Source organism: Pantoea sp. PNA 14-12 (assembly GCF_004364735.1).
Classification (GTDB): domain Bacteria; phylum Pseudomonadota; class Gammaproteobacteria; order Enterobacterales; family Enterobacteriaceae; genus Pantoea; species Pantoea stewartii.
On the sequence record NZ_SOAJ01000001.1, the window covers coordinates 1,090,957 to 1,148,627 of the forward strand.

The 57,671-nt window shown below is 56.8% G+C and carries 50 protein-coding genes and 1 pseudogene (1 of these 51 running past the window's edge); 32 read left to right on the forward strand and 19 right to left on the reverse strand.

Going from position 1 to position 57,671, the window contains the following annotated elements; translation table 11 throughout:
* Positions 1-65: 65 nt before the first annotated feature.
* Complete coding sequence (locus tag C7434_RS05235; protein ID WP_033741290.1) at positions 66-968, reverse strand: AraC family transcriptional regulator; 903 nt, start codon at positions 966-968, stop codon at positions 66-68.
* A 114-nt stretch (positions 969-1,082) separates the two neighbouring features.
* On the opposite strand from C7434_RS05235, the gene C7434_RS05240 reads away from it, so the two are divergent.
* The 4 genes from C7434_RS05240 to C7434_RS05255 all read left to right on the forward strand — a co-directional run bounded on the left by C7434_RS05240 (position 1,083) and on the right by C7434_RS05255 (position 4,603).
* Positions 1,083-1,967 (forward strand): SDR family oxidoreductase, encoded by an 885-nt coding sequence (locus C7434_RS05240; protein WP_033741292.1) that lies wholly within the window; start codon positions 1,083-1,085, stop codon positions 1,965-1,967.
* A gap of 72 nt (positions 1,968-2,039) precedes the next feature.
* The gene (locus C7434_RS05245; protein WP_033741294.1) at positions 2,040-2,867 is read left to right on the forward strand and encodes an MBL fold metallo-hydrolase; all 828 of its coding nucleotides are present in this window, start codon (positions 2,040-2,042) and stop codon (positions 2,865-2,867) included.
* A gap of 62 nt (positions 2,868-2,929) precedes the next feature.
* Positions 2,930-3,367, forward strand: a complete 438-nt coding sequence (locus C7434_RS05250) for a bifunctional diaminohydroxyphosphoribosylaminopyrimidine deaminase/5-amino-6-(5-phosphoribosylamino)uracil reductase RibD (protein ID WP_033741472.1) — start codon at positions 2,930-2,932, stop codon at positions 3,365-3,367.
* 240 nt (positions 3,368-3,607) lie between these two features.
* Positions 3,608-4,603, forward strand: a complete 996-nt coding sequence (locus C7434_RS05255) for a hypothetical protein (protein WP_033741296.1) — start codon at positions 3,608-3,610, stop codon at positions 4,601-4,603.
* Between the two features lie 259 nt (positions 4,604-4,862).
* On the opposite strand, the gene araA is transcribed toward C7434_RS05255, so the two are convergent.
* Together araA and C7434_RS05265 are read right to left on the reverse strand one after the other, a co-directional pair.
* Positions 4,863-6,353: an L-arabinose isomerase gene (araA, locus tag C7434_RS05260; RefSeq protein WP_033741297.1), complete on the reverse strand. Its 1,491-nt coding sequence runs from the start codon at positions 6,351-6,353 to the stop codon at positions 4,863-4,865.
* A 12-nt stretch (positions 6,354-6,365) separates the two neighbouring features.
* The gene (locus C7434_RS05265) at positions 6,366-8,051 is read right to left on the reverse strand and encodes a ribulokinase (protein WP_133745207.1); all 1,686 of its coding nucleotides are present in this window, start codon (positions 8,049-8,051) and stop codon (positions 6,366-6,368) included.
* A gap of 365 nt (positions 8,052-8,416) precedes the next feature.
* Here C7434_RS05265 and C7434_RS05270 point away from each other — a divergent pair, with 365 nt between their 5' ends.
* The 5 genes from C7434_RS05270 (at position 8,417) to C7434_RS05290 (ending at position 14,147) form a co-directional block, all read left to right on the forward strand.
* Complete coding sequence (locus C7434_RS05270) at positions 8,417-9,400, forward strand: arabinose ABC transporter substrate-binding protein (protein WP_006119064.1); 984 nt, start codon at positions 8,417-8,419, stop codon at positions 9,398-9,400.
* 118 nt (positions 9,401-9,518) lie between these two features.
* The gene (araG, locus tag C7434_RS05275; protein WP_033741304.1) at positions 9,519-11,039 is read left to right on the forward strand and encodes an L-arabinose ABC transporter ATP-binding protein AraG; all 1,521 of its coding nucleotides are present in this window, start codon (positions 9,519-9,521) and stop codon (positions 11,037-11,039) included.
* 12 nt (positions 11,040-11,051) lie between these two features.
* Positions 11,052-12,038, forward strand: coding sequence for an L-arabinose ABC transporter permease AraH (gene araH, locus C7434_RS05280; RefSeq protein WP_033741305.1), 987 nt, complete (start codon positions 11,052-11,054; stop codon positions 12,036-12,038).
* A 72-nt stretch (positions 12,039-12,110) separates the two neighbouring features.
* A complete protein-coding gene (gene araC, locus C7434_RS05285; protein ID WP_006119067.1) occupies positions 12,111-13,028 on the forward strand; it encodes an arabinose operon transcriptional regulator AraC in 918 nt (305 codons plus the stop codon).
* A 78-nt stretch (positions 13,029-13,106) separates the two neighbouring features.
* Positions 13,107-14,147, forward strand: coding sequence for an oxidoreductase (locus C7434_RS05290; RefSeq protein WP_033741306.1), 1,041 nt, complete (start codon positions 13,107-13,109; stop codon positions 14,145-14,147).
* Between the two features lie 48 nt (positions 14,148-14,195).
* Here C7434_RS05290 and add read toward each other — a convergent pair whose 3' ends face one another.
* The 3 genes from add to manA all read right to left on the reverse strand — a co-directional run bounded on the left by add (position 14,196) and on the right by manA (position 18,215).
* Complete coding sequence (add, locus tag C7434_RS05295; RefSeq protein ID WP_033741308.1) at positions 14,196-15,191, reverse strand: adenosine deaminase; 996 nt, start codon at positions 15,189-15,191, stop codon at positions 14,196-14,198.
* A gap of 227 nt (positions 15,192-15,418) precedes the next feature.
* Positions 15,419-16,918 carry a YdgA family protein gene (locus C7434_RS05300; RefSeq protein WP_006119074.1) on the reverse strand — a complete coding sequence of 500 codons (1,500 nt, stop codon included), beginning with the start codon at positions 16,916-16,918 and terminating at the stop codon, positions 15,419-15,421.
* A 121-nt stretch (positions 16,919-17,039) separates the two neighbouring features.
* A complete protein-coding gene (gene manA / locus C7434_RS05305; protein WP_033741310.1) occupies positions 17,040-18,215 on the reverse strand; it encodes a mannose-6-phosphate isomerase in 1,176 nt (391 codons plus the stop codon).
* Between the two features lie 191 nt (positions 18,216-18,406).
* Here manA and fumC point away from each other — a divergent pair, with 191 nt between their 5' ends.
* Positions 18,407-19,804, forward strand: a complete 1,398-nt coding sequence (gene fumC, locus C7434_RS05310) for a class II fumarate hydratase (protein WP_006119076.1) — start codon at positions 18,407-18,409, stop codon at positions 19,802-19,804.
* A 34-nt stretch (positions 19,805-19,838) separates the two neighbouring features.
* On the opposite strand, the gene tus is transcribed toward fumC, so the two are convergent.
* From tus to C7434_RS05330, 4 genes are all read right to left on the reverse strand, one after another.
* A complete protein-coding gene (gene tus, locus C7434_RS05315) occupies positions 19,839-20,741 on the reverse strand; it encodes a DNA replication terminus site-binding protein (protein ID WP_033741473.1) in 903 nt (300 codons plus the stop codon).
* 356 nt (positions 20,742-21,097) lie between these two features.
* Positions 21,098-21,715: an undecaprenyl-diphosphatase gene (locus C7434_RS05320; protein ID WP_033741313.1), complete on the reverse strand. Its 618-nt coding sequence runs from the start codon at positions 21,713-21,715 to the stop codon at positions 21,098-21,100.
* 328 nt (positions 21,716-22,043) lie between these two features.
* Positions 22,044-22,814 (reverse strand): iron export ABC transporter permease subunit FetB, encoded by a 771-nt coding sequence (gene fetB, locus C7434_RS05325; protein WP_033741314.1) that lies wholly within the window; start codon positions 22,812-22,814, stop codon positions 22,044-22,046.
* Positions 22,792-23,469 carry an ATP-binding cassette domain-containing protein gene (locus C7434_RS05330; protein WP_033741475.1) on the reverse strand — a complete coding sequence of 226 codons (678 nt, stop codon included), beginning with the start codon at positions 23,467-23,469 and terminating at the stop codon, positions 22,792-22,794. Before C7434_RS05330 ends, fetB begins: the two co-directional genes overlap by 23 nt.
* Positions 23,470-23,971: 502 nt before the next feature.
* On the opposite strand from C7434_RS05330, the gene C7434_RS05335 reads away from it, so the two are divergent.
* Together C7434_RS05335 and C7434_RS05340 are read left to right on the forward strand one after the other, a co-directional pair.
* Entirely contained in the window at positions 23,972-25,156 is a 1,185-nt protein-coding gene (locus C7434_RS05335; RefSeq protein ID WP_039340446.1) for an MFS transporter, read from the forward strand.
* A 187-nt stretch (positions 25,157-25,343) separates the two neighbouring features.
* Positions 25,344-25,838 (forward strand): Rrf2 family transcriptional regulator, encoded by a 495-nt coding sequence (locus C7434_RS05340; RefSeq protein ID WP_006119082.1) that lies wholly within the window; start codon positions 25,344-25,346, stop codon positions 25,836-25,838.
* 261 nt (positions 25,839-26,099) lie between these two features.
* On the opposite strand, the gene oqxB is transcribed toward C7434_RS05340, so the two are convergent.
* Together oqxB and C7434_RS05350 are read right to left on the reverse strand one after the other, a co-directional pair.
* Complete coding sequence (gene oqxB / locus C7434_RS05345) at positions 26,100-29,255, reverse strand: multidrug efflux RND transporter permease subunit OqxB (protein WP_033741317.1); 3,156 nt, start codon at positions 29,253-29,255, stop codon at positions 26,100-26,102.
* A gap of 12 nt (positions 29,256-29,267) precedes the next feature.
* Positions 29,268-30,422, reverse strand: coding sequence for an efflux RND transporter periplasmic adaptor subunit (locus C7434_RS05350; protein WP_133745209.1), 1,155 nt, complete (start codon positions 30,420-30,422; stop codon positions 29,268-29,270).
* Positions 30,423-30,739: 317 nt separating this feature from the next.
* On the opposite strand from C7434_RS05350, the gene C7434_RS05360 reads away from it, so the two are divergent.
* The 3 genes from C7434_RS05360 (at position 30,740) to C7434_RS05370 (ending at position 31,881) form a co-directional block, all read left to right on the forward strand.
* Positions 30,740-31,087, forward strand: a complete 348-nt coding sequence (locus C7434_RS05360; RefSeq protein WP_006119087.1) for a helix-turn-helix domain-containing protein — start codon at positions 30,740-30,742, stop codon at positions 31,085-31,087.
* A 90-nt stretch (positions 31,088-31,177) separates the two neighbouring features.
* Complete coding sequence (locus C7434_RS05365; RefSeq protein WP_006119088.1) at positions 31,178-31,615, forward strand: ribonuclease domain-containing protein; 438 nt, start codon at positions 31,178-31,180, stop codon at positions 31,613-31,615.
* Between the two features lie 2 nt (positions 31,616-31,617).
* A complete protein-coding gene (locus tag C7434_RS05370; RefSeq protein ID WP_033741324.1) occupies positions 31,618-31,881 on the forward strand; it encodes a barstar family protein in 264 nt (87 codons plus the stop codon).
* On the opposite strand, the gene C7434_RS05375 is transcribed toward C7434_RS05370, so the two are convergent.
* The 4 genes from C7434_RS05375 to C7434_RS05390 form a co-directional block, all read right to left on the reverse strand.
* Positions 31,878-34,253 (reverse strand): virulence factor SrfC family protein, encoded by a 2,376-nt coding sequence (locus tag C7434_RS05375; protein WP_133745210.1) that lies wholly within the window; start codon positions 34,251-34,253, stop codon positions 31,878-31,880. The two genes, C7434_RS05370 and C7434_RS05375, sit on opposite strands and share 4 nt — an antisense overlap.
* Entirely contained in the window at positions 34,250-37,213 is a 2,964-nt protein-coding gene (locus C7434_RS05380) for a virulence factor SrfB (protein ID WP_039340438.1), read from the reverse strand. Before C7434_RS05380 ends, C7434_RS05375 begins: the two co-directional genes overlap by 4 nt.
* Positions 37,214-37,215: 2 nt before the next feature.
* Positions 37,216-38,559: an SrfA family protein gene (locus tag C7434_RS05385; RefSeq protein WP_133745211.1), complete on the reverse strand. Its 1,344-nt coding sequence runs from the start codon at positions 38,557-38,559 to the stop codon at positions 37,216-37,218.
* Between the two features lie 162 nt (positions 38,560-38,721).
* Complete coding sequence (locus C7434_RS05390; protein ID WP_133745212.1) at positions 38,722-39,897, reverse strand: benzoate/H(+) symporter BenE family transporter; 1,176 nt, start codon at positions 39,895-39,897, stop codon at positions 38,722-38,724.
* A gap of 92 nt (positions 39,898-39,989) precedes the next feature.
* On the opposite strand from C7434_RS05390, the gene C7434_RS05395 reads away from it, so the two are divergent.
* Together C7434_RS05395 and C7434_RS05400 are read left to right on the forward strand one after the other, a co-directional pair.
* A complete protein-coding gene (locus C7434_RS05395) occupies positions 39,990-40,535 on the forward strand; it encodes an XRE family transcriptional regulator (RefSeq protein ID WP_033741332.1) in 546 nt (181 codons plus the stop codon).
* Between the two features lie 195 nt (positions 40,536-40,730).
* Positions 40,731-41,288 (forward strand): isochorismatase family protein, encoded by a 558-nt coding sequence (locus C7434_RS05400; protein ID WP_039340433.1) that lies wholly within the window; start codon positions 40,731-40,733, stop codon positions 41,286-41,288.
* 107 nt (positions 41,289-41,395) lie between these two features.
* On the opposite strand, the gene C7434_RS05405 is transcribed toward C7434_RS05400, so the two are convergent.
* Both C7434_RS05405 and C7434_RS05410 read right to left on the reverse strand, forming a co-directional pair.
* A complete protein-coding gene (locus C7434_RS05405) occupies positions 41,396-41,647 on the reverse strand; it encodes a hypothetical protein (RefSeq protein WP_133745213.1) in 252 nt (83 codons plus the stop codon).
* 76 nt (positions 41,648-41,723) lie between these two features.
* A pseudogene (locus C7434_RS05410) lies at positions 41,724-42,086 on the reverse strand (TonB-dependent receptor); the annotation flags it as partial.
* 457 nt (positions 42,087-42,543) lie between these two features.
* Between C7434_RS05410 and C7434_RS05415 the strand changes: the two are divergent.
* Positions 42,544-43,395, forward strand: coding sequence for an NAD(P)-dependent oxidoreductase (locus C7434_RS05415; protein ID WP_226374486.1), 852 nt, complete (start codon positions 42,544-42,546; stop codon positions 43,393-43,395).
* Complete coding sequence (locus C7434_RS05420; RefSeq protein WP_110267533.1) at positions 43,392-44,174, forward strand: helix-turn-helix transcriptional regulator; 783 nt, start codon at positions 43,392-43,394, stop codon at positions 44,172-44,174. Before C7434_RS05415 ends, C7434_RS05420 begins: the two co-directional genes overlap by 4 nt.
* On the opposite strand, the gene leuA is transcribed toward C7434_RS05420, so the two are convergent.
* Positions 44,095-45,810: a 2-isopropylmalate synthase gene (gene leuA, locus C7434_RS05425; RefSeq protein ID WP_133745215.1), complete on the reverse strand. Its 1,716-nt coding sequence runs from the start codon at positions 45,808-45,810 to the stop codon at positions 44,095-44,097. The genes C7434_RS05420 and leuA overlap by 80 nt on opposite strands.
* A gap of 185 nt (positions 45,811-45,995) precedes the next feature.
* On the opposite strand from leuA, the gene C7434_RS05430 reads away from it, so the two are divergent.
* The 13 genes from C7434_RS05430 to C7434_RS05490 form a co-directional block, all read left to right on the forward strand.
* Complete coding sequence (locus C7434_RS05430; protein ID WP_133745216.1) at positions 45,996-47,018, forward strand: dipeptidase; 1,023 nt, start codon at positions 45,996-45,998, stop codon at positions 47,016-47,018.
* Between the two features lie 139 nt (positions 47,019-47,157).
* Positions 47,158-47,229 carry a pyrroloquinoline quinone precursor peptide PqqA gene (gene pqqA, locus C7434_RS05435; RefSeq protein ID WP_009090272.1) on the forward strand — a complete coding sequence of 24 codons (72 nt, stop codon included), beginning with the start codon at positions 47,158-47,160 and terminating at the stop codon, positions 47,227-47,229.
* Positions 47,230-47,281: 52 nt separating this feature from the next.
* Positions 47,282-48,208 carry a pyrroloquinoline quinone biosynthesis protein PqqB gene (pqqB, locus tag C7434_RS05440; protein ID WP_033741347.1) on the forward strand — a complete coding sequence of 309 codons (927 nt, stop codon included), beginning with the start codon at positions 47,282-47,284 and terminating at the stop codon, positions 48,206-48,208.
* Positions 48,202-48,957, forward strand: coding sequence for a pyrroloquinoline-quinone synthase PqqC (gene pqqC, locus C7434_RS05445; RefSeq protein WP_033741349.1), 756 nt, complete (start codon positions 48,202-48,204; stop codon positions 48,955-48,957). The genes pqqB and pqqC overlap by 7 nt, the downstream gene beginning before the upstream one ends.
* A 2-nt stretch (positions 48,958-48,959) precedes the next feature.
* Positions 48,960-49,238 carry a pyrroloquinoline quinone biosynthesis peptide chaperone PqqD gene (gene pqqD, locus C7434_RS05450; protein WP_033741351.1) on the forward strand — a complete coding sequence of 93 codons (279 nt, stop codon included), beginning with the start codon at positions 48,960-48,962 and terminating at the stop codon, positions 49,236-49,238.
* Positions 49,225-50,367: a pyrroloquinoline quinone biosynthesis protein PqqE gene (pqqE, locus tag C7434_RS05455; RefSeq protein ID WP_058701944.1), complete on the forward strand. Its 1,143-nt coding sequence runs from the start codon at positions 49,225-49,227 to the stop codon at positions 50,365-50,367. Before pqqD ends, pqqE begins: the two co-directional genes overlap by 14 nt.
* Positions 50,367-52,628 (forward strand): pyrroloquinoline quinone biosynthesis protein PqqF, encoded by a 2,262-nt coding sequence (gene pqqF, locus C7434_RS05460; RefSeq protein ID WP_133745217.1) that lies wholly within the window; start codon positions 50,367-50,369, stop codon positions 52,626-52,628. The genes pqqE and pqqF overlap by 1 nt, the downstream gene beginning before the upstream one ends.
* Positions 52,629-52,746: 118 nt before the next feature.
* The gene (locus tag C7434_RS05465) at positions 52,747-53,331 is read left to right on the forward strand and encodes a YceI family protein (RefSeq protein ID WP_039340419.1); all 585 of its coding nucleotides are present in this window, start codon (positions 52,747-52,749) and stop codon (positions 53,329-53,331) included.
* Positions 53,332-53,857: 526 nt separating this feature from the next.
* Positions 53,858-54,838 (forward strand): 6-phosphofructokinase, encoded by a 981-nt coding sequence (locus C7434_RS05470; RefSeq protein WP_054687763.1) that lies wholly within the window; start codon positions 53,858-53,860, stop codon positions 54,836-54,838.
* Between the two features lie 9 nt (positions 54,839-54,847).
* Complete coding sequence (locus tag C7434_RS05475; RefSeq protein WP_033741363.1) at positions 54,848-55,162, forward strand: PTS sugar transporter subunit IIB; 315 nt, start codon at positions 54,848-54,850, stop codon at positions 55,160-55,162.
* Positions 55,155-56,522: a PTS sugar transporter subunit IIC gene (locus tag C7434_RS05480; protein WP_033741366.1), complete on the forward strand. Its 1,368-nt coding sequence runs from the start codon at positions 55,155-55,157 to the stop codon at positions 56,520-56,522. The genes C7434_RS05475 and C7434_RS05480 overlap by 8 nt, the downstream gene beginning before the upstream one ends.
* Positions 56,509-57,351 (forward strand): class II fructose-bisphosphate aldolase, encoded by an 843-nt coding sequence (locus tag C7434_RS05485; protein WP_133745218.1) that lies wholly within the window; start codon positions 56,509-56,511, stop codon positions 57,349-57,351. Before C7434_RS05480 ends, C7434_RS05485 begins: the two co-directional genes overlap by 14 nt.
* 63 nt (positions 57,352-57,414) lie before the next feature.
* Positions 57,415-57,671, forward strand: partial view of a hypothetical protein gene (locus C7434_RS05490; RefSeq protein ID WP_039340416.1) — the 5' portion only. The gene runs 13 nt beyond the window's last position; the window shows 257 of its 270 coding nt (coding positions 1-257); it begins with the start codon at positions 57,415-57,417; the stop codon falls past the right edge of the window.

A 57,671-nucleotide genomic window follows, 5' to 3' on the forward strand; every position in this document is an offset into this window, starting at 1 on the left:
TTTTCAGCCCCGCGCAGCCATATTCCCCTGAAGTCCGCCATCATCCCTGGTTTCGGGCCGCCCGATCAGGCGTTTTCTTTACTGAATTTGCCTGGTGAAACACCGATGACACGCTTGAAGGCTTTTGCAAAGGCGCTCTCAGATTCATAGCCCAGCCCGGCAGCAATTGCGGTAAGCCCGCCATTCCCTTTTTTTAACTGGTCGCAGGCAAGATGCATGCGCCATTGCGTGAGATAGTCGACGGGCGCGATGCCCACCGTTTGCTTAAATCGTTCAGCAAAAACCGCGCGTGACATTCCCACCCTGGCTGCCAGTTCCGCCAGCGTCCACTTGTGTTCGGGGTGCTGGTGCATGCAGGCCAGCGCCGCGCCCAGCTTTTTATCCTTCAGGGCCGCAAGCCAGCCTGACTGCTGCGGGTCATTTGCATACAGCCGTAACGCCTGAATGAGCAGCATAAATGCCAGCTGTTGCACGATGAGGACGCTGCCGGGCTGCGCTTCACGGACTTCCTGTGACATTCTTTCCAGCGCCCATTGCATGGCGGCTCTGTCTGCGCTGCGCCGGATATGCACCACTGGCGGCAGCGTACCTAACAGCAACTGTGCGGGCCGTCCGGTCAGCAGGAAATGCCCGCCTACCAGTAAACAGGCGGAGGTTTCACCAAGCTTTGCCGCTGTCACGGCAACCATCTCAGACCGCACCGTCTGAAAATCGACAGTCTGCGCGTCTGGGTTTGTGGCCAGCCTGAAAGGTGCGCCTGGCGGGAGCAGATAGCACTCGCCGGCGTTAAGGCGCAAGGGTTCCGCAACACCGTCAACGGTCAGCCAGCAGGCACCCGCTACGACGGCATAGCACTTCACGCCATCATGAGCGGGCCATTGTACCGACATCTCCGGCGTCAGTATCACACCACCGGAAACGTAACGTTGTGGTTCAAGCAGGGCTAAGAGCTGTGAAAGCGGGTCCATGATCATCCCAGACGGTCAGACATAAAAAAGCGACGTTATCACATAGAGCGCATTCCTTCTCCACCGTAAAGTAGACAACCACGGTTGCGAAGGCTGACAAGAGGACGAACAGACATGCGGTTATTTCTTACAGGAGCAACGGGTTTTATCGGGTCGGCGATTGCGGCCGATCTGATCGCGGCAGGGCATGAGGTGGTCGGACTGACCCGACATCAGCAGGGTGTCGACAGGCTCAGCAAAGCAGGTGTCGAGCCCTTTTGGGGTGATATTAACGATCACAATAGTTTGCAACGGGGCGCGGCAAGCTGCGAGGGGGTGATTCATACCGCCTTTAACCATGATTTTTCGACGTTTCTGACAAACTGTGAAGCCGATCGGCAGGCAATCGCCGCGATGGCCACGGCACTGGCAGGAAGCGCACGGCCCTTAATCATCACCTCGGCGGTGGGACTGGGCTCGCCGGGGCAGGGAAGACCTGCCGTAGAAGACTATTTCAACCCGCTTCATCCTAATCCGCGCCGGGCATCCGAGCTGGCCGCGATGGCGGCACTGGAAAAAGGGGTCAACGTTTCCGTTGTGCGGTTATCTCAGGTACATAATCCGTTGAAACAGGGCCTGGTTACGTCGCTGATTGAGGTGGCGAGACAGACAGGCGTTTCCGCTTTTATTGATGAAGGCCAAAACCGCTGGTCAGCAGTGCATCTTGACGATACGGTTTGCCTCTACAGGCTGGCGCTGGAAAAAAACAGACCAGGAAGCCGTTATCATGCTGTCGCCGAAGAAGGCATTACGCTGCGCGTGCTTGCCGACGCCCTCGGGCGGATCCTCAACCTGCCGGTCATATCCCTTTCAGCCGCTGAAGTTACCGATCATTTTGGCTGGCTGAGTCATTTTGTTGCGCAGGATATGTCCGCCTCAGGCAGGCTTACTCGGGCGCAACTGGGATGGCAGCCCACAGGGCCGGGATTGATTGCCGATCTTGAACGCATGCCGGGCTAAGCGTGCTTAGCTGCCGGGAAGATGGCAATATGCGACGAGTCAGTATCATTTTCCCCTGATTTGAGAGGTCATATGTCTGTGACGCCGGTTTACCGCGTAGGTGAGTGCGAGGTCTTTAAAATTCCTGAACTGGACGCGTCTCTGTCCACGGAATGGCTGTTTCCCGCGCAGGCGTTAGCGAGCGGAACGCCGGAAACGATTACGCTCTCTGTTCACAGTTGGGTGGTCCGCACGCCTGACAACCTTATTGTGATCGATACGGGCAGCGGCAATGGTCGCGAGCGGGCAGGCTCTCCGCTCTCCCATCAGCTGAACACGCCGTATGCGCAGCGCTTACGTGACGCGGGCGTCGATCCTGACGCGGTGGATATCGTGCTGATCACCCATCTGCATGGCGATCATGTGGGCTGGAATACGCACTGGATGGACGGTAAATGGACACCGTTTTTCAAACATGCCCGCTACTACTGTTCGGATAGCGGGTTGAAAGGCTGGCAACACGATCCGGCACGCAAAACGCTGTTAGAGGACAGCATTAATCCGGTTATCGCGGCGGGTTTGCTGGAGACGTTCGATGTGACGCAAGAGCCGGTGTTTGCTGATGTGCTGCGCTATGTGCCCACGCCCGGCCACAGTCATGACCACGCGTCGATTATTCTGCACAGTGCGGGCGATTATGCGCTGTTTTCCGGTGACCTGATGCATAACGATTTGCAGGTCAGTCAGCCCCAGCTTGCCTCGCGCTTTTGTGCTGATGCCGCGCAGGCCGAAGCCCAGCGGCGCTGGGCAATGACGTGGGCGAGTGAGCATCAGGCACGCTGGTTTAGTTCGCATTTTCCGGGCTCGTCGGCAGGTCATGTCAGCCAGACCTCTGCGGGATTTGAATGGCAGTTTATCTGAGTTTTACGTTCTGTAGCTAAGCTCACGGACGTAAAACGGTAATGAGACGAGTCCTGTTAATGATGCAAAAATCACAACAATTTATGCTGTTAGCGCTGGCGCAGTCCCGCCATGCGCTGCCGCATTGCAGACCTAACCCACCGGTAGGGTGCGTAATTGTTCACAATGGTCGGGTTGTCTCGACCGGATTTACCCGCTCACCGGGTCAGTACCATGCTGAGGCTGATGCACTTTCCACACTTACGTTACCTGTAGAAGCGTGTGAAATTTATGTCACGCTAGAGCCCTGTGCCTTTCAGGGCAGAACCCCGTCCTGCGCACTAACACTGGCCCGGCTCAGGCCCAGACATATTTACATCGCCATTGAAGATCCGCATCCGCGTAATCGCGGAGAAGGGATTGCGATCTTAAAGCAAGCGGGCATCGGCGTGACGCTGGGGGTGGCGAGAAATGACGTTGAGTGTTTTCTGGCGCCCTATTTAATTCGCTCGCTTGCGTAAAATGTAGGTGAGAAGGCGTGCTGTTAGCCAGACATCGGCATTTACATCCCTGAACCGCTGGTGAAACATCGTGAGATTCCCTTTCAAAGCGTAACGACTGGAAATGAACTTCTGTTTTATCTCTGCTCCGGGGCATGTGATGTTAGGTGTGCGGTGAGGCCTTTTGCCCGCCAGGGAGCAAAACGTTTCCGCGACATCCCGTAAACAGACCACCAACGCGCACTGAGTTAAGGGTAAAAAATGGAAAAACCATTTTTACAACAGCCATCTCCTGAGTCGTCCCGCGTGGCCGCGGCTGGCGGCGTTTCCTCTGCCTCACTGTTTGTGCGGCGTAATCTGTTCTCGCTGGTGGTGGGAACGGTGAGCCTGATCTGTTTTGTCGACAATCATGCGTCCGCTCTGCGCCAGGTGTTGTCCAGCCGGCACGCGTCCGCGCGTCCGCTCAGCGCCGCTACTGCACCCAACCCAACCGGACAAATCGCTGCCGTCAGTGAACATTTGCCGCATGCCTCCGTGCCCTCAGTCGTTATGATCGCCGAGGCAAACCGTCAGGCACTCAAAGGCATGCAACTCGTCAGCGATCAGTTGAAGCTGGAGCAGGGCAGCCTGCTGCAGGACATGGCCCACACGCAGCAGCTGGCGCTGCAACAGGTCAGTGATAACCACTTCCAGGCCGCCATGCTGAACGGACAACTGGCGCAACTTGATCAGCAAATCAAAATCGAGTCCGCGCAGGTTGGCATGGCGCAAAACCTGGTCAACAAATGGCGACCGCTGCTGAACAAAGGCTATATTTCGGCGTTGCAGTTTGCACAGGAGCAGTCGGTGGTCTGGGGCTATGAAAGCCAGTACCGCGCGTTGCTGCAACAGCAGTATGCGACCCGTCAGCAGATTAGCGTGCTGGAGGATCAGGAACGTCAGATTCCGCTGGCGACCGCAGTGAAACTCAATGTGCTGCGGCGGCAACTGGCGCAGGTGAATGAGAATCTGGCCCAAAATACGCTGACCGAGGCGCGGATAGCCTGGCAGCCTTCGGCAGCGCCCGTGAAGCCGCTTCAGGTCAATGCAGGCAATGCCGCCGGGACGCCCACGCAACAGACACAGCAAGACAGCCGCTTCCTGTCTGACAGGCCCGCGCGCGTCAGCCACAGCGACGTTCACTATCAAAACATTAACGATCAGACGGGCAGTCATAGCGTGACGCCGCGTCACACTGCCCTCACGCACAACGTCTGAGCCGCATGACAGTCATGTAACGGTGCCTCGCGGAGGGGAAAATTAACGAAGATAACCTGTCCCGTTATCGGGCGGTCATATCGCCAGGCCGGCAGCGGCTTTTGCCGATCGACTGGCAAAGGAAACAGACAGCGGTCAGGGGGGTTATTGCCCGATATCAGGGCAGTAACGCTGTGCCTCAGGTTGAGCGCGACGCATAAAAAAAGCGGGCCGCCAACGGGCTGGCCCGCCGCTTTGTTAATGCGTTCGCTAGCGGTGCTTAGCGCTTCATATGGTAATAGGCGTCATTCCAGCGCAGCGCATCTTTAAAGGCCGGAAGCCGGGTGTGCTCATCAATCACCAGCACTTCAATGCCGTGCATCTCGCCGTACAGATACATATCGTCCAGCGTCAGAGCCTGACTGAACACCGTATGGTGCGCACCGCCTGCCAGAATCCAGGCTTCAGAGGCGGTCGCCAGAGACGGCTGCGCTTTCCACAATGCGCGGGCTACCGGCAGTTTTGGCAGTGGTTTAGGCTGTTCAATCGCGTCCACTACGTTAACCAGCAGGCGGAAACGATCGCCCATATCGATCACACTGGCGTTAATGGCACGACCGGCCGGCGTGGAGAAAATCAGCCGCGCCGGATCGGCTTTGTTGCCGATGCCGAGGAACTGCACGTCGATCAGCGGCTTCTCTTCCCGCGCGATAGACGGGCACACTTCCAGCATATGAGAACCCAGCACTAAATCGTTGCCCGGCGAGAAGTGGTAAGTGTAATCCTCCATAAAGGAGGTGCCGCCGGGACGGTCACCCGCCAGCACTTTAAAGATGCGCAGCAGGGCGGCGGTCTTCCAGTCTCCTTCGCCCGCAAAGCCATAACCCTGGCCCATCAGGCGCTGTACCGCCAGGCCGGGCAACTGCGTCATGCCGTGCAGCGTCTGGAAGTTGGTGGTAAACGCCTGGCAGCCTTCGTCGTCCAGAAAACGCTTCAGGCCCAGCTCGATGCGTGCGGCGTCCAGTACGTTTTGCCGTTTTTCACCGCCTGCGGCGGCCACGTCGGAGAAACGATACTGGCTTTCATATTCGTCAACCAGCGCATTGACATCACCCTCGCTGACGCTGTTGATCACCTCCACCAAATCCCCCACGCCCCAGCCATTAACCGCATAGCCGAACTGGATTTGCGCCGCCACTTTATCGCCTTCGGTGACCGCGACTTCACGCATGTTGTCACCAAAACGCGCGACTTTCAGATGCTGACTGGCCTGTTTGGCCAGCGCCGCACGCATCCAGTTGGCGACGCGCTGCTGGCTGTGTTTATCCTGCCAGTGGCCGGTCACCACGCTGTGCTGCAGGCCCATGCGCGCACCAATAAAGCCAAACTCACGGCCACCGTGCGCCGTCTGATTCAGGTTCATAAAGTCCATGTCCATGCTGTCCCAGGGGATCTCGGCATTGAACTGGGTATGAAACTGTAGCAGGGGCTTCGTTAAGACATTCAATCCGCCGATCCACATTTTGGCCGGCGAAAAGGTATGCAACCACGTAATGATACCGATACAGTTTTGATCGTGACTGGCGTCACGGCACAGCGACAGCGCTTCATCAGGCGATTTGACCAGCGGTTTCAGCGTCAGACGTACAGGCAAACCCGCCTGATTTAATCCGTCCACCACCTGCCGGGCATTGTGTTCAACCTGACGTAACGTTTCCGCGCCGTAGAGGTGCTGTGTACCAATGACAAACCACACGTTGAACTGTTGCATAAAACCACTCCTTTACTTAGCGGAAGCGGAACGGGCGGCATAATGGGGTTCTGCCGTCTCGCACCATTGTTGATAGCGTTGATAAAGTGCCTGATAACGCGCGACGCGTTGCGGATCGGGCTGCAGCGTCACGTCAATCGGGCTGGCCATGACGTCCTGCGCCTGCTCCACATCGCGGTGAACGCCCGCGGCGACGGCAGCGAAGATGGCTGCGCCCAGCGCACAGCACTCATCGGAGGCGACGATATCCAGCGGCCGGTTCATCACGTCACAGCAGGCCTGCATAATGGCGGGGGATTTACGGGCAATGCCGCCGAGGGTAAGAATGTTTTCCACCGGAATTGCCTGCTGCTCGAAGCACTCCATGATGGCGCGGGCACCAAAGGCGGTGGCCGCAATCAGGCCGCCAAACAGGGCCGGAGCATCCGTGCCGAGATTCAGGTCGGTAATAACCCCTTTCAGGCGCTGGTTGGCATTGGGCGTACGGCGGCCGTTGAACCAGTCCAGCACTACGGGCAGGTGATCCAACTGCGGACTGGCGACCCAGGCCTCGGTCAGACGGGTGATCAGTGACTTTTGCATCTCAGCCAACTGCGGTTTGAGTTCGGGATGGTGCTGCGCTGCCAGCTGCAGCGGCCAGCCCAGCAGGCGGCTGTACCAGGCATAAATATCGCCAAACGCCGACTGGCCTGCTTCCAGACCAATCGCGCCCGGCACGACGCTGCCATCAACCTGACCACAGATGCCTTTGATGGCGCGGTCGCCGACTTTCCCGGTGTCAGCAATCAGGATGTCGCAGGTCGACGTGCCAATCACTTTCACTAAGGTATAGGGTCGCGCACCGGCGCCGACCGCTCCCATATGGCAGTCAAATGCGCCGCCCGAAATCGTAACCTGCTGCGGTAAACCCAGGCGTTGCGACCATTCCGGGCTCAGCGTGCCCACCGGGATATCCGCGGTCCAGGTCTCGCTGAACAGGGGAGAATCCAGCTGTTGAGTCAGCGCCGGGTCCAGCGCGTTAAGGAAGTCGGCGTCGGGTAAGCCGTTCCAGTCAGCATGAAACAGCGCTTTGTGACCAGCGGCACAACGCCCACGACGGAGTTTGTCCGGGGCGACGGTATCGCTGAGTAAGGCGGGCACCCAGTCACAGAGTTCAACCCAGGACACGGCCGCATCGCGCACGGCAGCATCCTGGCGGGTAATATGAAGAATCTTGGCCCAGAACCATTCCGACGAGTAGATCCCGCCGATATAGCGGCTGTAATCGGTAAAGCGGCCGCTGCGACACAGGCGATTAATCTCTTCCGCTTCTTCAATGGCCGTATGGTCTTTCCACAGCACAAACATCGCATTGGGGTTTTCCGCAAACTCCGGCCGCAGGGCAAGTACCTTGCCGTCACGATCGATCGGAGCGGGGGTGGAGCCGGTGCTGTCGACACCGATGCCGACGACGGCGGCCCGTTGCGTGTCGCTCAGCGCCGCGAGCACACCCAGCATGGCCTGCTCCATAGCATCAATATAGTCCTGAGGATGGTGACGAAAGCGGTTGCTGTGAGGATCGCTGTAAAGTCCCTGCTGCCAGCGTGCATAGTTGGCCACGGCACTGTGCAGCTCCTGACCAGTGTGACAATCCACCGCCAGCGCACGCACCGAATCACTACCAAAGTCCAGCCCCAGGGTGATGGCTTCAGTACGCATTTGACTCTCCTGTTGTGAATAAACCTCCTTATCCTGAGATGTGTAAAAAAGAAGGGTTAGTCACGGCTGGCTGAGAATATGCACTTTTCTGCCACAAGCAGTGAATTTGTGATCCATTGCAAAAGTTAACAGACGGTTAAATTTGCTGAATATATGGATCATTCTGTCGTGATTTTAAGATGTGATACCGCTCTACATTTTTCTTCTTCATTCCCGCTAAAACTAGGCCAGCGTTTAAGCAGGCTACCCACATGGCTCCCGCTAACATGCTGATTTACATCTGTACCTACAAAAGAGAGTGAACTGGTAGCGTTTACACCGATTCGTATTTAACAGCGATAAAACCACTAGCGCCGGAGAGCATCATGCATAAATTCACTAAAGCGCTGGCAGCCATCGGGCTGGCAGCGGTTATGTCACAATCAGCTATCGCCGAGACCATGAAGCTGGGTTTTCTGGTGAAGCAGCCGGAAGAACCCTGGTTCCAGACCGAATGGAAATTTGCGGATAAAGCCGGTAAAGACCTGGGCTTTGAGGTGATCAAAATTGCCGTTCCGGACGGCGAAAAAACCCTTAACGCTATCGACAGCCTGGCCGCGAATGGCGCAAAAGGCTTCGTGATCTGCACACCGGATCCCAAACTCGGCTCCGCCATCATGGCAAAGGCGCGCGGTTATGGCCTGAAGGTGATCGCCGTGGACGATCAGTTTGTGAACGCCAAAGGCAAGCCGATGGACAGCGTACCGCTGGTCATGATGGCCGCGACCAAAATTGGCGAACGTCAGGGACAGGAACTGTATAAAGAAATGCAGAAACGCGGCTGGGATGTCAAAGACACCGCCGTGATGGCGATCACCGCCAACGAACTGGATACCGCGCGTCGTCGTACCGGTGGTTCGATGGATGCCCTGAAAGCGGCCGGCTTCCCGGAAAAACAGATCTATCAGGTCCCGACCAAATCGAATGACATCCCCGGCGCATTTGATGCCGGTAACTCCCTGCTGGTTCAGCACCCTGAAGTGAAGCACTGGCTGATTGTCGGTATGAACGACAACACCGTGCTGGGCGGCGTGCGTGCGACCGAAGGTCAGGGCTTTAAAGCCGCTGACGTGATCGGTATCGGTATCAACGGCGTCGACGCCGTCAGCGAACTGTCAAAAGCCAACGCGACCGGCTTCTATGGCTCACTGCTGCCAAGTCCGGACATCCATGGCTATAAGAGCAGCCAGATGCTCTACAACTGGGTAAGCAAAGGACAGGAGCCACCGAAATTCACCGAAGTGACAGACGTCGTGTTGATTACGCGTGACAACTTCAAAACCGAGCTGGCGAAGAAAGGGTTGATGTAATAACAGGCAGTACGGATAACACCATCGGGTCATCAGGAAAGCATGGCTGAACACCGCGACGGTATTCAGCCTGAGCGTCAGGTGCCCCGATTCCTCACAGCCATCTATTGGAGACACCATGAACACTGATTCAGCCTTTCTGTCGTTTCATGGCATCAGTAAAACTTTTCCCGGCGTGAAAGCGCTGCAGGATATTTCATTTGAATGCCATGGCGGTCAGGTGCACGCGCTGATGGGGGAAAACGGTGCCGGTAAATCGACACTGCTTAAAATCCTCAGCGGCAGCTATCTGCCCAGTGGCGGCGAGATTCGCATCAAAGGCAAGCCGATGAATTTCCAGCACACCACGGATGCGCTGGATGCGGGTGTCGCCATTATCTACCAGGAACTGCATTTAGTGCCCGAAATGAGCGTGGCGGAGAATATCTATCTGGGTCAGTTGCCGCATAAACATGGCCTGGTGAACCGCAAGCTGCTGCGTTACGAAGCCGGGCTGCAACTGAAAAATTTAGGTATGGATATCGATCCGGACATGCCGCTGAAATACCTGTCGCTGGGCCAGTGGCAGATGGTTGAGATTGCCAAAGCGCTGGCCCGTAACGCGCGCATCATTGCCTTTGATGAGCCAACCAGCTCGCTGTCCGCACGCGAAATCGACAATCTGTTTCGGGTGATCCGCCAGTTGCGCGCGGAAGGGCGCGTGGTGCTGTATGTCTCGCACCGTATGGAAGAGATTTTTGCCCTCAGTGACGCCATCACCGTGTTTAAAGACGGGCGCTATGTGCGCACCTTTACGGACATGGCCAATACGCATCACGACGATCTGGTACAGGCGATGGTCGGACGTAATCTGGGTGATATCTACGGCTACGCGCCGCGGGAAAAAGGCCCGGTACGGCTGGCGCTACAGGACGTAGAGGCGAAGGGCGTCAGAGCGCCAATCTCGCTGAATGTGCATGCCGGGGAAATTGTCGGCCTGTTTGGTCTGGTGGGCGCGGGACGCACCGAACTGCTGAAAGGGCTGTTTGGTGCCACGCGCCTGCGCGGTGGCCGCATTCTGCTGGACGGGGAACCCCTTAACGTGACGGCGCCAATTGATGCGATTCGGGCGGGCGTGATGCTGTGCCCTGAAGATCGCAAAGCCGAAGGCATTATTCCGGTGCATTCGGTGCGCGACAACATCAACATCAGCGCCCGCCGTCATAACCTCACCGCCGGTTGCCTGATCAAAAACGGCTGGGAGGTGAAGAATGCCGACAGCCATATCCGTTCCCTCAAAATCAAAACGCCCAGCGCTGACCAGTTGATCATGAACCTGTCCGGCGGTAACCAGCAAAAAGCCATTCTTGGCCGCTGGTTGTCCGAGGAGATCAAGGTGATTTTGCTGGACGAGCCTACCCGCGGCATTGATGTCGGGGCTAAACACGAAATTTATAATCTGATTTACCAGCTGGCGAACAACGGCATTGCGGTGCTGTTTGCCTCCAGCGATCTCCCGGAAGTGATGGGCCTGGCCGACCGCATTATCGTGATGCGCGAAGGGGCGGTCGCCGGGGAATTACTGCATGACGAGGCCACAGAGCAGCTGACGCTGAGCCTGGCCATGCCTAAAACGACACATGCGGCCGCCGTGGCCTGACAGGAGAGTACCGTGACTTCTTCCACGACATCAAATACGCCGCCAGCCGCCCCTCGCCGGGGTGTGCATTTTGGGCGCGTCTGGGACAACTTTGGCATGCTGGTGGTGTTTGCCCTGCTGTTCATCGCCTGTGCGGTCTTTGTCCCTAACTTTGGCTCTTTTATCAACATGAAAGGCCTGGGGCTGGCCATGTCGATGTCCGGCATGGTGGCCTGCGGTATGCTGTTCTGCCTGGCCTCCGGCGATTTTGACCTGTCGGTGGCCTCGGTGATTGCCTGCGCGGGCGTGGTCACCGCCGTGGTGATCAATATGAGCGAGAGCCTCTGGCTGGGGGTGGCGGCCGGGCTGTTACTCGGTGTCATCACCGGATTTATCAATGGGTTTGTTATCGCCCGACTGAAAATCAACGCCCTGATTACCACGCTGGCGACCATGCAGATTGTGCGCGGTCTGGCCTATATCTTCTCGGACGGTAAAGCGGTGGGCATCGAAGACGAGCGCTTCTTCGTACTGGGCTTCGCCAACTGGCTGGGCGTGCCTGCGCCCATCTGGATCACGCTGGGTACCATGGTGATCTTCGCCTTCCTGTTGAACAAAACCACCTTTGGCCGCAACACGCTGGCGATTGGCGGGAATGAAGAGGCTGCACGGCTGGCGGGCGTGCCGGTTGTGCGTACCCGCATCATTATCTTTATTCTCTCTGGCCTGGTTTCTGCGGCGGCGGGCATCATCCTGGCGTCACGCATGACCAGCGGTCAGCCCATGACCTCAATTGGTTATGAACTGGTGGTCATCTCGGCCTGCGTACTGGGCGGCGTGTCACTGAAGGGCGGCATCGGCAAAATCTCCTATGTGATCGCCGGGGTACTGATTCTGGGCACCGTTGAGAATGCGATGAATTTATTAAATATCTCGCCATTCTCACAGTATGTTGTGCGGGGTTTGATACTGTTGGCAGCGGTGATATTCGACCGCTACAAACAAAAGAATAAAGTCTGATTTGGCGTGAAACCTTCCCGCGGACGCGAAAGGTGTCCGCGCGTGATCAATCAACGACGAAGTGAGGACAGTATGTATCACCGTGAATTACCGGCAGAGCAGCAGAACCCTTTGCTGCCCGGATACGCGTTTAATGCCTGGCTGGTGGCGGGATTAACCCCGATCACCGCGGATGGTCCGCTGGATTTCTTTATTGATCGCCCACACGGCATGAAGGGCTATATTCTCAACCTGACCATCAAAGGCAAAGGGCGGGTGTTCGACGGCGAAAAGGCCTTTGACTGTGAACCGGGTGAAATGCTGCTGTTCCAGCCAAAAACGGCTCACTATTATGGTCGGGCGCCCGACAGTCCGCAGTGGTTTCACCGCTGGGTCTATTTTCGTCCGCGCGCGTACTGGCATGACTGGCTGCGCTGGCAGGATGAACAGGAAGGCGTCGGTCGGCTGCGCTTACCGGAGTCACTGCGGGGCGAATTTGATCGCCTGTTTGCCACTATTGAACAAACCCACAACTCATCGCGTCGTTTTGCCGAAGAACTGGCAATGAATTTGCTGGAACGGCTGTTGTTACGGGCAGTGGAAGAAGATCCACGTAACCATCAGCAAATCCGCGATCCCCGTATCATCGAAGCCTGCCAGTATGTGAATAATCATCTGGCCAGCGAGGTCAAAATCGAGGAAGTGGCGCGCCATGTGTGTCTGTCACCTTCGCGGCTGGCGCACCTGTTCCGCGAGCAAATGGGCGTGAACCTGCTTCGCTGGCGGGAAGATCAGCGCGTCATTCGCGCTAAGTTGCTGCTGCAAACCACGCAGGAACCCATCGCGAGCATTGGGCGTGAAGTGGGCTACGACGATCAGCTCTATTTTTCGCGCGTCTTCCGTAAGCGCGTCGGTGTCAGCCCGAGTGATTTCCGCCGCCGCAATCAGGACGTACACGATAATCTGGCCAGTCAGAGCGCCTGGAACGGTGCACGGCGCTCAGTCTCCTGATTTTAAGGGGAATCCTCCTTGTCCTGACCCGACTATTAGTCTTAAATCAGTCTGGTTAGCGATTAATGAGGAAAAGGAATGAGCGAGAAACTGCGAGTAGGACTCATCGGCTATGGCTTTGCCAGCAAAACCTTCCACGCGCCCCTGATCGCGGGCACGCCGGAGGTTGAACTGGCTGCCATCTCCAGCAGCGATGCCAGCAAAGTCCATGCCGACTGGCCCGCCGTGCAGGTCGTCGCCGGGCCCCAGGCCCTGTTCGACGATCCTACGTTAGATCTGATTGTTATCCCTACACCGAATGATACGCACTTCCCTCTGGCTAAAGCCGCACTCAACGCAGGCAAGCACGTCGTGGTGGACAAACCGTTCACCGTGACGTTGTCACAGGCGCGCGAGCTGGATGCCTTAGCTAAAGCCAAAGGGCTGCTGTTATCCGTATTCCATAACCGCCGTTGGGACAGTGATTTCCTGACGCTGAAAGGCTTACTGGCAGCGGGTGAGCTGGGTGAGGTGCGTTATTTTGAATCGCACTTTGACCGTTTCCGTCTGGAAGTACGGCAGCGCTGGCGCGAGATGAAAGGGGCGGGCAGCGGCATTTGGTATGATCTGGGACCGCACCTGCTGGATCAGGCGCTACAGCTGTTTGGCCCGCCGGTGGCGATTAACGTTGATCTGGCGGAAATGCGGCCGGGTGCCCAGACCACCGACTATTTTCATGCGACGCTGACCTATCCACAGCGCCGGGTGGTGCTGCACGCCAGCATGCTGGTGGCGGCCGAATCCGCACGCTATACCGTGCACGGTACGCGGGGCAGTTACGTCAAATACGGTCTGGACCCGCAGGAAGATCGGCTGAAAGCGGGGGATTTCCCGCCGGGCGAGAACTGGGGTTACGACATGCGTGACGGTACGCTGACCCAGGTGGAGGGCGACGCGCTGAATGAAAAAACCGTCCTGACACAGCCGGGCAACTATCCCGCCTATTACGCTGCGATTCGTGATGCCATTACCGGGCGCGGGGCGAATCCGGTGACGGCGGAAGAAGCCATTCAGGTCATGGAACTGATTGAGCTGGGGCTGCAGTCGGCGGAAAAACGCCAGACCATGTCGCTGAAATAAGCGCTTTCAGCGCTAAAAAGGCCGCGAATAACGCGGCCTTTTTTATGCTTACTGCACTTTCGCCCGGATGGCGGCTTTTTCTGCCGCGCTTAAAAACGCGATAGTCAGGCCGTTGTCCTGTGCCTGACGCATTTGCGCCTGGCTCAGTCCCGCAGCCGGGGCGGCATGCAGGTACTCATGCGCCAGCTCAATGCCCTGTACGGCGGGATCGTCGGTGTTGATGGTCGCCAGCACGCCATGCTCCAGGAACATTTTCAGCGGATGCTGCGCCAGCGAGGCGACGGTGCTGGTCTGGATATTGGAGGTCAGGCAGGATTCGATACCAATACCGTTTTCCGCCAGATAGTCCATCAGCGCGCGATCTTCAATAGCCTTCACACCATGACCGATGCGTTCAGCGCCCAGATCACGAATCGCCTGCCAGATACTTTCCGGGCCTGCGGCTTCACCGGCATGCACGGTAATATGAAAACCGGCCTCCCGGGCGCGACGGAAGTGGCTCAGAAAACGGTGACCCGGCGCACCGAGTTCATCCCCGGCCAAATCCACGGCGGTAATATGGTCGCGATGGGCGAGGAAGCCGTTCAGTTCATCCAGACAGGCCTGTTCGCCAAAAGTCCGGCTCATGATGCCCGTTAAGCGCACGGTGATATCATGCTGCTGGCAGCCGGCCTTTACGCCATCAATCACCGCCTCAACCACACCGGCAATCGGCAGATGGTGGGTCATCGCCATATAGCCGGGTGAAAAGCGCAGCTCGGCATAGTGAATCCCGGCGCGGGCGGCATCCTCGACGTTCTCACGCGCGATACGCTGACAGGCGTCAAGATCGCCCAGCACTTTCACGCCCCAGTCCAGCTTTTGCAGAAAGCTGACCAGATCCGGTTGCGTTTCGGTGACCTGAACATGCGGACGCAGGGTGTCCAGCGTATCAGCCGGTAAGGTCAGGTTAAACTGGCGGCCTAAATCAAGGATGGTTTGTGCACGGATGTTGCCATCAAGGTGGCGGTGAATGTCGGTAAGGGGAAGCGTTGAATCAATCATGGAGTGCACTCGTCTGGATATCTGTAAAGTGCAGAGCATTATAAAAATATCTTGCGCAACAACGCCAGTGATTTGCGCAACAAGTGTGAAAGGCAGGGGTTAACTGTTCACTTTATAAACGGGAACGCGGCGCAGGCCGCCTGATGAGAGCGAATCGGGAGAGAAAAGCGGGCGATGCAGTGACGTAAAAAAGGCGGCCAGGGCCGCCTTGATCGAAAAGGTTAACCTTATTGCGGCATGCCTTCGTTTGTCGGGACGCCAAGCATATAGCGTGACATGAACTGCTCCAGCGACATCTTATCGCCGTTCATGTTCACCTGACCGTTGGCATACTGCAGGCTGGTAACGATGTTGTTGTCCTGCGTTTGTGTCAGACGGAACATCTGGCCCATCGCTGCCAGCCCTTTAACCTGCTGATCGGCCAGTTTCTGCGCGTCGTCAGCCTGATAACCTTCAGCCAGGCCAATATGGCGCATGGTTTCCGTCGCCATCGGCATGTTGACAGACAGCTTCAGATCCAGCGTTTTCAGCACGCGATCAACGGATGCCGCCAGCGTCTGCGGTTCGCCTGTCACCGTGGACGGATCGTTAAAGTGGGCATTCAGGTTGAAGGTGCTCTCGCCTTTATCGTTCTTCCAGCTCAGTGGTGCGATGCTGATGGACGGGGCCCCTTTCAGCAGGGTCGGCAAATTGTTCAGCAGGATCGCGCGCACACCGTTCTGGAAACGCACCGGATCGTCTTCCACGCCAGGCTGGTTCATCAGGGTGGTCAGCTGAGCGTTGTAGTTATCCGAGAACGCTTTAACGCTTTGCGCATCAAACTGTGACAGCTTCATTTTTAATGCGAACTGACCCAGGTTCTGCTTCTGCACCTCAACGCCGTCAATTTTGTAATTAATGTCGCCATTGATTTTGCCGGACTGATTATCAAAAGAGGAATCACCGACCATCTTGTTAAGAATAACCGCGTCCTGACCGCTGACTGCGGCGGCCACTTTATCCACGCTGATGGACTGATCGCCAATGCGTACGCCTTCGTTGGTGAGATGCGTATCCGCTTTCAGCTTCAGGCCGTTCAGCGTAAACATCACCGGCTGATCGACCTGATTTTTGGTGGTGATGGCAATGCTGTCGATGTCACTGTCCAGGCCCACTTTATCGCCTTTGTTGTCTGCGCTGATATTCAGCGTGCCGCCGCTGGTGGCTAAGCGTTGCGCTGTTTGCGCATTTTGATAATCGATGGGCAGAATTTTTATTGCGGTGTCGGTGCTGCCGCTGTAACCCACACGCGTTTCGGCGTTGATAAACGACTGGTTGTTGGTCAGTTCAAACAGCTTTTTGACCGCATCGGTATTGGTCAGCGTGGTATGCACGGACGCCATGCTGGGGATCAGGTTGGCTTTTTTCAGCTGTGCGAAGGGGAACGGGCCGTGGTCGATCTGCTCGTTCAGGATGATGCTCTGGCCGGGCTTGAGCAGAGGATTATCTTCGGTCTGAGAGCTGGCCTGGATAACCACATTCATTTTGCTGCTGAAAATGCCGCGTTGATAATCCTGATAGCTGACTTTCAGACGACTGTTGGGCGCCAGGGTGGTTAACTGAGCGTTAGCATTTTGAATCATTTGATCCATATTGCTTTCCAGCTTTTTGCCGGTAAACCACGCCGCGCCTGTCCAGACTACGCCCAGAGCGACTACCACACCAACGGCAACTTGAGTCTTTTTCATTGCTGAATCGTCCTTATCCTTGATTTCACCCGTGTCACAGACAGCGGGTGAAGAAGCGCCCGCAGGCATTTTAGCTAATAGTTTGAAATAATAGCAGTTAAGCGCAATGGCGTCAGCCGTCTCAGTTAAACGTGTTATACACGCGCGCCACCCGGCCCTGGCCGGTGAGTGACACTGGCGCATCGGTGGCGGCCACGAAACAGGACTCGCCGGGTTTTAGCGCCAGTTGCTGCTGGCGATTGGTGACGGTGGCCTCACCTTCAATACAAAACAGCAGTGCCGCGCTTTCCTGATGCAGGGTAAGCGGCTGCGCATTCACCGTATGAATGGAGAAAGCAAAGTCGTCTACCGGAATGGGAAAATACTCGCCATCCTGCTGTATCTCCGGTTGTGTAAGAAGCTGGCTGGCCGGCTTTTCGTCAAATTTGAGGTTGGCCATCAGTTCCGGAATATCAATATATTTTGGCGTCAGGCCAGCGCGCAAAACGTTATCGGAGTTGGCCATGACCTCCAGCGCCACGCCATGCAGATAAGCATGCGGCGTTTCCGCAAACAGGAACATCGCCTGTCCGGGCTGCAGAGTAATCACATTGAGCAGCAGCGGCGAGAATAACCCGCTGTCATCCGGATAGTATTCCGCAATCTCATGAATGGTTTGCCAGGGTTCGCCTGTCTGCTGACTGACGACGTTTTTCAGTACGGTTAACGCCTGCGCTTTTTCGTCCTGTTGAAGCGACAGCAGGGTTGAAAACAGTTGCGCCAGGTTGTCGGGGCTGGGCTGGCGCAGGAAATGCGCGATCTCTGGATGCGCGTCCGCCACTGGGGTGAGCAGTGTCACCATCTCGTTGCGCTCGCGAAACCCATTGATGGCTTTAAACGGCGTTAAGGCGTACACCAGCTCCGGTTTATGGTTGGCATCTTTATAGTTACGCTCAGGCGAACTGAGCGGTACAGAGGCGGCATTTTCACGCGCAAACCCCTCTTCGGCGGCGGATTTGCTGGGGTGCACCTGAATTGAGAGCGGCTGATCGGCACACAGCACTTTAAATAAAAAGGGCAGTTCGCCAAAGCGTTTTGCCACGGCATCGCCCAGCATCTGCGACGGATGGGCCGCGATGACATCGCGTAACGAGCGGGATTGCCCCTCAACGTCAACGGCGGACGGGCTTTTAGGATGCGCCCCCATCCACAGTTCCGCCATCGGTAAGTCTTCAGGATTGGCGATGCCATACAGGGAGGTTAATGCCGTCTTGCTCCCCCAGGCATAATATTGCACCGCATTACTCATCTTTTTCATTTCACTGCCTTTCTGGCATGGGAATATTGCGCTTATTAAAGCAGAAACTGACATGGAAAATACATATCCAGCGCAAGAAGGATGCTAAGCTCGGATGATGTTAAAAATTTGTATGAGTTTATCTGCTTCATGCGTACCGAACACCCGCGCGTGAACGAAGGGTTTATTTAAAACGGTGAAAGGAGAAAGTCATGGCAGCCAATCGCGTTGAAAAAGATTCAATGGGGCCAATTGATGTACCGGCTGATAAACTTTGGGGCGCACAGACACAGCGCTCCCTGGAGCATTTCCGTATCTCAACAGAGAAGATGCCGGTAGCGCTGGTGCACGCGCTGGCGATGACCAAACGCGCGGCCGCCAGCGTTAACCGGGATTTAGGCTTACTGCCTGCGGAGCGGGCGGAGGCGATTATTCAGGCCGCTGATGAAGTGCTGGCGGATAAACACAGCGATGAATTCCCACTGGCGATCTGGCAGACCGGCTCCGGCACCCAGACCAACATGAACATGAATGAAGTGTTGGCCAACCGTGCGAGTGAGCTGCTGGGCGGTGAGCGCGGCATGTCCCGCCTGGTGCATCCCAACGATGACGTTAATAAAAGCCAGAGTTCAAACGATGTCTTCCCGACGGCGATGCACGTTGCGGCGGTCATTGCGGTACGTGAGCACCTGATTCCCCAACTGAACGTCCTGAAGCAAACCCTGCGTGCCAAATCTGACGCCTTTAAAGACATCGTTAAAATTGGCCGTACCCATCTGCAGGACGCCACGCCGCTCACGCTCGGTCAGGAGATCTCCGGCTGGGTCGCCATGCTGGAGCACAACCTTAAACATATTGAGCAGAGCATTCCGCATCTGGCCGAGCTGGCGCTGGGCGGCACCGCGGTGGGAACCGGCCTGAATACCCATCCTGAATATGCCGTGCGTGTGGCGAAAGCCCTGGCGGAACTGACAGAGCAGCCGTTTGTGACCGCCCCTAATAAGTTTGAAGCCCTGGCCACCTGCGACGCGCTGGTGCATGCACACGGTGCGCTGAAAGGCCTTGCGGCTTCACTGATGAAGATTGCTAATGATGTCCGCTGGCTGTCATCCGGTCCGCGCTGTGGTATCGGCGAAATTGCTATCCCGGAAAACGAACCCGGCAGCTCCATCATGCCGGGCAAGGTTAACCCCACCCAGTGTGAAGCGATGACAATGTTGTGCTGTCAGGTCATGGGTAATGACGTGGCGATTAACATGGGGGGCGCATCAGGCAACTTCGAACTGAACGTTTATCGTCCGATGATTATCCATAACTTCCTGCAGTCCGTTCGTTTACTGGCGGATGGGATGGACAGTTTCAATCACCACTGCGCTGTCGGTATCGAACCGGTGCGTGAGCGTATTGATCAGTTGCTCAACGAGTCGCTGATGCTGGTCACCGCGCTGAATACGCACATCGGTTATGACAAGGCCGCTGAAATTGCCAAACAGGCCCACAAACAAGGCTTAACGCTGAAAGCTTCGGCGCTGAAGCTGGGCTATCTGACGGAAGCGGAGTTTGATGCCTGGGTGCGTCCGGAAGACATGGTGGGCAGCATGAAGTCGTAAATCAGGTCTGTCAGGGCCTGCACAGGCCCTGATATCACACCGGGCAGTCCACCCAGAGATGCAGGCGTGGGATCAGCAAATGCAGGGGTTCTGCGGCGGGTTTATAGCGATGCGTAATCGCCTCTGCATCGTAATTCAGCAGCTCACCTAACTTTGGCACCTGGGTGCGATCCCGGCACAGCACAAGAATAGGTGACGGGCAGGCAAGCTGCGTTTGCTTTTTCTCTTCCGCACGCCAGATGCGCGCAACCGGCTGCACTTTCACCGGACGTTTAATCTTCAGGCGCGCGGATGCGGGCAGGGCGCGTACATCCGCCAGTTCCTGCTGCACTTTTTCCGCCCACTGCTCGCGTGTCCAGGGAGCCTGGGCACGGCCAGCCTTCAGACTCTTTTCCAGTTGGGCGATGATCTCGTCCCGTTTAACGTTCTTAATGACCTGCTTGTTTGCCCAGCCAAAGCGCACACTCTCTGGCGCGGGAAGGGCGGTGATGGTCCGGTAAGCATTCAGGGTAATTAAGCCACGCAAATGCTGATGCACAAATTCGAACCGGGCTTCGGAAGGCAGACCGGACTCCACGGTGATCATGTGCTCAAGACGGGCTTTCAGCTGGTTGATGCTGTTGATAAACGCGGTAAGCTGCTGCGTGTCTTGCTCGCTGCATTCGATGCAGAGCGCACCCGGCAGGCGCACGGCGGCTTTAGTGCTGAGCTTTTCTGACTGGTGCTGCATGAACAGACGGCAATAGTGGTTGAGCGCCCGCTCCCGCGCCTCTGTGCCCAGGTGCTGCTCCACGGCAATCTGAGTAATCGCATCGTGTTCATGCCCTTTTTCAATCGGGGGCAGACTGAAGACCCGGGCGATTAACAGCGGCTGCGCCTCAATCTGCTGCCGTAATGCTCCCAGGGCTTCTTCGAGATCCTTGACGCACTGCTGCATATCTGTGACTAAATCATAACGCACCGCAGTCTCTCCTGTAGTTACAACATGCTCAATGTGGCAGAAAGATCGCGCTGCTGCAAACGTCTTTATAGTTACAACATACTAAACAGGCTTTCTGAAATGGTGCGGTCTGTGGCATAAGCAGGGCGAAGATAGCACAGGGTGCGATGGGGCCCACCAGAAAAAAGCGAGTGACAGCTCCACGCGGGACAGGGTGCATTACCATCGTCACCAGCGTAGACAGAACCGGCGGGAAGCGGCTGGTCACCTACGGTGACAAAACCAAAAAAGGTTATTCGGTGCCTGGCGGGCGCTCTCGCCGCCTTCAGGCACCGGGGTTAAGCGGCGCAGGATTACGAATGTCGGCTGAACAACTGATAAATCCGTTCCGGGAGCAGGCTGAATAAACATATTGATACGGCTTCGCAACATGACAGCAGCGTTTCGCCTTTTTTGCGCCAGAACAGGGTTACGATGATCACGGCTACGGCCGCTACAACGAGCGCGCCTGCCATATCCAGTGGGAAGTGAACCCCGAGAAAGATGCGTGACCAGGCAACCAGCAGTGAGACGAGCGTGAGAATGCCACCGGAGCCCCAGTTACCCCTGGCCCATAATGCCAGCGTGATACTGAAAAACAGCGTGCCGTGGTCGCTGGGAAATGACGTATCCGCAGCGTGATCGATCCACAGATGACCCAGCCGAATCATAAAAGGGCGCGGATGAAAATAGAATGCTGAACAGAGAAAATTCAGTGTCAGCCCTGTGATGGCCGTTACGATGGCAAACAGGGCGGTTTCGCGTTCTGCGCGCCCACCTGTAAACCAGTAAATCAGCAGCATAAGCGGCAGCAGAAAGATCAGATACTCTGCGCTGAATGTCGCAAAATCGATGAGCCAGCCGGGCGTGCCGGGAAGGGCATTAATGGTAAGGAACAGATCCTGATTATAGGTTTCCAGCAAAGTATTCATCAGCGCGTGGGCTCGGTGGTAAGAGAGGACAAGGGCCATTTTCCCCGCGCAAGATTAATAAAACCTTAATCGTCATTCGCCGCGTTCATCTGTTCAGCCCGCTGAATGAGTGGAAACACGTTCTCAAGAAAGAGGCCCGCCTTGCGGCTGCCATAAACACCACAGCGGTAAGCGCAGGGTATCCTCAGGCGGGCATGATATGTCAGCGGCAACGCGCATTTTCTCCCTCACAAACAGGGGGGATCTCGTTCAGTCAGTGCCTGACCGTTAACCCCACCCATGAATGAAGAACACACCGCGTCGGTAACGTGACGTGGTGCCTGAAACATCACTTCGCTAAGACTTTCAACTGCGCTCGGGCCGTGAAAAAACGACGATACGACAAATAGACGGCGATGATGGTCGATAAACTGGCTGTGCCAAGCAGCATAAACGTAACCATAATCTGGTACTTAATCGCCTTAAGCGGGTCTACACCCGCAAAGATCAGCCCGGACATCATGCCGGGTAAACTCACCAGACCAACAGTTTTGGCGGCATCAACGGTGGGGATCATCGCGGCGCGAATGCTGTCGGCAAGGATTCGCTGCGAGGCCAGTTTGACTGGCGCGCCAAGGCTCAGCATCTCCTGAATTTTTTGGGCATTGTCGCTGAAGCGCTGGTTCAGGTTGCTGTAACACAGCCCCACAGCAACCATGGCATTGCCGGCAATCATGCCGGAAACCGGAATGACCTGCATAGGCAGAAAGGCGATTGCACCGCTCATGACCAGAATGGTCAGCGTAATGGCGGTGCCACTCGCGATCGCAACGAACGAAATCACAAAGGCATTACCGATGTTACGGCTGCGCTTACGGGCATTAAGCGCCGCATTGACGCAGATAAACAGCACCATCAGCACGGTCAGCCCGCCGTTATTCACATCAAAGACCGACTTGAGGACATAGCCTACGATGGCCAGTTGAACGATCGCGCGGCTCACGCTCCACAGAATATCTTTGCTCATGCCAAGCTTCTCTTTCTGGCTGATAAGCAACGCCATCAGGACCAGAACCAGCGACAGCAGTAGCGAGTTGTCACTTATTGTTGTCTGATGCATTCATCTTCTCCCTGTCAGGTGACGTGAGGCGAAGCACATGCTCTGCCTGCTGTATGTCGTTAACATCGTGACTTATCCAGACGACGGCCATCGGGTGTTCTGCGACAAGCCGCCTGATCAGCGACTGTACCGTCAGGCTGTTTTCTTCATCTAGCGCGCTGGTCACTTCGTCAAGTAACAGCACGGCCGGCACAAACTGCAGATGGCGCAGCAGCCCAATGCGCTGCTTTTCGCCGCCAGAGAGGGGCTCAATCGCAGCATTCAGCATATCCGGTGAGAGATTAACGCTCTCCAGCGCCGCCTTGAGTTTCGCCTGTGGTGGCGTCTGGCGGCGAAGTAGCCAGGGCAGGGCAAGGTTGTCATAAACCGTCTGACCGAAAAGCTGTGGCGTCTGAAAACAGTACGAGACCTGCTGACGGTATTCCTCGGCCCTGAGCGTGGCGATATCGCGGCCCTGAAAGCGGATCTCTCCGGTCGTTGGTGTTAACAGAGAGGCAAGGATCTTCAGGAAGGTACTTTTGCCACTGCCGGAGGCACCAGTGAGCACGACAACGTCGCCCGGCGACAGCTGTAAAGAGACCGGCTGCAATAGCTGTCTGCCGCCGTGTGAAAAGGTGACATCCTGCGCATCGAGCAGGGGCAGGGAAGGGGCCATCGTTGCTTCCTGGATAGGGGTTAATAAGTCCGGTTCGTCGATATCTGAAAGGCGGTGCATTCAGCCTTTTACTCCTTGCGTGGCTTTCCAGCCCGGCCTGGCATCTTCCTCTTTATGCCGTGTCCTGTCAGCCATGAGTCAGAATAGCCGAATTCACCACCGGTGCTAACGGAACGCACAAGCCGGTTCAGACGGGCAACGACATCACGCCGCGCGTCCCGCTTCGCCTCAGACCTGAGCGTAACGCGCCTTTTCATTTTGGTTGCTGATTTTTTCACACCCTGCCGGGCGATTAACTGTGCGGCAGGGCAACAGCACATTTTGAATGTCCTTATCGCCTTAGCTGCGTGTGCTCTACCACCACAGGGAGAAGAAATCCCGCTGGGGCGCGTTGGTAACCGGACCGTTGGGGGGCGTAAAAAAGCGGTAAAGCCAACGGCGGCATTTTTCCTTTTAGCTGAACATGTTATAAAAACACTTTGTTTGCTAACGGATCCTCAACATGGACGTGATTAAAAAGCCGGGTGTCACGCAAATTGTCACGCTGGGCCTGGTTCAGATCCTCTCCTGGGGCGGTTCGTTTTATCTGATGGCGGTCATGGCCGCGCCTGTTGTAGCAGAAACCGGATGGTCGCAACAGTGGGTTTACGGCGCGTTATCGCTGGGCATTTTAGTGTCTGGGTTGCTCGCTCCGCGCTGTGGCCACCTTATTGCACGCACGGGCGGTCGCCTGATGCTGGCACTCAATGGCATCGTGATGGCGGCAGGGCTTACCCTTATGGGATTCAGCCATCACTTACCGGTGTTTTTACTGGCCTGGGTCATCATCGGCATCGGCATGGCGATGGGGCTGTATGATGCGCTGTTTGCGACGCTGGGCACCCGCTATGGTGGGCAGGCACGCAGCGCCATTACCGGCATAACCCTGATTTCCGGTTTTTGTACCAGCGTGGTCTGGCCTGCCACCGCGCTGCTTATTCACTGGCTGAACTGGCGGGGCGCGTGTTTCGCCATCGCCGCGCTGTTGCTGGTCAGCGTCTTACCGGCCTATTTTTATGCTTTGCCCAAAGGCCATCTTATCTCACCCGTCAAACGTAAAAGCGCACCCGGCACAGCGCCGGATTTGCCCGCAGTCTTGTTTTACCTGTTGTGCGCCATTTTCACGCTGGCCTCGGTGATTATGACGGCCATTTCGGTGCAGCTTATCACTCTGTTGCAGGCCAGTGGTTACAGCATGGCGGCGGCGCTGGCAATCAGTACGCTGCTGGGGCCGTGCCAGGTGGCATCCCGTCTCATTGATATGGCCTTTAAAGGGGGCCATCCCATCTGGACCACTTTTTTTTCGGTGGGGCTGGTGGCGCTGGGGTTGTTGTTGCTGGCGCTGTTTCCGCAACTGGCCCTGTTAAGTATGATCTTTTACGGTGCGGGAAACGGCTTACGCGCCATTGTGCGCGGCACTTTGCCGCTGATGATGGTAAAACCTGAAGCGTACGCGGTACTGGCAGGCCGGATGGCGCGTCCGGCGTTAATGGGGCAGGCGGTAACGCCGTTAGGCGTGGGCTATGTGTTTGCGACGTTGGGGCCCAAAGCCACGCTGTGGTTACTGTGCACACTGGCAGTGATAAATCTGCTGCTGGTGGTGGCACTGAAAAAGCGGCTTCCAGCGCCAGCGCCATCTGTGCGCTAATGCTGTCCGCTACCGCTGGGCAAATAAGCACCTTGTGCGGTCGCGGGCTTCCGGGTGGGGAATATGTGCCTTGTGGCGGGTGGGTTGCTTCTAAAAAGTGACAGTGTTTGTTATATTCATCCCTGTTTGTTGGTTCACTTAGGCGGCTATATAACAACAAGAATGCACCGCAATTCAGGATACAAAGATGCTTGATTATCGCTTCCCGACAGCTTTGCAAATGGTTCTGAGTGTGGCGGTGGCGGAGCAAATGGGAAAACGCTCTACCAGCGCGATTCTCGCTTACGGGCTTGAAGCAAACCCGAGCTTTATACGTAAGTTAATGGTGCCATTAACCCGTGATGGCATTATCGTGTCCACGCTGGGTCGTACGGGTTCCATTCATTTGGGCAGACCCGCAGCCGAAATCACGCTGCGTGATATTTATGTCTCTGTGACAGATGATAAAAAACTCTGGGCGGCTCGCCCGGATGTGGCACCGCGTTGCCTGGTCAGCGCCAACCTGTGCTGGTATTTTAAATCGATTGCCGAGGAAGCCGAGCAGGCATCACTGGCGGTACTCGCGAAGCGCACCGTCGCCGACGCGTTAAATGAGCTGAAAACCCACGACACCAGCAACTGCACCGCCGTGCCTGAGCCTGAGGTGACGGAACCGGATACCGACTGCAAAAAAAGCCGCTGATGCGGCTTTTTTTACGTCTTATGTAAACTGACGACCATCACGTGCGAGGGTGTTGCATTCATCATCGGCAGGTTTCACCGTCACGTCCTCTCTGTCTGTCTCTGACGAACACCCGTACTCAGTTATCCCGTCCGCGCTCGCACAACGCCTTTTAAATAAAATAAATGCTAACCGGCTCCGCCAGGGCACGGGTCAGGCGTTGTATATACTGACGTTGAGAGGCAGTGCCCCGACGTCCGCAGGATCGTCGGGGCACACGCATTACTGCGCGTGTTCCGTAACCGGGTGCGCGGCGTTACGCGTCACCAGCTTACGCAGCGCCACATAAAACACCGGCGTTAAAAACAGGCCAAACAGCGTCACGCCTAACATACCGGAGAACACCGTGACGCCCGTCACGCCGCGGACTTCCGCGCCTGCGCCTTCCCCCAGAATCAACGGAATAGTTCCGGCGATAAAGGCGATAGAGGTCATCACGATAGGGCGCAGACGTAACCGACAGGCCTCAAGCGCGGCGTCGACAATCCCTTTACCCTGCATCTCCAGTTCGCGCGCAAACTCCACAATCAGAATGGCGTTCTTACAGGCCAGGCCCATCAGCACCACCAGACCGACCTGCACAAAGACGTTGTTGTCTCCACCTGTTAACCACACGCCCAGCAGGGCCGACAGCATGGTAACCGGCACAATCAGGATCACCGCCAGCGGTAACGTCCAGCTCTCATACAGCGCGGCCAGCACCAGGAAGGCCAGTAACACCGCCACCGGGAAAACAATCAGCGCGGTATTGCCCTGCGTCGCCTGCTGGTAGCTGAGGTCGGTCCATTCGATGTTCATGCCGTTCGGCAACAGCTGGCCGGACATCGCCTCAAGCTGGCGCATCGCCTGGGCGGAGGACAGTACCCGAGGGTCCGCATCACCGATCAGGTCCGCCGCCGGATAGCCGTTGTAACGAATAACCGGATCGGGCCCGTAAGTGGTGGTGATATGCACCATGCTGCCGATGGGCACCATCTCGCCACGATCGTTGCGGGTACGCAGGTTGGCAATGTCCTCCACGCTGTCACGAAATTCGCCATCTGCCTGTGCCATCACCCGCCAGGTCCGGCCAAAGCGGTTAAAGTCGTTAACATAGGACGACCCCAGGTAGGTTTGCAGCGTACTGAACAAATCCGTCAGCGCCACGCCCTGTGCCTTGGCCTTATCACGGTCAACCTGCACATCCAGTTGCGGTACGTTGGCCTGATAAGACGAGATGGGGAAGTGCATGCCCGGCGTCTGCATTACCGCGCCGGAGAGTGTATTAATCGCGTTTTGCAGTGCGCCATAGCCCAATCCGGCCCGATCCTGCACGTAAAGCGAATAGCCCGAACCCTGGCCCAGACCCAGAATCGGTGGCGGCATAATGGAGAAGCCAAACCCCTGCTGAATACGGGCGATTTTTGCATTGATGTCCGCGTTAATCTCCGCCGCCGTGCGCTTACGTTCACTGAAAGGTTTCAGGCCGAAAAACACCGTGCCGCTGTTCGGCGTATTGGTAAACTGCAGCGCATTCAGGCCCGGAAAGGCAACCGCATAGGCCACGCCTTCCGTTTGCAGACCGATTTCACTCATCTGCCGGATGACCTCATCCGTGCGCGCCAGCGACGATCCTTCCGGCATTTTCACGCCGCCAATCAGGTAAAGCTTATCCTGTGTGGGGATAAATCCGCCCGGTACGGCATGGAACATCCAGCCGGCACCCGCCAGTAACACCAGATACACGCCAAACACCGCGCCGCGCCGCCGCAGGGTTTTCGCTACCATCGACTCGTAGCCATGGGCCGTGCGGTGAAAGAAACGGTTAAACGGGCGGAAAATCCAGCCAAACAGCCAGTCGATCAGGCGCGTGGGCCTGTCTTTGGCGGCCTGGTGATCCTTAAGCAACATTGCTGCCAGCGCAGGCGATAAGGTCAGCGAGTTGATGGCAGAGATGACGGTCGAAATGGCAATGGTGGTGGCAAACTGCTTGTAAAACTGACCGGTGACGCCCGACAGAAACGCCATCGGCACAAACACGGCACAGAGCACGAGCGCGATAGCGATAATCGGCCCCGATACTTCGCGCATGGCCTGATGCGCCGCCGCTTTGGGTGACAGACCCATCTCAATATTGCGCTCAACGTTTTCCACCACCACGATGGCATCATCCACCACGATACCGATGGCCAGCACCAGACCGAACAGGCTCAGGGTGTTAAGCGAGAAACCGAGCAGGTAAAGCACGCTGAACGTGCCCACCACGGAAACAGGGACCGCCAGCAGCGGAATGATCGAGGCCCGCCAGGTTTGCAGGAACAGAATCACCACCAGCACGACCAGAAAGACTGCCTCCAGCAGAGTCTGGACCACGGCCTTGATGGAGTCGCGCACAAACACAGTGGGATCGTAGGGCGCTGCCCATTTCACATCGTCAGGGAAGCGGGTGGCCAGCTCATCCATTTTGGCTCGCACCGCATTGGAAAGATCGATCGCGTTGGCCCCGGGGGCCTGAAAAATACCAATGCCGACGGCATCTTTATTGTTCAGCTGCGAACGCAACGCATAGCTGCCCGCACCCATTTCGATGCGTGCCACATCGCGCAGCCGCACCAGCGAACCGTCCTCAGCGGTTTTTAAAATGATATCGCCGAACTGCTGCTCATTTTCGAGCCGGCCCTGCATGTTGATCGACAGCAGAAAATCGCTCTGCTTTTTCAGCGGTTCCGCACCAAGCTGCCCGGCAGAAACCTGCACGTTCTGCTCCTGCATTGCGCTGACGACGTCGGCGGCGGTCAGGCCGCGTGCGGCCACCTTATTGGGATCCAGCCAGACGCGCATGGCATATTCGCCTGCACCAAAGATCTGGATCTGCCCGACGCCTGGCAGGCGGGCCAGTTCGTCTTTCACTTTCAGCGTGGCGTAATTCCGCAGGTAAAGAGAATCATAGGTACTGCCCGGCGAAAACAGATGCACCACTAAGGTCAGCGTAGGGGACATTTTTAGCGTCGTAATGCCCAGCCGGCGCACGTCTTCAGGCAGTCGCGCTTCCGCCTGAGCGACACGGTTTTGTACCTGAACCTGCGCCTGGTCCGGATCGGTGCCGGGACGAAACGTCACGGTGGTCACCAGCACGCCATCCGAACCGGCGACGGACTTCATGTACATCATGTTTTCGACGCCGTTAATCGCTTCTTCCAGCGGGGTCGCCACGGAATCGGCAATGACCTTTGGGTTCGCGCCGGGGTATTCGGCGCGCACCTGCACGCTCGGCGGCACCACGTCGGGATACTCACTGATGGGCAATAACGGTATGGCGATCAGGCCGGTCATGAAAATCAATACCGACAGCACGGCGGCAAAGATTGGCCGATCAATAAAAAAGCGGGAAAAATCCATATCAACCTCGGGTTATTGAGCGGCGGTAGCGGCCATATCGACAGTTTTGGCCGTCACCGGCATTCCGGGCATAAACACTTTTTGCAGTCCGGCAACGATGACCCGGTCGCCCGCCTGCAAACCGGCCTCGACGATACGCAGTCCGTCAGCCATGGCACCAGGCTTAATGTCGCGGCGCTGCGCTTTCCCCTGAGCATCAACGATATAAACATATTTGCGATCCTGGTCGGTCAGCACGGCTTTATCGTCAATTAACAGGGCGTTGAAGGTCGCACGACCCGGCAGGCGAACGCGCGCAAAAAGGCCAGGCGTAAAGATACGCTGATGGTTATCCAGCTGCGCACGCATGCGAATGGTGCCGGTGCTGGCGTTGAGTTGGTTATCCAGGAAGTCGACGTTACCCCGGTGCGGGTAACCCTGTTCGCCTGCCAGCGCAACCTCGACGGGCAGGGCATGACGTTGCTGGCCCTGACGCGCCATGGCCTGGTAGTGCAGGAAGGTAGTTTCATCGACGTCGAAATAGACCACCATCTTGTCTTGCGAGACCAGCGTCGTCAGAACGCTGGCGCTGTCCCCGGCGGTTACCAGGTTTCCTGCGGTGATCATGGCCCGGCTAGCGCGGCCGTCAATGGGCGCCGTGACGCGGGTAAAATCCAGATTCAGTTGGGCCATGGCCACAGCCGACTCGGCGGCCTGCACATCGGCCTGCGCCTGGCTGGCGCTGGCGCGTCGTTGCTCCCACATCTCACGTGATACCGCCTGAGTACCGAGCAGTTTTTCTGTGCGCGCCGATTCACTGCGGGTCAGGCTGGCCTGACTCCGCGCACGCGCCAGCGAGGCTCTCGCCTGATCCAGTGCGGTGCGGTAGCTACGGTCGTCAATGGTGAACAGGACCTGACCCTTTTTCACCTCATTCCCTTCATGGTAATTAACCGTGGTGATGTAGCCTGAAACCCGTGGACGCAGTTGGACGCTTTCAACCGTTTCTATGCGGCCATTAAAGCTGTCCCACTGACTGACCGGTTTTGTCACCACCACAGCCGCACTCACCTCGGGCGGCGGCGGCGGGGCGCTGTTCGCCTGACCCGTGTCACATCCACTTAACTGACTGATGACCAGTCCCATCCCCAGCAGGGTAACTCCCTGACGAACCCAGTTGCTTATCATTGTTGTGATTCCGCGATGAACAGTGAAGTAAAGCCCGCAGGCCAATATTTGCAACTTCTATGGTTGCAATTTATCGCGAGGAGTGTAGGCTTGTGTGTCTGAGAACTGCAAGAATAACTGATACACTTTATGTGCGGTCTGATGAGCGATGATTTATCGGCCAGCATCCAGCCTGACAGGGCATGAGGTAAGTCCCCATAAAATGTGCGGCATTTAATGTATTAATTAAACTTGCATTAAATGGCATTGTCAGTCACGCTTTAAGTGTAACTGCAACTGATACTAATACTGTTCGCTGTCGCGACCGGAGAAGACAAATGATGAGTAACGCTTTTATTCACGATCTGATTAACTGGATTGACAACAATATTGAAGCACGCCTCGATCTCGATACGGTTTCTGAGCGCGCGGGCTACTCAAAATGGCACCTGCAACGGATGTTTAAAGAGCACACAGGCTATCCACTGGGTGAATATATCCGTATGAAAAAATTGAAAAAATCAGCGGATCGCCTGACCAGCACCAACGAACCTATTCTGAACGTAGCCATTTCGCTGGGCTTTGACTCGCAGCAGTCGTTCAACCGCAGCTTCAAGCGTCAGTATGGTGTTGCTCCGGGTGCGTGGCGTCGTCACAGTGTGCCGTCGCAGGCTGCAATGCAGTAAACCCCGCCAGGGCCAGGTCATCTGGCCCGCGCTGTTTTATCCGCTGAGAAAACTGCTATTATCTGCATCCTGTTTTCCAGGGATGTCATCATGTCAAAAAAACTGTGGTTAGGATTAGTCCTCATCCTTATCCTCTCCTGGATAGGTCTGCGACCCTATCTGACGTCTGCACCTGCCAAAACCTCTGCCGCAGACATCGCCGCCTTAACGGATGTGCGAACCGTCGCCCGCTGGGTGCTACAGCATCAGCAGTTGCCCGATTACTACATCACAAAGAAGCAGGCCCGCCGTCTGGGCTGGAATCCTGCGAAGGGCAATCTGTGTGACGTGCTGCCGGGTCGGGCGATTGGCGGCGATCGCTTTTCCAACCGCGAAAGAAAGCTACCTGAACGTTCAGATCGGCAGTGGTATGAGGCGGATGTGAACTACCGCTGTGGCCATCGTGAGGCGGATCGCCTGGTATATTCGTCAGACGGGCTGGTGTTTCTTTCCACTGACCACTATCGCAGTTTTAAGCCGGTGCAGTAACGATGTTGCGCCTACGGTTTGATCTCGGTGAGCTGGCGGATCGCGATGCCTTTTACCGGCAGTTTGCCGCGCAAAGCGACTGTTCCGGCGACTTCGGCAATAACCTGGACGCGCTCTGGGACTGGCTGACAGGTGGCATGGCCCTGCCAGCGGAGATTTATCTGCTGAATGCCGATCGGCACGACGCGGATCTGGCCCCGGTTCTGGCGTTGCTGGAAGAGGCGGCGCAGTCGCTGAGTGGCGAACTGCGCCTGATATACGCTTAGTTACGCAGCGGTTTGAGCAGGTCGGCTAGCGCTTCGCGCGCGCTGACCGGCAGATCGCCCCCACCGGTATAGCCGTTGTTTTCGATAATGACCGTGTTCAGGCCCACCAGCCAGTCATATATGTAGTACGCCGTGTGGTTTGCTGGCGTAGCCGACAGTTTTGTCAGTCGCTGACCGGCGCTGAAATTCACACTCGGCGCAGGCGGACGTGAGAAGATCGACTGGCCACGGTTAACCCGGCTGGCCGGACGTTCCGCTTCCGGACGCTGCAGGAAGCCCAGCCACGCGACGAAATCCCCCAATACCGTCATGGCACGCGTCACCTGACGATCGGCGCGCGACTCATGCGACATGCTCTGCGCGTCCGGTTCATGCAGGGCGGTTTGCAGCGACTGCAGGATACCGGTGCGGAAACTGGCGGTGATCAGTTCTTCTATTAACCATTCCATCGTGGCTTTGTCGATATTCAGCAGCGTGAGCAGGCTCTGATTTTCCGGCAACTGGCGCAGATGGTTCAGCCACAGGCTGAAGACCTGGCGCGGGAACTGAGTCAGGCCCTGGCCAAAGCTGGACTGCTGAGGCGCGGGCTGTTCAATTTCAGCATCGCTGAACAGGTCGAACTCAAAACCGATACCAAACTGGTTCTCCGGTGCCTGAATACTGGTGGCGGCGGCAGGAACGGATGAGCCCGACTGATTCAGCCACAGCTGACGCAGGGCTTCACGGGAAGGCTGCAACCGCTCCAGCAGTTCTCCATGCAAACCGGTGCGATGTTGCAGGCATTTCAACAAGGTATCCGCGATGTTCTGCTTGCGCGCCGCCTGATCGGGCGACGCACCGGCTTCGGTCCAGGGCTGTAGCCGACGTTCAACGACCATGTGCTGAATTTGCGCCAGTTGCGCGATAAGCTGATCGCGGCGGGCCTCTGGCTGCATCTCATCCTGTAACCATTCGGACATGCGATCCACACCGGCGCGATCCAGTGCCAGCATGGAACCCCATTGCTGACCCGGCTGGCCGACCTGACGCTGTACCGCCTCATCCACATTCACCTGCTGATGGCGCGCATCATAAGGCGTGATCGCCCAAATCAGACGCGGTTTTTCACCCGCGTCGTTTTTTGGCTGAAGGCGTTGCCATTCGCGCAGGGCGCGGCTGGCGATATCCACATCCTGACGCTGGCTGGCGGCGGTGCAGATCAGCAGCAAATCGATGCCCTGGCGGGCGGCATAGATGCCGGGGAGCAGTGTACGTTTGTGCTCCAGCAGCCGTGCGCGCAGCGCATCCTGCTGCTGCAGGCGCTGGCGTTCTTCCCGCAGCGCCGCATCACTCGGCGTACCGGGTGCAGGCAGCTCCAGCATGTCCGCTTCGTCATAGATCGCGGTGCGCGGCGTGGAACTGAGCGGAATCGTCACCTCCAGCGTCAGCAGCGCCAGTAATCCCAGCGCCACATGTTGCGGCTTGGCCAGGCGGTTTCCGTTTAACGGGCAGATCTCAATGTGCAGCGAGAGATCCTGTTCGCTGGCCGGGACGATAAGCTGTTCGGCAGGCAGCAGAGACGAATCGGTTAACAGGCTAAGCGGCCCCAGCACGCGTGTGCTGTTGCGCAGTTGGTGGCGCAGATGCAGCAAGCTCCGCACCAGCTCATTCAGGGCCGGTTCGGCGGGCCAGAGCAGAGAGAACAACTGGACCCGATCGTCAACGCTCAGCCACGGGGCCAGTTCAACCGCCTGAGGCCAGAAGTGCCGATCCAGTTGTGCATCATACAAATGATGGCGGCGGCACCATGACCAGAGCGTGACCAGCGCATCGCTCTCCAGGCCAGGCAGTGGCGTCGTTAAGCGGTGACGCTGCAGACGTTGTATCACGCTGTCGATGTTTGCGGTATCGGGCTGGCTGACGCCTTCGCCACACGAAATCGCCAGGCGTAGCACCTCGGCTTCGCTCATCAGGGCCAGCTCTACCGGCCACTCCGACGACAGCGGCTCGCGCTGATGGGTAAACCGCGTCGCCGTGGCGAAATCAAGGTTACCCGGGTTGATATGCTGAAAATAGTTAACCGGCTTGTCGCTTAGCGCGGTGATTAACTGTCCCTGGGCATCGGCGACCATCTCCGTTAACAACCAGGCTTTGCCTGCCTGAGACTGCCCAAACAGGGCTAAGGTGACGGGGCGGGCCACCTGCTGCGCCAGCGCCTGCGTTTGCACACGGGCCTGACGTAACTGCAGGGTCAGGGTTTCGGCTTCCAGTGCCAACCGGGGCGACTGTTCGCGGGTGTTTTCAATCCATGCCAGGCTGCCATTCAGGGCGTCCTGCAATAAACTCAGGCGTTTTGCCAGCGTTTGCGGCTGGCGGGGTTTAACCGATCTCATCGTTTACATACACTCCCGCTGTCAATCCAGTATTGCGCATTGGCATTGCCAGTGGCGGAGAGAGTATTCAGTTTGAGGCTCAGATGTTCAAGCGGAACGCGCGTACCATCGTCCAGTCGGGCTTCGCTTAACACCAACGTCTCGGGGCCAGGCGCATCCGGACCGGCTTTCACCGCCAGCTTCACGCGCAGCACGCTTTCACCCGCAACCTTGCGCGCCAGCGCGGCATCATTGAGCGTCAGGCTGTACAACGGCGACGCGGGCCAGCGTTCATTATCCAGTTGGCGGAAGCCCAGACAGACATTGCCACGAATCCGGAAGCTGCTTTTGCGATCCAGCGAGAAAGCGGGATCGTCCAGGTCGATGTCGCTGTAGCACAGGTTCTCATCGGTCAGGGCCTGGTTTTCGTCCAGCATGCCGAGATAACGGATCGTGGAATAGGGCTCGAAATCGCCCGCGCGGAACCAGAAGCTGCTCAGGCGCAAATCCAGGGCCAGCAGGCATAACATCGCGCCCACGGCGGCCGTGGATTTCGGGTTATCGATACGACCATGTTTGTTAAACGGATACCAGTCACTGGTGTGATAGCCTTCCAGCGACAAAATTCGGCTGCCCGGCAGCGGTTGCAGATGACGCACCAGCGCCTGGATGCCGGGGAAGCGTGAGGGCCGTCCGGTCAGCAGCAGGACGTCACACTGATACAGTGAGACCACCTCACACATAGATCGCAGTGCCGGAATGATCGCCATGCGGTGCTGCATAAACTCGCCGTGAAGCTGCGCCATGCTGACCACCAGCGGCACCTCAAGCAGGTCAAAGCGGCTGTTGCCGCCTAATTCACGCTGGATTTCGCCATTAACAAACGCCAGCACCGCGTCTGCCGGACGCTGATCGACCAGCTCACCAAACAGCGCATTGATTTCGGCATGGCTTTCCAGGGGATCCCAGTTCTCGTAACGTTCAAGCACCGCCTGCGCCAGGGGAATAAACACCTGCAACGTGGCTTGCTGCCGCAGCGTTGCCTGACCGTCCATCCGGCTGTCGTGGCCAAACAGTTTGTTGATCAGCGGTTCGGCCAGCGTCAGGCCGGCTTTCTGCAGGCTCTGTTGCAGGGCCGGCAAAACCCACAGCTGAATCACATCCAGTAATATATCGTCGCCGGCCACCTTAAAGCCTTCACGAAACAGCAGACGCGGCGTAATTTTGACGTTATTGCCCTGGCCGTCATCGAGACGGTACTGGGTAATCGCCAGGTCGGTGGTGCCGCCGCCAATGTCGATAGAGGCAATGCGCAGGCTCTTGCCGGGCTGCTCATCGGCTTCACGCGGACGATCCGGACGCGCCATGCTGCTGAAGAAGTCTTCTGCGCGGCCGGCAAAGTTCACCTGGGTTTCGTTAAACAGCCACACCATCTGACCGCAGGTGGCTTCATCCCACTCCATCTGTACGTCCGGCACGGGTTTACTGCTTTGCGCCTGCGTCTCCGCCGTAAATTCCTCGTCGGCCGGATGCCAGCCTTCAGCTTTCCACACCAGCGCAATCGCTTCCTGCATGCGACGACGAAAGATTTCACGTTCAGGTTTTGGCATGGCGGACGGAAGCGTCAGAATCACATGACGCAGCTGGCGCGGTGCATGACTTTGCGGCATGCGTTGACGCTGTGCCGCGCTGTTCATTTGCATCAGTGCCTGGGCCAGCAGCTCACACAGCATAAACGTCATGAGTGAACTGCGGCTGTAGTGAGCGGAGAACACCGGCAGGCGTTCATCCAGCGGCAGCGCATACAGCGGCTGACCTTCGTCATTCATCAGTGAGGTGAAAGGGGCGGCGCAGGCCTGCGGTTCACCTTGCGGGCTCTGCTGATTGAAGCGCCAGCCCGGCTGATAGCGGGCTTCGTCCCACAGGTAACGCCGCGGGCTGGACAGCCCGGTGCTGCCTTCCAGACCGGCACGCTGCAAGGCCAGGCGGCTGGCTTCGCGTCCGACGCGGGTCAGTGAAGGCCACATAAAGGCCTGCTCACGGCCGCTTTCCAGCGAAAAGTTGGCTTTACCAAAACGCGCCTCGGCAAATTCCAGCCGACTGTCGAACAGCTCGTTATACACACGATGTGGTTGAGACAGATCGCGCATCTGCAGCTCGTAGGTCTGCTTCAGGCCGTTGCTCTCTTCCGGATGGTCTTCCACCAGAATACCGCAGGTGTGCGAGTTGCCGACGTCAAGAATGATATCCACGTTGACGGCTGGCGTTTGCAGCGTGGCGGCCTGGATGTGAATCTCCGTGAGGTTAAGCTGTTCGCCCAGTAATTCCAGCAGGTTGAGGTAGTGCGCCTGATATTCAAACTCACGTAGCGCCTGGCTGATGGCCTGTTCACGGCGATCGGACACGCGGTCGGTGAAGGATTCGCGCAGCCAGCCATCTACCCAGGTGTGATCAAGAAATTCCCCCAGCTCGTAGTTGTGCCAGGCCAGGGCAAAGGTAACGCCGTTCTGTGCGTCGGATGGCGTCAGTCCCAACTGTTCGCCGCCATCTTCTTCCGCCACGCAGCGCGTATCAAACGCCAGCGTAACGCGGTGCGTGTTGCCTGCGCTGTCAGGTTTCTCCAGCGCCACTAACCGCATGCGCGCCCAGTTTTCCGGGCCGCCGATAAAGCGACGACCTGAGGCGCAACGCAGCATTGGCAGCGGCAGCCAGCAGGCTTCCAGTAAGGTCAGGGAGTCGGACAGCGCGATATCGGTTTCGGGACGCACGACTTCCGGTGCGCCACCGTCCTGCGGGTAAAGTAAAAATTTACCGCTGTTACCGTCCATATTCAGACGCAGTAACGGACCATTTGCGGTCTGGCGCACAAACTGACGGCGCGCCTGGGTTGCGGAGAGTTGCAGACCAAAATCCAGGAACTGCACGCCGCTGTTCTCAATCAGAGAAATTTTTTGCTTATCATCGATCAGGGGAGCCAACATAGTTACTTACTCTCACGCTTAATCGTAATGGGATACACACGATCCCCGGTGTATTGCGCTTCGCAGGCGGCGGCGCCAATGCTGGAATGACACACTAACATCGGCATACGGTAACGCGATTTGTCCGCGCACCGGGCGGTAAAGCGGCTTTCTATCACCATGTTACCCGCGCTGGTCATCGCCGCCGTGACATCGGCCTTACAGGTGGTGTTCCCCTGGTTGATCTGTACGCTGCCCTTGCCATTGTTAAACTGGAAGTGCATGACAGGGGGTTTACCGGTCGGCGTTTTGATGTTTTCGATCTCCACGCGCCAGCGTCCGTCAATCACCTGAACCTGACCATCACGGACGGCATCCGGTGTCACCACCAGATCGTCGGGTTTCGCGGGCACCGCAGGCGCAACCACGTTGGAAAGCGTCGCAGACGGTGCCGCTGCAGGCACAGGCGCAGCGCTGGCGGCGGTTTGCGCACCCGCTACCACGGCGGCCGGTTTCTGCGGCAAAGTGTCAGCCAGTTTTTCAGCCGGCACCATGGCTGCCGGCCTGATGGCGGCAACAGGGGCGGTGTTTTGGGCGACCGGGGCGGACGGCGTGACGGGCTCCGATTGCGGCATATGCAAAATAACCGCCGTCGCGGCCGCTGCGGCAACGGCCAGCGTCGGAATCAGATACCACAGACGGAAAGCCGGACGACGCGCGGCCTGAGCGGGCACAGGCTCTGGTACAGGTTCCGGCTCAGGCGCGGGCACCTCTGCGACCGGCGGTACCACCGCGGCGGTTTCGGGCACCACCACCGGTTCGGGCGCAGGCGGCACAACAGGCTCGGGTGGCAGTTCGACCAGCGAAGCAGGCAGCGACTCCTCCAGGCTTTCACGCAGGCAGGCGAGTGCATCATCACGGTTGCGCTCCTGCGCATCCACAAATCCCCAAAAGGTGATGACAGGTTTACCGTTCACCAGATAAACATATTGCTGATTGGGGAATTGCAGGCTCTTGCTGAGTAGCGCGCCAAACAGGCGCATCGCCGGATTGGCAGCCTCGCGGGCGCGGGCGCTAATGGCTTGCAGATCCTGCTGGCAGGCGGTGAGATGTTGCAACGCCTGACGGCGTTCATAATCGCTCGCGGCCATCCAGGATTTGACTTTGCCGGAAAAAGGCGCGTACCAGTCAAGCCGGTCGCCACGTTCATTGGTTTGCGGAATCGCCAGGCAGTCTGCCAGTGCGCTTTGGCGGCGCAAACGCAGGGTCTCACGGATTTGCAGGGCGGACGTAAATACCGGCTGGCCGTTCTCACCTAAAGCCAGAACCGCATCCAGATTGCCGCTGCGCAGAAAAGTTTTTGCCACCTGTTAGGCCCTTATCGGTCGTTGTCTGAGGCAGAAGATCGCGTGTTATCGTCAATTACGGTGATTTTACGTGGGGCAATGGCAAATCAAACCGCAGAAAAAGAGGTCAAATGCGTGGTTTTTTCGCCCGCTGCCGGGAAAATAACCAATGCCCAGATGATGTTACGCTGTTTTACGTTTTAATAACAGATGCGCGATAACGCCACCCACTAATCCCCAAAACGCCGACCCGATCCCTAAAAGCGTCACGCCCGACGCCGTGATTAAAAAAGCCAACAGCGCGCTGTCGCGGTCAGCAGGCTCTGCCAGTGCCCGTTGCAGACTGCCGCCCAGGGTCGTCACCAGCGCCAGGCCCGCCACTACGTGCACCATTACAGCCGGCAGTGCGCTGAACAGCACCGCAATCAGCGCACCGGACACGCCAGCCAACAGATAACATCCGCCGGCCACTGCCGCGGCAATCCAGCGACGACGGGGATCGGGATCGACCTCTTCGCCCATACAAATCGCTGCCGTAATGGCCGCCACACACACCGAAAATCCGCCGAACGGCGACAGAACCAACGCCAGTAATCCGGTCCAGCTCATGAGCCCGGACACCGACGGACGATAGCCGTGTGCCTGAAGGGTGGCGATGCCGGGCGCATTTTGTGACGCCATGGTGACTAAAAAATAGGGTAGACCAATACCGATAAGCGTGTGCAGTGAAAACGACGGCCAGACAGGCGCAGGAAGGCTGAAATGGGCAGCCTGTGCCGGAAAATGAAGACTGTTCTGGGCTACCGCCAGGGTAACACCGACCAGAAGCGTAATCAGAATGGCATAACGGGCAAACCAGCGGCGCGCCAGTAACCAGCTCATACACATCGTGGCGGCGAGGGGAAAGTTCACGGCGAAGTCGCTAAACGTCTGCAAGCCAAAGCGCAGTAAAATGCCCGCCAGCATAGCAGCCGCCAGCGACGCCGGGATGTGATTCATCAGGCGGGCAAACAGGCCCGTGACCCCGCATAACACAATCAGGACATTGGCAAAAACAAATACGCCCACAGCCTCATTGAGAGACGTGCCCGGCAGGCTGGTGGCCAGCAAGGCCGCCCCCGGCGTGGACCAGGCGGCCAGCACCGGCATGCGGTAAGCCAGGGAAAGCCCCGTTGAGGCGATTCCCATTGCGATGCCAATGACGGAGAACCAGCCTGCGATCAGCGCAGGCGGCGCGCCAGCCGCCTGGGCGGCCTGATAAATAATCGCACCTGTACTGCTGTAGCCGACCAGCACGGCGACAAAGCCTGACACCACCATAGGCAGGGTAACGGGAAACGGCGGATGGCGCAGTGACATGGTCTCTTCCTCTTGTGCGTTATAGCGCACATCGTCGCATAGTGCGCTATAACGCACAAGTGCTACACTGATGCGCTTATGCAGGAGACAATATGGAAAATTTGCATCACTATCTTGGCGAGGCGCTGAAACAACTGAGGCAAGCCAATGGCTGGAGCCTTACGTTAACCGCCGAGAAAACAGGCGTCAGTAAGGCGATGCTGGGGCAGATTGAACGCGGCGAGTCCAGCCCGACGATTGCCACCCTGTGGAAAATCGCCACCGGCTTTAATGTCCCGTTCTCGTTTTTTGTTCATCAGTTGCCCATCGCGGAAGGGGAAGTGGCCCGTTATCGCCAGCACAATGCGCAGATGGCGGTGACGCCGCTGTTACCTTATGACGATCGGCTACGCTTTGATTTGCTTGCCGTTGAGCTGGCACCGGGCGCGCAGAGTGATTCTGCCGCGCATGAAAAAGGCGTGATCGAGCAGGTGGTGGTGCTGGAAGGCGAGCTGTTGCTGGGCATTGCTGATACCTGGCGGCGGCTGAAGCGGGACGAGGCCTTTCAGTTCCGCGCGGACGTGGCCCACAGTTATCGCAATCCGCTGGATACGCGCCTGCGTTTTCACAGCCTGATTCACTATGTCGAGCGACGCTGAGCACCGGATCGGGTTTGCCCATTAATCAGCCTGACTTACAAATTGAAACGACCCGCGCCTGTTCAGCGCTGCCCGGCACGCTATAATTGCCTCCCCCCTGTATGGCGCGCCTGTTCGGGCACTGGCGGCGAACCCGCGGTGCGTAGCGGCATCAGCCTGCGCCATACTTCTTATACTGTTTCCAGAGGACTCACCATGGCTTTAACCACACTTGATGCGAAAACCGCTCTGATTGTTATCGATCTGCAAGAGGGGATTGTTGCGCTGCCGGTTGTGCATGAGCCACAGCCGGTTATTGAACGCTGCGCAGCCCTGGCGGCCGCCTTTCGTGAAAAAGACCTGCCTGTCGTGATTGTGAATGTCGCGGGCGGCGCACCGGGCCGAACCGAATCCCCCCGGCATCAGGGCGAATTACCGGCAAACTGGGCCACACTGGTACCGGCGATGACGCCGCAACACAATGATATCACCGTCACTAAGCACACCTGGGGCGCGTTTAATCAAACCACGCTTCATGATCAGCTACAAAAACGCGGTATTACGCAGGTGGTGATCTGCGGTATTGCCACCAGTATCGGCGTAGAGTCGACGGCACGTCAGGCTTACGAATTAGGTTACAACGTCACGTTAGCGGTCGATGCGATGACGGATTTAAATAGCGATACGCACGAAAACAGCATTAAACGCATTTTTCCTCGCCTGGGGGAAACCGGCAGTTGTGACGATGTGCGTGCAAAACTTAACGCCCTGTAAGGGTTAAGCGACTTGCCAGGGGATGAGCAGCATCACGCTCATTCCCTGGACGTCTTTCGGCTGATGTGTCACCAGAATCAGATCAGGCTGCATCGCCGTCGCTGCAATCAACGCATGGGTTTCAGCACGTCTAACGGGCATACACAGCCGTGCGCAGTTGCGTGCAATCCTGCCAGCGTCCGCTCATGATACACCGCCAGCACCTGGGTCTGGTACGCGTGGCGTAAGCGCTGCGCCTGTTCACTGTCCCGCCTCGCCAGGCGCGCGATGCCGCGTCTGGTTTCCAGCCATGTCACGGCCGAAATAAAGGTCCTGTCAGCCTCAGCACCACCGGCTCCCGCGAGAACGCAGGGATCCATTCGCGGCGTCCCGCAAAATTATCCCGGCATGTAACAACGTCATGCCTGAAAAATAAGGGAAAGAGCGAGTCAGCGGTCACGAAGCACCTGCGCAGCCGCCTGCGTTTACTGGAACTGTCAGGCCAACGCTGTAGTTGCGTCCCGGTACAGATTCGTAATAACGGCCATTGCTTTCGTTGACGATGACTGAGCCCATATAGTCAACCAGATTATCGACCCGGCCAACCAGATCCTGTGTTTATGCATCAACCAGCCATTTTTAGCCGCTGTTTACCACCGTTACGGCATACGAAGGTGCACGCACTGTGTTGCTGTCATCTGCGGCAATATTGCTCATATAACGCCATTCCGCGACCGCATAAAAGCCCTGTTCAGGGGCTGATTCTAAGCCGGTATCGATCCGGTTGCGCACGATACCGGGCATCCGCTTGCCGTCGCAGTCAGCGGCAGAGAAAAGATGGCAGGCAGCACAAAAAACGGCAGGCTTTACCGGCGTAATCGCTTAATATCCCTCTGTATTTGGCCTGAAAGCGGCTATCCCCGGGGATGTCGCCAGCCCGATGCGGGGCGAACGCCACGACGACTGGCGGCAGGTCGCAGTATAGGGGGATAAACGAACCCACGGGCACAGTCGCCCTCATGTTAATCGTTTTGTCTGTTGTCTGGAAAAACGTAAATGTTCAGCCGATGGATGTAACCGTGAGACGGGCATCCTGGGTAGATCTCTCCCGCGTTTGGCCCGGTTGCGGGCCGAACGACAGGCGGCGTTGTCAGTAACTGGTTTGGGAAGCCACAGCGGACGTTAACGGAAGGACGAGGTAACCGATGCTACCTTTTATCTTACGCCAACCCGTATGAGCAACACGGGCCTGACTATTCACTACAAGGAAATCAGCATGAACGTAGCGGTTTTAGGATTGGGTGCCATGGGGCACGCCTTTGCAGCGAATTTACTGAAAAAAGGGTTTGAGGTTCACGGCTGGAACCGCACGCGCGCACGGGGCGAAGACCTGGTTGACGCCGGGCTGAACCTTGCGGATTCGGCATCTGAAGCGGTAAGCGAGGCTGATGTCGTGATTGCGATGTTATCCGATGGCGAAACGACAGCGCAGGTGCTGCATGAGGTGAATGCGGCTCTGAAGCAGGGCGCCACGCTGTGTCAGATGGGGACCATTGGCGTTGAAAAAACCGATGCGCTGATCGCCTTCTTTGCCCAAACGCGCCCGGATGTGGTGTTTATCGATGCACCGGTTTCCGGCACCAAAGCGCCTGCGGAAAACGCCCAGATTCTGGTGCTGGCCAGCGGCGACCGTTCGCGTGCCCAGGCTGCTGAAGCGGTGTTTGCCGCGATGGGTAAAGGCACGCAGTGGCTGGGCGAGGCGGGCAAAAGTTCGCGTATGAAACTGGTGATCAACAGCTGGTTAATCGGCCTGATGCAAAGTCTGGCGGAGAGCAACCGACTCGCTGAACAGTTTGGTTTTTCAACCCACGATCTGTGGCAGGTGCTGGACGGCGGTCCGCTGGCCGCGCCGTATGCCAAAATGAAGCTCGCCATGATGGAAAGCGAAGATTACACGCCGCAGATGCATCTGCAGTGGGCGCTTAAAGATGCCCGGCTGGCGCTTGAGGCGTCGGACAGCACACTGCCCGCGCTGGAAAATATCGCCCGCGTCTGGCAGCAGGCCGTGGAGGCCGGGCACGGCGAAGAGGATTTAGCGGTGATCTATAAGTACCTTAAGTCGCAATGAGTGCAACGATCAGTTTCGATTTCAGCACGCGTCCGCTGGTGCCGCTGGCGCACGATTATCCGCACGGGGCAACGGAGCCCTGGCATTTTCATCGTTGTGCGCAGTTGATTCATACCTTAAGCGGCGTGGTGCGGGTTGAAACCGAACAGGGCAGTTGGGTGGTACCGCCCAGCCGCGGCGTCTGGCTGCCAGCCATGACGCGCCATAGCTTACAGATTACCGGCGCGGTCGCGGCCCGGGTGTTGTTTGTGGACCCGCTGGCCAGGGCCGATCTGCCTGCCAGTTGCCAGGTCGTACAAATTTCGGCCCTGCTGCGGGCGCTGATCGTCAGCGCCATGGATTTACCGGTTTCCTATGCGCCCGCCAGTCGGGCGGAACGGATTTACGAGCTGATCCTGGATGAAATTCGCGGCATGGATGTGCTGCCCTTTGCCTTGCCGGTGCCTGACAGCCCGCGTTTACAGGCATTGTGCATGCAGATTCAGGCGGAGCCCGCCGGTGACTGGACGCTGGCCCGCGCCAGCGAATGGCTTAATGTGTCTGGCCGGACGCTGGCCCGTCACTTCGAACGTGAAACCGGGCTTTATTTCAGCGAGTGGGTGCGCCGTGCGCGCGTGGCCATTGCCCTGACCCGGCTGGCACAGGGCGACCCGGTTCTACAGGTCGCCCTCGATCTGGGCTATGAGAGCCCCGGTGCGTTTAGTGCGATGTTTCGTCGTGTGCTCGGTGTGGCACCGACGGACTACTTTCCGGCGGCAGAAAGTGACCTGCCGCGTTGAGGAGGGCCTGCAGGGCGGCACGTGACGTATCGCTGTCGATGCTGACGCCCCATGCGCGCTCTCCCTGAAGATTGATACAGCTGACATAGGCAACCGATCGGCTGTCGCTGCGTTTTCCCAGCGTGTGTTCATGGTAATGTTCGATCGTTAACGTCAGATCGCAGGCGTGACGCAGCGCGTTGACGGCGGCGGACAACAGCCCGTTACCGCAGCCTGTCAACGGGAGAAGGTGGTCGTGATGGCGGACGTGGGCGCGCAGGCGCGTTTGCTCGCCTTGTTCGCTTTCACTCTGGGCATCCATCAGACGCAGCGTGGGCCGATCAATCTGGTAGTGACGACAGAACAGTTGCCAGACCGCGTGCTGCGTCATTTCTTTTCCGTGGGCATCGGTTTCCTGTTGTACACACCGACTGAAATCCTGCTGAAGGGCGCGCGGCAGTTGCAGACCGTGGTTCTGCTCCAGCAGCCAGGCCGCCCCACTTTTCCCCGACTGGCTGTTAACCCGAATCACCGCTTCATAACTGCTGCCGATATCCGCCGGGTCGAGGGGCAAATAGGGCATCTGCCACACGGTTTCCTGCTGCTGTGCGCGCCAGGTAAACCCCTTTTTGATTGCATCCTGATGCGAACCGGAAAACGCGGTGAACACCAGTTCGCCGGCATAGGGATGACGCGGATGGACGGGCAGTTTATTGCAGGCGGTGACGACCTCAATCACGCGGGCCATGTCACTGAAATCCAGTCCGGGGGCAACACCCTGGGTATAAAGATTTAACGCCAGCGTCACCAGATCCACATTCCCCGTGCGCTCTCCGTTACCTAACAGGCAGCCTTCAATGCGGTCCGCACCGGCTAACAGCGCCAGTTCCGCGCAGGCAACGCCCGTGCCGCGATCGTTATGCGGATGAACGCTAATGCACACTGCCTGTCGACGACTAAAGTGACGGCAAAAAAATTCAATCTGATCGGCATACACATTGGGCGTGTTAACTTCAACCGTGGCGGGTAAGTTGATGATCATGGGGCGCTCAGGCCCGGGTTCCCAGACGGCGGCCACCGCCTCACAAATGTCGAGGGCAAACGCTGGCTCGGTAAAGCAGAAGGTTTCCGGCGAGTATTCAAAGGTCCACAGTGTCTCGGGTGCGGCCTCGCAGGCGGCCCGGATTTCCCGCGCGCTGTCGGTAGCCAGCGCCACAATCTGCGCTTTACTCTGGTTAAATACACGTTCCCGGAACAGCGGTGCGGTGGCATTGTACAAATGGATAATGGCGCGCGGTGCGCCTTTCAGGGCGCAGAAGGTCGTCTCAATCAGATCGTGGCGCGCGGGGGTTAAAACCTGCACCGTCACGTCTTCAGGAATGCGCTGCTGTTCAATCAAATCCCGTACGAAGTCAAAGTCGGTTTGCGAGGCTGACGGGAAGGCGACTTCGATTTCTTTGGCCCCGCAGTCCAGCAATAATTGCCAGAACTGCAGCTTTTGGGCGCGACTCATCGGTTCAGCCAGCGCCTGATTGCCATCCCGCAGGTCGGTAGACAGCCAGCGCGGCGCACGGCTGATTGACCGCGAAGGCCACTGACGGTCAGGCAGGTCAACCAGGGGGAAAGGGCGGTATTTCTCGGCGGGATTCGTTAACATTGCGTTCTCCTTTTCGGTGTCAGCTCAGTGTGGCGAAAGCGCAGCCATGCGGCGCGCGCAAAACTGACAACCTGATACGCAAAAGTGACAACCGTGATTCATGGGCTGTGGCACAGTGTGCGCTGCCATTTGCCGAAGCGGGGCGACAGCGTTAGCATAACCCGGTGTTCTTGAGGGGGTTTTCTATGCAGATTTTCGACGGGCACAACGATCTGTTACTGAATTTGTGGCTGCACCATCGTGATGCGCCTGCTGAGGCGTTCTTTGCCGGCGTGCCTGAGGGCCATCTGGATTACCCTCGCATCCAGCAGGGCGGATTCGCAGGTGGGCTGTGCGCGATTTTTGTTCTGCCGAAGGATTACCTGGCGCAGGTCGCGTCCACGCGTGCTGCAGAAGAACCTTATGATCCCCTGACGATAATGTGGCAGCAGCTTGACCTGCTGCAGCGTATCGTGGCGCACGCGGAGGGGCGGGTAAAACTGTGTCGCAGCGCGGCAGAAATCGACGCCTGTCGCGCAGAGGGCGTTTTGGCGTTAGTCGCCCATATCGAAGGCGCGGATGCGCTGGATCCCGACGGCGAGGCGTTGACGGCGTTTTATCATGCCGGGGTGCGCTCGATTGGGCCTTTCTGGAATCTGAAAAACCGCTTCGGCGAAGGGGTTAGCGGCAGCTTTCCGGGATCACCCGACACCGGTCCCGGCCTGACGGCAGAAGGGGAAGCGCTTATCAGGCAGGCGGCCGCGCTGAATATGATGATTGATGTGTCCCATATGAACGAGAAGGCATTCTGGGATACCGCGCGGCTCGGCCTTTCCCCACTGGTCGCCAGTCATTCCAATGCGCATGCTCTCTGTCCGCAACCCCGTAACCTGACGGATGATCAGCTTCGGGCGATTCGCGACAGCGGCGGTGTGGTCGGGATTAACTTTGGCAACGCTTTTCTGCGTGCTGACGGAAAACGTGACAGCGACACCGATTTGACAGAAATCGTCAAACATTGCGATCACCTTATTAACATAATGGGCAGCGATCATGTGGCCTTCGGGTCAGACTTTGACGGCATTTCGGTGCCCGATGCGCTCGGCGATGTCAGTGGGTTGCCCCAGTTGCTCGCTGTTTTTCGCGACAAAGGCTATGATGAAAGCGTGCTGGAGAAATTGACGTGGGGAAACTGGCTGCGGGTTTTACACCTTACCGGCATCCGTTAACACGTTTTCTTACGGGCTTTTCGTTGATTTCACCCCAGGGTCTGCGAGAAAATAGCGTGACAAGGTTCGCATTTTAATCCCTGTTACGATGCTGTCTTGCAGTACGTTCTTTGTCTGTTTATTTATAAGGAAGAAAATTATGTGGAAAAAACCAACATTTGTTGATCTGCGCCTCGGTCTGGAAGTAACACTGTACATTTCCAACCGTTAATCCTTTGCCCGCCGCTTGTGCGGGCATTTTGTTTCAACACCTGGTCCCTTTCATGTTTATTAAAGTCCTTGGTTCGGCGGCAGGCGGCGGATTCCCGCAATGGAACTGCAACTGTCCCAACTGTCAGGGTGTCCGTAACGGCACCGTTCAGGCGACGCCGCGTACGCAGTCCTCTATTATTGTCAGCGATAATGGCGAGGACTGGGTGCTGTGCAATGCCTCCCCCGATATCAGTCAGCAGATTTTGCACACGCCAGAACTCATCAAAAAAGGTGTGCTGCGCGGTACGGCGATCGGCGGCATTATCCTGACTGACAGCCAGATCGACCATACTACCGGTCTGCTCAGTCTGCGTGAAGGTTGTCCGCATCAGGTATGGTGCACGCCGGAAGTCTATGACGATCTCACCACGGGTTTCCCGGTGTTCACCATGCTGAAACACTGGAACGGCGGCTTACAGCATCGTCCCATTCGCCCGTTAGCGCCGTTTAGCGTGGACGTCTGTCCGGATCTTCAGTTCACTGCGATTCCAATCCTCAGTAACGCACCACCGTACTCGCCTTATCGCGATCGGCCGTTACCGGGCCATAACGTGGCGCTGTTTATTGAAAACCGCGCAAACGGCCAGAAACTGCTGTATGCGCCCGGACTGGGCGAGCCGGATGCGGTGATTCTGCCGTGGCTCGAACAGGCGGACTGCCTGCTGATTGACGGCACGGTCTGGCAGGACGATGAATTACTCTCCGCGGGCGTGGGCAAAAATACCGGCAAGGCCATGGGCCATCTGGCGCTGGCCGAAGAGCAGGGGCTGATGGCGTTACTCGCCCGTCTGCCCGCAAAACGCAAAATCCTTATTCATATTAACAACACCAATCCCATTCTTGACGAACAGTCGCCTCAGCGTCAGTACCTGACTGAACAGGGCATTGAGGTGAGTCAGGACGGAATGGCGATACAGTTGCAGGACGAAAGATGCTGATTACGGAAACCCTGTCGCCTCAGGCCTTCGAACAGGCGCTGCGTGATAAAGGCGCGTACTACCATATCCATCACCCTTATCACATCGCGATGCACAATGGCCAGGCCACACGCGAGCAGATTCAGGGCTGGGTGGCGAACCGCTTCTATTATCAAACCAGTATCCCGTTGAAGGATGCGGCCATCATGGCCAACTGTCCCGACCCGGCCACCCGGCGTAAATGGGTACAACGTATTCTGGATCACGATGGCAGCCAGGGCGCTGATGGCGGCATTGAGGCCTGGCTGCGGCTGGGCGAGGCGGTCGGGCTGACGCGTGAGGCATTGCTTTCTGAACAGCATGTCCTGCCGGGTGTGCGTTTTGCGGTAGATGCCTATGTCAACTTTGCCCGCCGCGCTAACTGGCAGGAGGCGGCCTGCAGTTCGCTGACGGAGTTGTTCGCGCCACAGATTCATCAGTCACGGCTCGACAGCTGGCCTCAGCACTATCCGTGGATTAAAGAAGAAGGCTATTTTTACTTCCGCAGCCGTCTGAGTCAGGCCAACCGCGACGTGGAACACGGTCTTGCCCTGGCGCTTGAGTTCTGTAATACGGCGGAAAAACAGAACAGGATGCTGGAGATTCTGCAGTTCAAGCTGGACATTCTCTGGACGTTGCTGGACGCCATGACCATGGCTTACGAACTTCACCGCCCGCCTTATCACAGCGTGACCGATAAGGCCGTCTGGCACACAACCCGACTGGTATAATGATGAACGAACACACAATTGTCGCCTTTCGCCGTGGCTACCGTATGCAATGGGAAGCGGCACAGGACAGCCATGTGGTGCTTTATCCCGAAGGCATGGCGAAGTTAAATGAAACCGCTGCGGCCATTCTGGCGCTGGTGGACGGCAAACAGGATATCGCTTCCATTATTGCCACGCTGGATGCTCAGTTCCCGGACGCGGGCGGCGTGGGCGAAGATGTGAAAGAATTCCTGCAGTCAGCTTATGAACAGAAGTGGATACAGTTCCGTGACCCAGCTTAAACCCGGCGTCAACCCACCGCTCTGGCTGCTGGCAGAGTTAACCTATCGCTGTCCGCTGCAGTGTCCGTACTGTTCGAATCCCCTGGATTTTGCCCAGCAGGCGCGCGAGCTTACCACCGCACAGTGGATCGAGGTCTTTCGCCAGGCCCGTGCCATGGGCAGCGTGCAGCTGGGCTTTTCGGGCGGTGAACCGCTGACGCGTAAGGATCTGCCCGAACTCATCAAAGCGGCGCGTGATCTAGGGTTTTATACCAACCTGATCACCTCCGGCATTGGTCTGACGGAGAAAAAACTCGACGCATTCAGCGAGGCCGGTCTGGATCATATTCAGATCAGTTTTCAGGCCAGTGATGAAACCCTCAACGCGGCGCTGGCCGGCTCGAAAAAAGCCTTTCAGCAGAAGCTGGAGATGGCGCGCGCAGTGAAAGCTCACGGCTATCCGATGGTGCTGAATTTCGTACTGCATCGCCATAACATCGACCAGATCGATAAGATTATCGATCTGTGCATTGAGCTGGAGGCGGATGATGTTGAACTGGCGACCTGCCAGTTTTACGGTTGGGCGCAGCTGAACCGCGAAGGGTTATTGCCGACGCGTGAGCAGATTGCCCGGGCGGAGGCGGTCGTTAACCGCTACCGCACGCAGATGAACGAGCGGGGCAGCCTCACCAATCTGTTGTTCGTTACGCCAGATTACTATGAAGAACGACCAAAGCCGTGCATGGGCGGTTGGGGCGCGATTTTCCTGAGCGTCACGCCAGAAGGCACGGCGCTGCCGTGCCACAGCGCGCGACAGTTGCCGGTGGCCTTTCCCTCGGTCCTGGAGCAGTCGCTGGAAGACATCTGGTATCACTCGTTTGGTTTTAACCGCTACCGGGGGTTCGACTGGATGCCGGAACCTTGCCGCTCCTGTGATGAAAAAGAGAAAGACTTTGGTGGCTGCCGCTGCCAGGCCTTTATGCTGACCGGCGATGCCGATAATACCGATCCGGTCTGCAGTAAGTCACCGCATCACGGCACAATCCTTGAGGCGCGCCGTCAGGCAGACTGCAGTGATATCAAAATCGGTCAGCTACAGTTCCGCAACCGCACCAATTCTCAGTTGATCTATAAAACGCGGAATCTGTAATGCACACACGCAGCCTGACCCTGAACGGACTCCGCGTGACGCTCGTCCACCAGCCGGACGCAACGCAGGCGGCGGCGCTGGTGAAGGTGGCGGCGGGCAGTCACGATGAACCTGATAACTGGCCCGGCCTGGCGCATCTGCTTGAGCATATGCTGTTCAGCGGTGGCCAGCGCTGGCCCGACGAAGGGCGGCTGATGAGCTGGGTGCAGGCGCAGGGCGGACAGGTGAATGCCACCACCCTGGCGCGCCAGAGCGCCTTTTTTTTTGAAGTCGCCCCGGACAGTCTGGTTGATGGCCTGCTGCGCCTGCAGGATATGCTGAGCGTGCCGCGGTTAACGCCAGAGGCCATTACTCAGGAAATTGCTGTGATTGATGCCGAGCATCGGCTGCTGCAGCATCACGCTGCGGCCAGAGCAGAGGCGGCTATATTCTCAACGGTCATCGCACCGGCCAGTTTCCAGCGCTTTCAGACCGGCAACAGGGCGGTTTTTGGTGACAACGTCACTGAGTTGCAGGCCGCGCTGCGGGCGTTTCATCAGCGTTTTTATCACGCCGGCACGATGACGCTGTGGATTCAGGGGCCGCAGCCGCTGGACGAACTGGCAACGCTGGCTGAGATTTTTGCTGCTCCTTTTGCCCTTCGGGATGCGGGCAGTCTTCCGGCACCAGACGTTGAATTATCGGCCGACAGGAGGCTGATGTTGCAGCAGGACGGCCCGTCCGAAGTGACGCTGAGCTGGCTGTTACCAACGGCGTTAAGTGACAGTGTCATGCTGTTGCGCGAGTTTTTGCTGGATGAAGCCCCCGGCGGCTTGCTGGCCGCCTTGTACGCGCGCGGGCTCGCCAGTCAGCTACAGATAAAATGGCTGTATCAGTCCGCAAAAACGCAGTGGTTGATGATGACAGTGACGGGTGAGCAACCCGCCGTGGTACAGGCATTGCTGATGTCATTTTTCGCCGCCTTGAGTCATACCACAGCGACGCAGCGGCAACACTACTGGCACCTGGCGCAGCGGCGGCTGGCTGCATTGTCGCCCTTAATGCAGCTTCAGGCGCGGGCTTTAGGGTTTGCCGCCACGGGCGACTGCCCCGAACTCTCGCCCTTATTACAGACGCTGGCCGGCGTGCCAGCAACCACCCTGGTTTGTGCCGCTGACGTGGCTGGCGAATCACGCAGCGTACAGGGTTATGCGCTCACCCTGGCGCGCTGGCAGGTGCCCGACGTCAGTGTTCCCCCTGTTGAGTGGTTTTATTATCCCGGCCCTAATCCTTTCCCGCCCGCCAGGCTGCCCACCACCGCGGTGACGTTGCCACACATTCACCCGGATGAAACCGCCGGCACGCTGATACTTCGTCCCGAACTGTACAGCACGCTGGCGGCAGGTCAGGCCTGCGAAAGCGCCTTGCGGCCGGTGTTTGCAGTACTGCGTCACTTTGGCGGCGGTGGGGAATGGTGTGAAAGGCAGGGCGTCTGGCAACTGACGCTGGACTTACCCGCCGACGAGGCGTTGCTCAGCGCGGCGCTGGCGCAACTGTTATCCTGCCTGATGCCGACAACGGAAGAGGCCAGCTCTGCCATTCCCGGTATTGCAATACGCGAACTGCTACGGCAATTGCCTTACTGCCTGGCGTCGTCCGTGCAGCCGCAGCGCTGGCGGGCCATCCTTCTGGGCGGTAATGCCCTTCGACATCAACAACTTGCGCAACAGCTCAGCGTGCTGAAGGTCAATTCTGCTACATTACCCGCGCGGGCATGGGTGAGCGGCGAAAGCAGGATACCGCACCCCTCGGACGACAGCGCCATTCTGCTGTTTATACCACTGGCCGATCCTCAACAGCTGGCCGCCCTGCGCGCGCTGGCGCTGCTATACGCGCCGCGATTTTATCAGCGCTACCGTGTTGAACACCCCATCGGTTATGTCGTCAGCTGCCGTTACCAGCGTTGTGTGGATATCGACGGTATTCTTTTTGCGCTTCAGTCACCGACCCTGTCTGCCACAACGCTGATTCAGTATTGCGACGATTTTCTGCAGCAGATGACGTCCGTGACAGACGCGGCCGATCTCGACGGGGTGAAAACACAGTTAGCCGCAGCGCAGGAAGAACCCACCGTCGAGGCGCTGCGTCAGGCTAACGGACTGCCCACACTGACGTCACAGGATATTGCTGCCCTCAGCACTCAGCAGTTAACGCAGCTGCATCACCAGTTATGCAGCCAGAAATCAGCGTGGCGCATCTTACGTACAGACGATAAGCAGTAGAATAATTACTCGTCGATATTGTTGAATGATTTTGATTGTTTACGCCAAATCTCTTCACTTTTTATTCCTGCCGCTTTGCACCAGACTCAATGTGACGCCATAAAAAAAGGAATGAAAAGTGAAAGATGTTAAACGTTTTACACTGCCACTGATCGCAGTTGCCGCGCTGTATATCCCGGTTTCTCAGGCTGAGACAATGCACTACCAGCTGGACCCACAGCATACGTCGGTCGTTATGAGCTGGGAACACTTCGGCTTCTCGCATCCTACCGCCGATATTCCGGATGCCACGGGGTCACTGGTGTTCGACAGCAGCAAGCCCGAGCAGTCGCGTGTTGACGTGACCTTGCCTGTCACCAAAATTGACAGCCATGTGCCTGCACTGACGAAAGAATTTAAAGGCGCCGACTATTTTGACGTCGCCAAATACCCGAGCGCGACCTTCCGCAGCACCAAAGTCATTGCTAAAGGCGATAACAAATTTGACGTAGAAGGTAATCTGACGCTGAAAGGCATCACCAAACCGGTTACGCTGCACGCCACGCTGAACAAGCAGGGTGAGCATCCGATGGTGAAAAAGCAGGCGATTGGTTTTGATGCGACCGGCACCATCAAGCGTTCTGACTTCAAACTGGATAAATACGTGCCTGCGGTCAGCGACGATGTCAAACTGACCATCTCCACCGAAGCGTACGCAAAATAACGCTTCCAGCATGTTTTCCAGCCCGGCACATCCGTTGCCGGGTTTTTTTATGCCCGCTTTACCCAACGCCATCGGTACAACACAGCCCGCTTTGCGCAAACGTTCATCATCGTGCCGCGCGTGTAAGAAAACCCGGTGAACGCTTAACCGGACAAGATGAATCCTTTTTCGCTGCCGAAATAACCGGTATCTATGCTGCCCGCCAAAATAACCCGTCAGCATCACAGTGAAAAGTGAGGCGAAAATCACAAATCTGCATCACGGTTTTTTTGTTATCCGGACACGCGCCTGAAATAACCGTTTCTCTTCGCCTGATGATATTTAACCTGTTGTTTTATCAACCGAAGCTCACAGACCGGGCGCGCTTATTAATTGTGATTTAATTCACATAAACACCTGTTATAACCCCGCTGTCAATCTATCCACCCGGCAAAATACTCTCGTTTTTGTGATCTCACTTGCAAATATAAGGCTTGTATCCCGAAACAATAGCCCGCAGACGCATTGAGCCAGAGAGGAATGGAGAATGAGAATCGGGATGGTAATCAGCGGCGGCGATGTTACCGGCATAAATAATTTTATTTTTCAGATTGCGAGAATGACGCAGGCGGAAATGCTGTTATTTAATGGCGGTATTCCGGGACTTCTCGATAATGTCTGTCAGGAAATTGCGCAACGCGATTTAGTGGATTTCTCTGTTACCTCGATTCCGGTTATGCAGTCGGGAAGGACCACGCGAAAATTAATTCGCAGCGAATACGAAACCATCACCCGACAGCTCAAGGCATTGCGTATTGATGTATTAATTATGGCCGGCGGAGATGGCTCACTGCAATTTTTACATACGCTGAGCGAATTTGGGGTGAACTGTTTTGGCATCGGCATGACGATTGATAACGATGTCTTCGGCAGTGATTATACCGTGGGCTTTTCCACTGCCTGTGAGCAGGTACTTAAAGAGGTGGCAAAACTGCGGAATACGGGGCGCGCATTAACCGGCCGGGTATTTATGGTCGAGTTGCTCGGTGGTTACTGCGGTGAACTGACGCTGCAATCGGCAATAAAATCGAATGCGGATTTTGCGTTAATCCCCGAGTGTCAGATTCCGACGGCGACGCTGGCCGGGCGCATCACTCAGCGCCTCAGTGAACAGAACAGCGTCATTATCCTGTGCTCTGAGGGCTATACACGTGAATATTCACCGGGCTTTCAGGGCGCAATCGATACCTTAATTAAGCAACTTGAACCGTTGATCGGTGTGCGCATTCGCAAAACGATTGTCGGTTATGGACTGCGTAATGGCGATCCCACCTGTGAAGAAATTTATCAGGGTACCATTATGGCAAGTGAAGTGGTTCGTTGTATTCAATCCGGAATGCGCAATAAAGCCGTCATTATTAACGGCAGCAATAAGCCTATTCCGATTGACTTAATAAGCATGAAAAAACGCCTGGTCGATACAGAAGGGCACCATTATAAACTCGCTAAACAACTGCAAATAGTGTGAGGAGAAAACATGCTGAAAATTTTATGTGTTTGTGGTTGTGGTCTGGGTTCAAGTTTCGCCATCGAAATGAGTGCGAAAGCCGTTTTAAAAAAACTGGAAATTGAAGCCGATATCGATCACACCACAATTTCAGAAGCTAATGCATTTAAATCCGACATGATTCTGACGCAAAAAGCGTTTGCGGATGTTTTAAATGCTGACGCCACACCAGAACAGATTAAACGGGTCATTATATTAAATAAACTTACCGATAAAGCCGAAATTGAGCAAAAGATCGTGGCTTTCTTAAAAGAACGTAATATGAAGGTTGCTAATCATGAATAGTGTAATCAATTTTCTGGTTAAAGATTTACTGGGGCAGGCATCCATTCTTATCGCTTTTATTGCGCTGATTGGGCTGGTGCTGCAAAAGAAATCTGCGGGAAAAGTGGTGGAAGGGACGTTTAAAACCCTGCTCGGCTTCTTAATTATGATGGCGGGCATCAATATTATTGTCGGCGCACTGACCTTCCTGAACAGTATCTTCACCCACGGCTTTGGCATGCAGGGCTACATCACTGATGTGGCTGCCATCGCCGGGCTGGCCAACCGTGAACTGGGCTCCGAAGTGGCCATGACGCTGCTGGTGATCTTTATCGTCAATATCATCATTGCCCGCCTGACGCCGTTTAAATACATCTTCCTGACCGGACAGGCGTTGTTATGGATGGCCACGATTGGTGCGGTCATCGGCTATAAAGCAGGCTTAACCGGCTTACCGCTGATTCTGACCGGCGGGATTTTTGGTGGCGTTATGGCTGTCGTGATGCCCGCGCTGGCCCAGCCGGTGGTACGGCGTATTACCGATTCGGATGATGTCGCCCTGGGCCACTTCTGTACCATCGGCTATCTGCTGACGGCGGCCGTGGCGAAGGTGGTCGGAAAAGGTTCACGTTCGACGGAGGATCTGAAGTTACCGGACAACTTCAAATTTTTACAGGACACCTACCTGTCAATGGCGGTGGTGATGGTGCCAATGTACCTGATCCCTGCGCTGGCAGCCGGTCCCGCCTTTATTGCGCAGTACAGCAGCGGCACCAACTACCTGATGTATGCCTTTATGCAGTCCATTCAGTTTGTCGCGGGCGTGTTTGTCCTCTACAGCGGTGTGCGACTGCTGCTGAATGAACTGGTTCCGGCATTCCGTGGCATTGCCATGCGGCTGGTGCCGGATGCGAAGCCTGCACTCGACTGCCCGGTCATGTTTCCTTATGCGCCTAACGCAGTCATTGTCGGTTTCCTGGCGACCACGCTCGGCTCCGTGGTCGGCATGCTGGTGTTCCCGATGTTTGGTCTGGCAATGATTCTGCCGGGTCTGCTCACCAACTTCTTTGCAGGCGGCACGGCAGGCGTGTTTGGTAATGCGTTGGGGGGCCGGCGCGGGGCGATGATCGGGGGCTTCGTGCACGGCTTATTCATTACCTTCCTGCCGGCCATTCTGGTGCCGATGCTGGAAAGTTATGGCTTTACCGGCGTGACCTTCAGCGATTCCGACGTCATCAGTACCGGGCTGGTTTTGGGACATGCTTTCCAGAATAACTGGTTGTTCGTCGCCGTATTCGTCGCCTTTGTTACCGCTATCGCCTGGTTTGTTAACGGAAAATCCACTTCATCCCGTGAGGAAAACGTGCATGAAACTTTATAATTTTACTGACCTGCTCAAGATTGCCAAAGAACGTAATTTTAAAGCGGTGGGATCGTTTAATTTACATTGTCTGGAAATGCTGCCCGCCTTTTTTAAGGCGGCAGAACAAACCCACAGCCCGTTAATGATTCAGATATCTACCGGTACGGCAAAATATCTCGGACACGAATTACTGGTCGATGCCGTTAAATCTTTAGCGAAAAGTAAAAATATTCCAACCTGTCTGCATCTGGATCACTGTTCTGATTTAGAGGCGATTCAGACAGCGATTAACGCCGGATTCAGTTCGGTCATGTACGATGGCTCACATTTACCGCTTGAGGAAAATATTGCTAATACCCGACGGGTTATTGATATGGCGCGCCCGCTAAATGTCTCCGTGGAAGCTGAGCTGGGCGCAATCGGCGGATCGGAAGATGGTAAATGCGTGGAGATGGATGAAATTGCGTTTACCCCTGTAGAGGATGCCAGGCGCTTTGTGCACGAAACGGGCGTCGACATGCTGGCGATTTCCATCGGCACCGTGCACGGCCTGTATACCGGGAAAGCCCATATTCAGCACCAGCGCCTGGCCGCAATCACCGACGCCACCGCGACGCCGCTGGTCCTGCACGGCGGAACGGGCGTGAGTGATGAAGATATGCGCCTGGCTGTCAGCAGCGGTATCGACAAAGTGAACGTGGGCACCGAGATGAATGTCCAGTGGGTGGCGCAGTGCAAAACCACGTTCGAAAAAGGCAAAGTAAACGACAGCGTGCGTAATTTCCTGGTGCCCGCTAATAATGCGGTAACCAATGTATTAGTGGAAAAAATGCAGTTATTCCGCTAACCCCATTTATCCCGACGTAAATAAACCTGAAGTGCCCGCGCGCTTTTCGGGGCAGGAGTCGCTATGTTTGGATTCATGAAAAAGAAAGTGGAAAATCAACCGCAGGATGCGGCCGAACAGGATCGCCTGGCAGAATCCGTCAGCGAGAAAATAAGGCAGCTGGAAGCGAAGCTGGCCAGTAATACCGCCGATACCGACACGCAAAAACAATTAATGCTGGAATATAACCGGGCATTATCACTCTATGCAAAAAGCCGTCGTTACCGGGATCACATCGATCCTCTGTTTGTGAAAATTGATGAATTACGCAATCTGGTGCG

Excerpts from the sequence above, each read along its gene's own strand:
- C7434_RS05235 (WP_033741290.1), bottom strand. The coding sequence starts at position 968 with ATGGACCCGCTTTCACAGCTCTTAGCCCTGCTTGAACCACAACGTTAC.
- C7434_RS05240 (WP_033741292.1), top strand. The coding sequence starts at position 1,083 with ATGCGGTTATTTCTTACAGGAGCAACGGGTTTTATCGGGTCGGCGATT.
- C7434_RS05245 (WP_033741294.1), top strand. The coding sequence starts at position 2,040 with ATGTCTGTGACGCCGGTTTACCGCGTAGGTGAGTGCGAGGTCTTTAAA.
- C7434_RS05250 (WP_033741472.1), top strand. The coding sequence starts at position 2,930 with ATGCAAAAATCACAACAATTTATGCTGTTAGCGCTGGCGCAGTCCCGC.
- C7434_RS05255 (WP_033741296.1), top strand. The coding sequence starts at position 3,608 with ATGGAAAAACCATTTTTACAACAGCCATCTCCTGAGTCGTCCCGCGTG.
- araA (WP_033741297.1), bottom strand. The coding sequence starts at position 6,353 with ATGCAACAGTTCAACGTGTGGTTTGTCATTGGTACACAGCACCTCTAC.
- C7434_RS05265 (WP_133745207.1), bottom strand. The coding sequence starts at position 8,051 with ATGCGTACTGAAGCCATCACCCTGGGGCTGGACTTTGGTAGTGATTCG.
- C7434_RS05270 (WP_006119064.1), top strand. The coding sequence starts at position 8,417 with ATGCATAAATTCACTAAAGCGCTGGCAGCCATCGGGCTGGCAGCGGTT.
- araG (WP_033741304.1), top strand. The coding sequence starts at position 9,519 with ATGAACACTGATTCAGCCTTTCTGTCGTTTCATGGCATCAGTAAAACT.
- araC (WP_006119067.1), top strand. The coding sequence starts at position 12,111 with ATGTATCACCGTGAATTACCGGCAGAGCAGCAGAACCCTTTGCTGCCC.
- C7434_RS05290 (WP_033741306.1), top strand. The coding sequence starts at position 13,107 with ATGAGCGAGAAACTGCGAGTAGGACTCATCGGCTATGGCTTTGCCAGC.
- add (WP_033741308.1), bottom strand. The coding sequence starts at position 15,191 with ATGATTGATTCAACGCTTCCCCTTACCGACATTCACCGCCACCTTGAT.
- C7434_RS05300 (WP_006119074.1), bottom strand. The coding sequence starts at position 16,918 with ATGAAAAAGACTCAAGTTGCCGTTGGTGTGGTAGTCGCTCTGGGCGTA.
- manA (WP_033741310.1), bottom strand. The coding sequence starts at position 18,215 with ATGAAAAAGATGAGTAATGCGGTGCAATATTATGCCTGGGGGAGCAAG.
- fumC (WP_006119076.1), top strand. The coding sequence starts at position 18,407 with ATGGCAGCCAATCGCGTTGAAAAAGATTCAATGGGGCCAATTGATGTA.
- tus (WP_033741473.1), bottom strand. The coding sequence starts at position 20,741 with ATGCAGCAGTGCGTCAAGGATCTCGAAGAAGCCCTGGGAGCATTACGG.
- C7434_RS05320 (WP_033741313.1), bottom strand. The coding sequence starts at position 21,715 with ATGAATACTTTGCTGGAAACCTATAATCAGGATCTGTTCCTTACCATT.
- fetB (WP_033741314.1), bottom strand. The coding sequence starts at position 22,814 with ATGCATCAGACAACAATAAGTGACAACTCGCTACTGCTGTCGCTGGTT.
- C7434_RS05330 (WP_033741475.1), bottom strand. The coding sequence starts at position 23,469 with ATGGCCCCTTCCCTGCCCCTGCTCGATGCGCAGGATGTCACCTTTTCA.
- C7434_RS05335 (WP_039340446.1), top strand. The coding sequence starts at position 23,972 with ATGGACGTGATTAAAAAGCCGGGTGTCACGCAAATTGTCACGCTGGGC.
- C7434_RS05340 (WP_006119082.1), top strand. The coding sequence starts at position 25,344 with ATGCTTGATTATCGCTTCCCGACAGCTTTGCAAATGGTTCTGAGTGTG.
- oqxB (WP_033741317.1), bottom strand. The coding sequence starts at position 29,255 with ATGGATTTTTCCCGCTTTTTTATTGATCGGCCAATCTTTGCCGCCGTG.
- C7434_RS05350 (WP_133745209.1), bottom strand. The coding sequence starts at position 30,422 with ATGATAAGCAACTGGGTTCGTCAGGGAGTTACCCTGCTGGGGATGGGA.
- C7434_RS05360 (WP_006119087.1), top strand. The coding sequence starts at position 30,740 with ATGATGAGTAACGCTTTTATTCACGATCTGATTAACTGGATTGACAAC.
- C7434_RS05365 (WP_006119088.1), top strand. The coding sequence starts at position 31,178 with ATGTCAAAAAAACTGTGGTTAGGATTAGTCCTCATCCTTATCCTCTCC.
- C7434_RS05370 (WP_033741324.1), top strand. The coding sequence starts at position 31,618 with ATGTTGCGCCTACGGTTTGATCTCGGTGAGCTGGCGGATCGCGATGCC.
- C7434_RS05375 (WP_133745210.1), bottom strand. The coding sequence starts at position 34,253 with ATGAGATCGGTTAAACCCCGCCAGCCGCAAACGCTGGCAAAACGCCTG.
- C7434_RS05380 (WP_039340438.1), bottom strand. The coding sequence starts at position 37,213 with ATGTTGGCTCCCCTGATCGATGATAAGCAAAAAATTTCTCTGATTGAG.
- C7434_RS05390 (WP_133745212.1), bottom strand. The coding sequence starts at position 39,897 with ATGTCACTGCGCCATCCGCCGTTTCCCGTTACCCTGCCTATGGTGGTG.
- C7434_RS05395 (WP_033741332.1), top strand. The coding sequence starts at position 39,990 with ATGGAAAATTTGCATCACTATCTTGGCGAGGCGCTGAAACAACTGAGG.
- C7434_RS05400 (WP_039340433.1), top strand. The coding sequence starts at position 40,731 with ATGGCTTTAACCACACTTGATGCGAAAACCGCTCTGATTGTTATCGAT.
- C7434_RS05405 (WP_133745213.1), bottom strand. The coding sequence starts at position 41,647 with ATGGATCCCTGCGTTCTCGCGGGAGCCGGTGGTGCTGAGGCTGACAGG.
- C7434_RS05415 (WP_226374486.1), top strand. The coding sequence starts at position 42,544 with ATGAACGTAGCGGTTTTAGGATTGGGTGCCATGGGGCACGCCTTTGCA.
- C7434_RS05420 (WP_110267533.1), top strand. The coding sequence starts at position 43,392 with ATGAGTGCAACGATCAGTTTCGATTTCAGCACGCGTCCGCTGGTGCCG.
- leuA (WP_133745215.1), bottom strand. The coding sequence starts at position 45,810 with ATGTTAACGAATCCCGCCGAGAAATACCGCCCTTTCCCCCTGGTTGAC.
- C7434_RS05430 (WP_133745216.1), top strand. The coding sequence starts at position 45,996 with ATGCAGATTTTCGACGGGCACAACGATCTGTTACTGAATTTGTGGCTG.
- pqqB (WP_033741347.1), top strand. The coding sequence starts at position 47,282 with ATGTTTATTAAAGTCCTTGGTTCGGCGGCAGGCGGCGGATTCCCGCAA.
- pqqC (WP_033741349.1), top strand. The coding sequence starts at position 48,202 with ATGCTGATTACGGAAACCCTGTCGCCTCAGGCCTTCGAACAGGCGCTG.
- pqqD (WP_033741351.1), top strand. The coding sequence starts at position 48,960 with ATGAACGAACACACAATTGTCGCCTTTCGCCGTGGCTACCGTATGCAA.
- pqqF (WP_133745217.1), top strand. The coding sequence starts at position 50,367 with ATGCACACACGCAGCCTGACCCTGAACGGACTCCGCGTGACGCTCGTC.
- C7434_RS05470 (WP_054687763.1), top strand. The coding sequence starts at position 53,858 with ATGAGAATCGGGATGGTAATCAGCGGCGGCGATGTTACCGGCATAAAT.
- C7434_RS05475 (WP_033741363.1), top strand. The coding sequence starts at position 54,848 with ATGCTGAAAATTTTATGTGTTTGTGGTTGTGGTCTGGGTTCAAGTTTC.
- C7434_RS05480 (WP_033741366.1), top strand. The coding sequence starts at position 55,155 with ATGAATAGTGTAATCAATTTTCTGGTTAAAGATTTACTGGGGCAGGCA.
- C7434_RS05485 (WP_133745218.1), top strand. The coding sequence starts at position 56,509 with ATGAAACTTTATAATTTTACTGACCTGCTCAAGATTGCCAAAGAACGT.